Genomic DNA, 54,243 nt, shown 5'->3' on the forward strand with positions numbered 1-54,243 from the left:
CCGGCGTCTGGCACCACCCCCTGCTCGCACTCGACGAAATCTGCGACTTCATCGTCATCGACCGCAGCGGACCAGGGCACAACTGCGACGAGATCCAGCTCGAGACCCCGGGCAGGATCGCAGCGCCGGGCTGAAGTCACACCCCGGGGCTGCCATGCGCCAGGACAGTGCGCAAGCCCTGGACCGCACACGAATGCGGTGCATGCACGCCACAGACAGGGCCGTGAGCACACCTGTCAGCAAACCAGAAAACAATCACAACAAACTGTTTTTACTTATTATTTTTTGTATTCTTAAATCGATACAGCGATTTTTACAATCTGTCACGAGAGATGCTTAGAGAAGATCACCTCACCCACAGGAGATCTTCATGAAGCCTCTCGCCGCCCTACGCACCCCGCGCGCACTGCGCCACACGGTCCTTGGCGCAGGCCTGCTGTCTGCGCTCGCCATCGGCGCCACCCTGCCTTCGACTGCACTCGCCCAGGGTACCGTGCGCATCGGCATGACCGCCTCCGACATTCCGCTCACCTCGGGCGCACCCAACTCCGGCTTCGAGGGCGTGCGCTTCACCGGCATGACGCTCTACGACGCACTGGTGAGCTGGGACCTGTCGAGCGCCGACCGCGCCGCGCCACTGGTGCCGCAGCTCGCCACCGAATGGAGCGTGTCGAAGGAGGATCCGCGCAAGTGGACCTTCAAGCTGCGCGAGGGCGTGCGCTTCCACGACGGCTCGACCTTCAACGCCGACGCGGTAGTGTTCAACTTCGCCAAGGTCTTCGACCAGACCGCGCCGCAGTTCGATGCCAAGCAGGCCGCACAGGTCGTCGCTCGCCTGCCGGCCTACGAGAGCATCCGCAAGGTGGATGACTACACGGTGGAGATCACCACCAAGACGCCGAACGCGATGCTGCTCAACCAGCTGCCCTTCATGTTCTTCTCCAGCCCGGCGCAGTGGGAGAAGCTCGGCCGTGACTGGAATGCCTTCGAGACCCAGCCCTCGGGCACCGGCCCGTTCAAGCTCGAGAGCCTGACCCCGCGCGAACGTGCGGTGCTGGTCCCCAATACCGACTACTGGAACCCGGCGCGCCGCGCCAAGGCCGACCGCCTGGTGCTGATCCCCATCCCCGAGGGCAACACCCGTGCCAATGCCCTGCTGTCGCGCCAGGTGGATTGGGTTGAGAACCCGCCGGCCGACATGCTGCCGATGCTCGGCAGCCGCGGCTTCACCGTCACCAGCAACGGCTATCCGCACATCTGGCCGTGGCAGTTCAGCTTCGCCGAGGGCTCGCCCTGGCTCGACAAGCGCGTACGCCAGGCCGCCAACCTGGCGGTCGACCGCGAGGCGATTCGCCAGCTCCTCGGCGGCAACATGGTGCCGGCGCAGGGCCTGCTGCTGCCGGACGACCCGGCCTTCGGCAAGCCCGCCTTCGAGATCCGCCACGACCCCGCGGCTGCCAGGGCCCTGCTCGCCGAAGCCGGCTACGGCCCGGACAAGCCGCTGCGCGCCAAGGTGCTGATCTCGGCCTCGGGCTCGGGGCAGATGCAGCCGCTGCCGATGAACGAGCTGATCCAGCAGCAGTTGAAGGCGGTCGGCATCGAGGTCGAGTTCGAGGTGCTGGTGTGGGAGACCCTGTTCAACAACTGGCGCCAGGGCGCCAAGGACCCGGCCTCGCTCGGCGCCCACGCCACCAACATCACCTTCGCCACCCACGACCCCTTCGCCGCGATCATCCGCTTCATGGACAGCCGCAACGTGGCGCCGGTGTCGCTGAACTGGGGCTACTACGCCAACCCGAGGGTCGACGCCCTGATCGGCGAGCTGCAGACCGCCTTCGACCCCGCGGAGAACCGCCGCGTCTATACCGCGCTGCACGAAACCCTGGTCGAGGATGCGCCCTTCCTGTTCGTCGGCCATGACGTCGGTCCGCGCGCGATGAGCAGCCGCGTGCAGGGCTTCGTGCAGGCCAAGAGCTGGTTCCAGGACCTCACCCCGGTCCACATGAAGCCGTGATCCGGCACCGGCGGCGGTGTGCGCTAGGCACGCCCCGCCGGCCATCCACCGGCCGCGCCTGAGCGCCCCTGCTCGAATGGGGGGGCGTACGCCGGCCGCTTCCCGGACTGGAGGGCAAGCATGTTCGCATTCATCTTCAAGCGCATCCTGTATGCGATTCCGATTGCACTCGCGGTGGCCGCAGTGTGTTTCTCGCTGGTCCACCTCGCCCCTGGCGACCCGCTGACGGCGGTGATCCCCGCCGACGCCCCGGCCGAGGTGGTCGCCGCGATCAAGCAGGCCTACGGCATGGACCGCCCGCTGGTGGTGCAGTTCGGGGCCTGGGTGCAGCGCGCGCTGCAGGGCGACCTCGGCCTGTCGGTGGCCACCGGACGCCCGGTGATGGGTGACATCGCGCTCGCCCTCGGCAATACCCTGCTGCTGGCAGTCGCCGCGGCAGTGATCGGCTTTGGCGGCGGCATCGTGCTCGGCACGCTGGCCGCCTTCTTCAACGGGCGCTGGATCGACAAGCTCGCCACCGCAATCGCGATCACCGGCGTATCGGTGCCGCACTACTGGCTCGGCCTGGTGCTGGTGATCGTGTTCTCGGTGCAGCTCGACTGGCTGCCCTCGATGGGCGCGGGCGCGGATGGCTCGGGCGAATGGCGCTGGGACTGGGCCCACCTGCAGTACCTGGTGCTGCCGGCGGTGACGATGTGCTTCATCCCCATGGGCATCGTCACCCGCACCGTGCGCGCCACGGTGGCCGAGATCCTCAACGCCGAGTTCGTCAGCGCACTGCGCGCGCGCGGCCTGGGCGCGCTGGCCATCACCCGCCACGTGGCCAAGAACGCCGCCCCCACCGTGCTGTCGGTGATGGGCCTGCAGTTCGGCTACCTGCTGGGCGGCTCGATCCTGGTGGAGACGGTGTTCTCCTGGCCGGGCACCGGCTTTCTGCTCAACACCGCGATCTTCCAGCGCGACATCCCGCTGCTGCAGGGCATCATCCTGGTGCTGGCGATGTTCTTCGTCGCGCTCAACCTGCTGGTGGATGTCGTGCAGACCCTGCTCGACCCGCGCATCAAGAGGAGCTGAACGATGACGAACGCGTCTTCCACCACGGCCGCCGCCATAGCGCCGGCCACGGTCGTGGCGCCGCTGCGCTCGCGCGGCTACTGGGCCACGGTGTGGTTGCGCCTGCGCCGCGACAAGGTGTCGATGGGCTGCGCCGGGCTGCTGCTGGGCCTGATGCTGATGGCGCTGCTGGCACCCTGGCTGGCCCCGCACGACCCCGCGCAAGGGGTGATGAGCCAGCGCCTGGCGCCGATCGGCACCCCGGGCCACTGGCTGGGCACCGACGAGCTGGGCCGCGACATGCTGTCGCGCCTGATGCACGGCGGCCGCATGAGCCTGGTGATGGGCCTGCTGCCGGTGTTCATCGCCTTCGTCGTCGGCACCGGCCTGGGCGTGGTGGCCGGCTTCTTCGGCGGCTGGCTCAACAGCGTGATCATGCGCACGACCGACGTCTTCTTCGCCTTCCCGGCGGTGCTGCTGGCGATCGCGATCTCGGGCGCGCTCGGCGCCGGCTTCGCCAACGCGATCATCTCGCTGACCCTGGTGTTCATCCCACCGATCGCGCGCGTGGCCGAGAGCATCACCACCTCGGTGCGCAACCTCGACTTCGTCGACGCGGCACGCGCGACCGGCGCCGGCGCATTCACGCTGATCCGCGTGCATGTGCTGGGCAACGTGCTCGGCCCGGTGTTCATCTACGCCACCAGCCTGGTATCGGTATGCATGATCCTCGCCGCCGGCCTGAGCTTCCTCGGTCTGGGCGTGAAGCCGCCGGTACCGGAGTGGGGCCTGATGCTCAACACCCTGCGCCAGTCCATCTACCTGCAGCCCTGGGTCTCGGTGCTGCCTGGCCTGATGATCTTCATCACCTCGCTGTGCTTCAACCTGCTCTCGGACGGGCTGCGCAGCGCCATGGACATCAAGCGGTGAACGCCATGAACACTCCAACCCCCTCCGCCCCCCTGCTCCAGGTCCAGGACCTGAAGAAGCACTTCGCCGCCGGGCGCGACTTCTTCGGCCGCCCGCGCCAGTGGGTACGCGCCGTCGAGGGCGTCAGCTTCGACGTCCATCGCGGGCGCACGCTGGGCATCGTCGGCGAATCGGGCTGCGGCAAATCCACCACCGCCCGCCTGCTGATGCACCTCATCGAACCCGACGAGGGGCGCATCCGCATCCGCGGCCAGGCGTTCGGCAACGGCGTTGGCCGCCACCCGCTGACGGCGCTGCGCAAGCACATGCAGATGGTGTTCCAGGATTCCTACGCCTCGCTCAACCCGCGCCTGACCATCGAGGACAGTATCGCCTTCGGGCCGCAGATCCACGGCATCGCCCCCAATGCCGCACGGGCGCTGGCGCGCGACCTGCTCGACCGCGTCGGCCTCAAGCCGGACGTGTTCATCCGCCGCTATCCGCACGAGCTCTCGGGCGGCCAGCGCCAGCGGGTGAACATCGCGCGCGCGCTGGCGATCCGGCCGGAGATCGTCATCCTCGACGAGGCCGTGTCTGCACTCGACAAATCGGTACAGGCCCAGGTGCTGAACTTGCTCGCCGAGCTCAAGCGCGAGTTCGACCTCACCTACCTGTTCATCTCGCACGACCTCAACGTGGTGCAGTACGTCAGCGACGAGGTGATGGTGATGTACCTCGGCCAGGTGGTCGAATCCGGCCCGGTGGCCGAGCTCTACGCGCGCCCGCTGCACCCCTACACGCGCGCCCTGCTCGACTCGGTGCCGGCGCAGACGCCGGGCGAGCGCCGCCAGCACGCGGTGCTCGAAGGCGACCCACCCAACCCGATCGCGCCGCCCGCCGGCTGTCGCTTCCACCCGCGCTGCCCGCATGCCGAGCCGGTGTGCGCACAGCAGGTGCCCGCGCTGCGCCGGGTCACCGGCCAGCAGGTCGCCGCCTGCCACCGCCTGCAGCCGGACTCCGGCTACAGCCGCGTGATCACCCTCGAGGAGTTGCCCGCATGAGCCACCCAATGGTCGAAGTCCGTGACCTGCGTGTCACCTTCCGCAGCGAGGAAGGGCCGATCTATGCCGTCGACGGCGTGGATCTGGACCTGGCGCCCGGCGAGACGCTCGCCCTGCTCGGCGAGTCGGGCTGCGGCAAGAGCGTGACGATGAAGTCGCTGATGCGGCTGCACCCGGCGCACAAGACCCGCATCGAGGGCAGCATCCGCATAGCCGGCGAGGACGTGCTGGCGATGAACGCCGGCGCGCTGTCGCGCCTGCGCGGCAAGACGGTGGCGATGGTGTTCCAGGAGCCGATGCTCGCCTTCGACCCGGTGTTCACGATCGGCGAACAGATCTGCGAGGCAGTACGCCGTCACGAGGGCTGCAGCCGGGCCGATGCCCGCGCCCGCGCGCTGGAGATGCTCGAGCGCGTGCAGATCCCTTCGGCGCGCAAGCGCCTGGACGCCTATCCGCACGAGATGAGCGGGGGCATGCGCCAGCGCGCGATGATCGCGCTCGCGCTGTCGTGCCGGCCGAAGGTGCTGCTCGCCGACGAGCCGACCACCGCGCTCGACGCCACGGTGCAGATCCAGGTTCTCCTGCTGCTCAAGGAACTGCAGCGCGAGATGGGCATGAGCATGATCTTCGTCACCCACGACGTTGGCGTCGCCATCGAGGTCGCCGACCGCACGGCCGTGATGTACGCCGGACGCGTCATCGAGCAGGGGCCGATCGACACCGTCATGCGCGCGCCCTGGCACCCCTACACCCAGGGCCTGCTGGCGGCGACGGTGCATCCGGGCATGGACCGCCGCCAGGCGCTGAACGCGATCCCCGGCTCACCCCCGCAGCTGACGCGGCGCATTCCCGAATGTGCATTCGCACCGCGCTGCACCCTCGCGAGTGCGAGCTGCCACGATCCGCTGCCCCCTGCACGTATGGACGGCGACCGCCTGCTGCGTTGCATACAGCCGGCAAGCGCTCGCTGAGAGGCGTGCACAAACTATTTGTGCGCAATCGGCATGAGATCCTCACCTTATCCGTTTACGTCGCGCGCAGAGCCCACGAAAATGAGGGTTGTGCGATAAACCCAGTGTTGCCACATGCCCACAACCCGCCCGGCCCGCCCCCGCAAGTCGCCCGAGACACCCGTCGTCCTTGCCGACGAGGCATCCGAACGCCGGCGCGCACCACGCGCCCGCGATGCCGGGGGCACTTCGGCTGCGCCAGCCCTCGACAACCAGCGCATCTACGACCTGATGTTCGAGGCCATCGCGCACCGCAAGCTGCCCCCCGCCACCAAGCTGTCGGAGGAGCGCCTTTGCCGGGTGTTCGGTGTCAGCCGCACGCGACTGCGCGAGATCTTCTTCCGTCTTGCGCAGGACCGCATCATCACCCTCAAGCCCAATCACGGCGCCTATGTCGCGAGTCCGAGCGCACGCGAAACCAGTGAGGTCTTCGCCGCACGGCGCGCGATCGAGACTGCGGTGGTCGAGACCCTTGCCCAGGGAATCACGCCCGAGGCGCTCGAGCGCCTTGAGGCGCATCTCGCCCAGGAGGGTGCCGCACGCCTGGCGCATGACCACGCCGCCCTTACCCGGCTGACCGGGGATTTCCACCTACTGCTGGCCGAGCTCACGGGCAACAGCCTGTTCATCGACATCACCCGTCGTCTGGTTGCGCTCAGCAGCCTGATCATCTCGCTGTACGACTCCCCGGACGCCAGCGCCTGCAAGGACCACGAGCACCTCGACATCGTCGAGCACATCCGCCGGGGCGACGGCGAGGGCGCACGCGAACAGCTGCTGGTGCACCTCAAGCATGTGGAGCAGACGCTGAGACTGGACGACGATGATGAGCACTTCGATCTCGAGTCGGTATTCGAGGCCTTGCTGAAGGCCTGAACAAGGGCAGATACGCAGTCGCTGATGTGCCTTATAGGCACGCGCGCACCCTGCCCCGGGAGCTCGGGCCTAAACTTCGCGTCCAGCGTCGCCGCGCACCGGCGACAACGGCCTTCGAAACCAACGCCCAAGCCTCATGCTCCTCGGCCTCTCACTGTTCTATGTCGGCGCCGTACTGATCCTGAACGGCCTGTGGATGCTCGAACGGATCGGTGATCGCGAGATCTCGATCATCAACCTGTTTACCGGCGGGCTGACGCTGCTGGTGTCCCTCAGGCTTGCCTTCGGCGCCGATGCCGACAGCGCTTCGATTCGGGCAGCTGCACTATCCCTGCTGTTTTCATTCACCTACCTGTGGGTCGCCTACAACCGCTTCACCGGTGCAGACGGGCGCGGCCTTGGATGGTTCAGCCTGTTCGTTGCGATCACCGCCGTACCGGTGGCGATCGATAGCCTGGGCCAGGCGGCGAGCGCCCGGGACTGGTGGCTCGGCCTGTCCTGGGCCGCGTGGGCGGTGTTGTGGCTGCTGTTCTTCCTGCTGCTCGCATTGCAGAAGCGGATCGTGCGCCTGACCGCCGCCGTCGCCATCGGCCAGGGGATATTCACGGGCTGGCTGCCGGGCTACCTGCTGCTGACCGGCACCCTGCACTAGGCGGCGCCCTTTCCGCTGCGCACGCCCCCTTCTGCTGCGCGCGGCGCCTCCCAGTAGCCCGGTGCGTTATAGATCGCCTTCAGGTGGTCGATGAATCGACGCACCTTCGCCGGCAAGTGGCGTTGCTGCGGATACACCGCCTGGATGTCGTAGCTGGGCACGGCAAACTCGTCGAGCACCGTGACCAGCTCACCGCGCTTGAGCTCGGCCTGGATCTCCCAGGTCGACCGCCAACCCACCCCGAGTCCCTGGCGAACCCAGTCGAACAGGAGCTCGCCGTCGTTGCAGGCCAGGTCGCCCTCGACCCGCACCGCAAACAGCTTGTCGTCGCGCTGGAAGGTCCACCCGCGCTGCTGGCCACCGGCAAGGTTGAAGGCCAGGCAGTTGTGACGGGCGAGATCCTCGGGTTGGCGCGGAATACCATGGCGTTCGAAGTAGTCCGGGGTGGCACATACCACCCGTCGGTTGGGGAACAGGCGTACCGCAACATAGTTGGGATCCGTGACCTCACCAATGCGGATCGCCATGTCGTAACCCTCCCGCACCAGGTCGACCAGGCTGTCGGTGAAGTTGAACGACATGCGCAGCTCCGGGTGCAAGGCCTTGAACGCCGTTGCATGCGGCGCCACGTGGCGACGGCCAAAGGCGGCAGGGGCGGAGACGACAAGGTGGCCCCGTACCACGTCGCGCCCCGCGCTGAGCGCACGCTCGATCTCGTCGAACTCGCGCAGCAGGCTGCGGCCCTGGTCGACGAGCTGCTCGCCGAGCTCGGTGAGCGTGAGACCCCGCGTCGATCGGTGCATGAGCTTGACGCCAAGACGGCGCTCGAGCGCATCCAGGCGGCGTCCCATGACGACCGGCGTGACGCCCTCGACCAGTGCAGCCGCTGCAAAGCTGCCCTTCTCCGCCACCAGCACGAAGCTGCGGATTTCGGTATAGCGATCCATGTCTCCTCCAGATACTCGGACGCGGGGTGCTCAAGCCCCTGGCGGAACATACATTCGAGTCATGTCCACTTCGAATACGGCCCATAAAGACCCGTAGATAGTGCGCGCGAGAACCCGTCAAAGCCCTCGGTCGATACTTTACATATCGACAGAACCGACCGCCAGCCCAATTCAGGCAGCTCGCGAAGGCTCGTATGCTTCAGCCATCGATTTCAACGACATCCACCCCAGGAGACGAAAATGGCCCGCATGAGAGCAGTCGATGCCGCAGCCGCGGTGATGCGCAAGGAAGGCGTGAGCACGGTGTTCGGCGTGCCCGGCGCCGCGATCAACCCGCTTTACTCGGCGATGAAGAAGAATGGCGGCTTCCAGCACATCCTCGGTCGCCACGTCGAGGGCGCCTCGCACATGGCCGAAGGCTACACCCGCGCCAATCCGGGCAACATCGGCGTGTGCATCGGCACCTCGGGCCCGGCCGGCACCGACATGATCACCGGGCTGTACTCGGCCTCGGCAGACTCCATCCCCATCCTGTGCATCACCGGCCAGGCGCCGCGCGCCCGCCTGTACAAGGAAGACTTCCAGGCGGTCGATATCGAGTCGATCGCCAAGCCGGTGACCAAGTGGGCCGTGACGGTGCGCGAGCCGGCGCTGGTTCCGCGCGTGTTCCAGCAGGCCTTCCACATCATGCGCTCGGGCCGTCCCGGCCCGGTGCTGATCGATCTGCCCTTCGACGTGCAGATGGCCGAGATCGAGTTCGACATCGACACCTACGAGCCACTGCCCGCCTACAAGCCCGCCGCCACTCGCGCCCAGGCCGAGAAGGCGATGGCCATGCTCAACGCCGCCGCGCGCCCGCTGATCGTCGCCGGTGGCGGCGTGATCAACGCCAACGCCGCCGCCAAGCTGCAGGCGTTCGCCGAGCTCACCGGCGTGCCGGTCATCCCGACCCTGATGGGCTGGGGCACGATCCCCGACGACCATCCGCTCATGGCCGGCATGGTGGGCCTGCAGACCGCACATCGCTACGGCAACGCCACCATGCTGGCGTCCGACTTCGTGTTCGGCATCGGCAACCGTTGGGCCAACCGCCACACCGGCTCGGTCGAGGTCTATACCGAGGGCCGCAAGTTCGTGCATGTGGACATCGAGCCGACCCAGATCGGTCGTGTCTTCGGGCCGGACTACGGCATCGTCTCGGACGCCGGCGCGGCACTCGACCGCCTGATCGAAGTGGCGCGCGAGATGAAGGCTGCTGGCCAGCTCCCCGACCGCAGCGCCTGGACCGCCGAATGTCAGCAGCGCAAGCGCACGATGCAGCGCAAGACGCATTTCGACAACACGCCGATGAAGCCGCAGCGCGTGTACGAGGAGATGAACCGCGTCTTCGGCCAGGACACCTGCTACGTCAGCACGATCGGCCTGTCGCAGATCGCCGCCGCGCAGTTCCTTCATGTCTACAAGCCGCGTAATTGGATCAACTGCGGCCAGGCTGGCCCACTCGGCTGGACCATCCCGGCCGCGCTCGGGGTGTGCGCAGCCGACCCGCAGCGCAAGGTTGTGGCGATCTCAGGCGACTACGACTTTCAGTTCATGATCGAGGAGCTGGCGGTCGGCGCACAGTTCAAGCTGCCCTACATCCACGTGCTGGTGAACAATGCCTACCTCGGCCTGATCCGCCAGTCGCAGCGCGGCTTCGACATGGATTACTGTGTGCAGCTCGCGTTCGAGAACATCAACGCACCGGAGACCGAAGGCTACGGCGTCGATCACGTGGGCGTGGTCGAGGGTCTGGGCTGCAAGGCGATCCGCGTGCGCACGCCGGAGGAGATCCAGCCCGCCTTCGCCAAGGCGCAGCAGTGGATGGAGACATACCGCGTGCCGGTGGTGGTCGAGATCATCCTCGAGCGCGTCACCAACATTTCGATGGGTACCGAGATCAACGCCATCAACGAGTTCGAGGAACTCGCCGAGAGGGGCGCGGATGCGCCGACCGCGATCTCGATGCTCGACTGACCCCTGCCTCACCCCGCCCCGCCGCCGCGGGGCGCAAGCGAACCACGGAGAACACGACATGCCCAAGTTCAACGCCAACCTGACCATGCTCTTCAACGAGGTGCCCTTTCTCGACCGCTTCGAGGCGGCCGCGGAAGCGGGCTTCAAGGGCGTGGAGTACCTTTTCCCGTATGCGTTCGACAAGGACGCGCTTGCCGAGCGCCTGGACAAGCACCGCCTGGTGCAGGTCCTGCACAACCTGCCGGCCGGCAACTGGGAAGGCGGCGAGCGCGGCATCGCCTGCCATCCGGACCGGGTCGGAGAGTTCCAGGACGGCGTCGGCCGTGCGCTCGACTACGCCACCACGCTCGGCTGCAGGCAACTGAACTGTCTCGCTGGCATTGCGCCGGCCGGCGTGGATAGGGGCAAGGTGCACGAGACCTTCGTCGCCAACCTGCGTTTTGCCGCTGGCAAGCTCGCAGAGGCCGGCATCCGCCTCCTGGTCGAGCCGATCAACACCTTCGACATCCCCGGCTTCTACCTTAACCGCACGGCGCAGGCGATCGCACTGATCGATGAAGTCGGATCAAGCAACCTGTACCTGCAGCACGACATCTATCACATGCAGCGCATGGAGGGCGAACTCGCCAACACGATCGCCAAGCACCTGCCGCGGATCGCCCACATGCAGATCGCCGACAACCCCGGCCGCAACGAGCCCGGCAGCGGCGAGATCAACTATGCCTGGCTGTTCGGCTTCATCGACCGGCTCGGCTACGACGGCTGGATCGGCTGCGAATACAAGCCCGCCGCAGGCACCCGCGAGGGGCTGGGCTGGATCCAGGCACTCGCGGGTTGAGACAGGCTCGCGCCTTGCGGCGCTCCTGCAAAGAATGACCCGGCTTCAATCACATCCAGGAAACAAGATCATGGCAAACATTGGCTTCATCGGCCTCGGCATCATGGGCACCCCCATGGCAGGCAAGCTCATCAAGGGCGGCCATACCGTCTTCACCCACACCCGTGGCGACACCCCCGCCGTGCTCCTCGAAGCCGGCGCCCAGCCCTGCACCAACGGCGCTGAGGTCGCACGCAAGGCCGACATCATCATCACCATGGTGCCCGACACCCCGCACGTCGAGGACGCGCTGTTCAACCCGGAAGGCGTCGCGGCCGGCTTGTCGGCGGGCAAGATCGTGGTCGACATGAGCTCGATCTCACCGGTTGCCACCAAGGACTTCGCCAAGCGCATCAACGCGCTCGGCTGCGAATACCTCGACGCCCCGGTCTCCGGCGGCGAGGTCGGCGCCAAGGCAGCCAGCCTGACCATCATGGTCGGCGGCAGCGAGGCGGCATTCGACAAGGTCAGGCCGCTGTTCGAACTGATGGGCAAGAACATCACCCTGGTCGGCGGCAACGGCGACGGCCAGATCACCAAGGTCGCCAACCAGATCATCGTCGCACTCAACATCGAGGCGGTGGGCGAGGCCCTGCTGCTGGCCGCGAAGGCCGGTGCCGACCCGGCCAAGGTGCGCCAGGCGCTGATGGGCGGCTTCGCCAATTCGCGCATCCTCGAAGTGCATGGCGAACGCATGGTCAAGCGCAGCTTCGACCCGGGCTTCCGCATCGAGCTGCACCAGAAAGACCTCAACCTGGCGCTCACCACCGCCCGCCAGCTCGGCGTGTCGCTGCCCAACACCGCCACCGCGCAGGAGCTGTTCAACGCCTGCAGCGCGCACGGCGGCGCGAAGTGGGACCACTCGGCGATGGTGCGCGCGCTCGAGAAGATGGCCAACTTCGAAATCGGGCAGTAAGCGCTCGCCGGTCCGCCCCCAACCCCTTACAGCCCATAATCACAAAGCGCCGGCACGGATCGGCGTAACCCGGGTGGCACGTTATCCCCGACGTGCCACCCACCCACCGAAGGAGATTCCGATGCGCCACCTCGCCATCGACGTCGGCTCGTTCCGCTTCGTCGCCCGCCTGGAAGAAGCTGCCGCGCCCAAGACCTGCGCCGCCTTCCTGGACCTGCTGCCGTTCTCGAACCAGGTGATCCACTCGCGCTGGAGCGGCGAGGCCGTATGGGTGCCGCTGGGCGAGTTCGATACCGGCCTGGGTTTCGAGAACCACACCAGCCATCCTTCGCGCGGTGACATCCTGCTCTATCCCGGCGGCTTCTCCGAGACCGAAATCCTGTTCGCGTACGGCAGCAGCTGCTTCGCCAGCAAGATGGGCCAGCTCGCGGGCAACCACTTCCTGACCGTGGTCGAGGGCATGGACCAGCTCTACGAGATGGGGCGGACGGTGCTGTGGAAGGGCGCGCAGTGGATCCGCTTCACCGACCTGGGAGAGCGCTGACGGAGAGCCTCGCCGGCATCCAGGCGCCACCAAGCGCGCGGGCATGATCGCGCTCGACTGCAACGACCAAGAGACAACGACTATGAGATCAACCCACGCCCTCACCCTCGAGGATGCACGCTCCATCGCCACCGCGGCCGAGGCAGAGGCACGCGCCCACGGCTGGGCGGTGAGCATTGCCATCTGCGACGCCGGCGGGCATGCCCTGTGGCTTCAGCGCATGGATGGCGCGCCGCTGATGAGTGCAATGGTGGCACCCGAGAAGGCGCGCACCAGCGTGCTCAGCGGCAAGCCCAGCAAGGCCTTCGAAGAGATGGTCAATAACGGCCGCTACGCGGCGCTGGCAATGCCGGTGGTGCCACTCGAAGGCGGCGAACCCATCCTGGTGGACGGCAGCGTGATCGGCGCAGTCGGTGTTTCCGGGGTCAAGGCCGGCGAGGACGCACAGGTCGCCCGTGCCGGCGTCGCTGCACTTGCAATCCGCGCCGAGCCCGCCACCCTGGAGAAAACCGCATGAAACGCGAACGTAGTGCCCGCATCCTCGCCACGCTGGGCCCGGCCAGCGCCAGTCGCGAGCGCATCCGTGAACTGGCGCTGGCCGGCGCGGACGTGTTCCGCCTGAACTTCAGCCATGGCAGCCACGAGGACCATGCCGAGCGGATGAAGCAGATCCGCGAGGTCGAGCACGAGCTCGGCCGCCCGATCGGCGTGCTGATGGATCTGCAGGGGCCAAAGCTGCGTGTCGGTCGCTTCGCCGAAGGCCGGGTGACACTCGGCCCGGGCGCGCGCTTCCGGCTTGACCTCGACCCGACGGCGGGCGACGCCGTACGCGTCAACCTGCCCCACCCCGAGATCTTCGCCGCGCTCGAGACGGGCACCGAACTGCTGCTGGACGACGGCAAGCTGCGCTTGCGGGTGGACGCCTTCGGTGCCGACTTCGCCGATACCACCGTGCTGGTGGGCGGCGTGTTGTCCGATCGCAAGGGCGTCAACGTGCCCGGCGTGGTGCTTCCGATCTCGCCACTCACTGCAAAGGATCGGGCCGACCTCGACTTCGGCCTGGCGCTCGGGGTGGACTGGGTGGCACTGTCCTTCGTGCAACGCCCGGAGGACATCCGCGAGGCGCGAGAGATCATCGGCGACCAGGCCTGGATCATGGCCAAGCTGGAGAAGCCGGCCGCCATCGAGCAGCTCGAGCCCATCGTCGCCCTGGCCGACGGCATCATGGTCGCGCGCGGCGACCTTGGCGTCGAGATGCCACCGCAGCAGGTGCCGGTGCTGCAAAGGCGCATCGTACGCGCTGCTCGTGCCGCTGGCCGCCCGGTTGTGGTCGCGACGCAGATGCTGGAGTCGATGATCGGTGCGCCGGTACCGACCCGCGCAGAAGCCTCGGACGTGGCAACGGCGATCTATGACGGCGCCGATGCGGTGATGCTGTCGGCCGAATCCGCCTCCGGCCAGTATCCGGTCGAGGCGGTATCGATCATGCACCGCATCATCTGCGAGGTGGAGCACGACCCGGCCTGGCGCAGCGGGCTGGAGGCGAGCCACACGCCCGCCGCGGCCAACACCCCGGACGCGATCTGCTGCGCGCTGCGACGCGTGGCCGGACTGCTCGAGCCCGCTGCCACGGTGGCCTACACGACGACCGGCTTCAGCAGCCTGCGCGCCAGCCGCGAGCGCCCTGCCACCCCGATCCTGGCACTGACGCCGCATGTCGGTACGGCACGACGCCTGGCTCTGGTGTGGGGCGTGCACGCGGTGCCCTTCGAGGAAGTACACGACGTCGCCGAGATGGTGGACCATGCCGCCAGCGCAGCGGTGGCGCACGACTTCGCGGCCCCCGGCGACGTGGTGGTGGTGATTGCGGGTCTGCCGTTCGGGCGTAGCGGTAGCACCAACCTGCTGCATATCGCCCGCATTCCCGACTGAGCACCGCACGCAGCATGAAAAAAGCCGCGGGTGACCGCGGCCTTTTTCATCAGTACTGCGAGGCAGCTTACTTCTTGCCTGCGGCCAAGCCGTTGACGATCTCCTGCTTGGCTTCCTCGACCGTGCCCCAGCCCAGGATCTTGACCCACTTGCCGGGCTCGAGGTCCTTGTAGTGCTCGAAGAAGTGCACGGTCTGCTTCATCAGCAGCTCGGGCAGATCGTCGGTGCTCTGCACCTTGTCGTACAGCGGGGTCAGCTTAGACACCGGCACGGCGACGACCTTGGCATCGACGCCGCCATCGTCTTCCATCTTCAGCACGCCGACCGGGCGGCAGCGGATCACGACGCCGGGCGCGAGCGGGAACGGGGTGACGACCAGCACGTCCACCGGGTCACCGTCGCCAGCGATGGTGTGCGGCACATAGCCGTAGTTGAGCGGGTAACGCATCGAGGTACCCATGAAGCGATCGACGAAGACGGCGCCGCTGTCCTTGTCCACCTCGAACTTGATCGGATCACCCTGAGCGGAGATCTCGATGATGACGTTGATGTCGTTCGGCACGTCCTTGCCGGCGCTGACCAGATCGAAACCCATACATCCCTCCCGTGGAAAAATTGTGCGCGGATTATAGGGGGAAACCACAATGTCTTGCACTGCACCACACCCACCGGCCACGCTCAGGCCGGCGCATCGAACCCGGCATCCTCCACCGCTGCACGCATGGCGTCGACCGAAACCTGCGCTGGATCGAAGCGCACGGTCGCACTGCCCTGTTCGAGGGACACCTGCACGTCCTCGACACCGGCAATGCCCTTGAGCACACCGGTCACGTTCCTGACGCAGCCGCCGCAGCTCATGCCTTCGACCTTGATCGTCACTTCGCTCATGCAGCACTTCTCCTCATCATTGATTGACGGCCCGCCGCGCCAGGGCCTCAGGTAATGCACACCACGCCGCTCCACAGGTCGCCGCCGAGCGTGGGCGCGTGGTAGAGGCCGAACAGCCCGAAGCCAAGCACGAGCAGCCCCGAAGCGATGCGCACCTTGCGATTGCGGGTGAAGTCGCGGAAACGCTTGAACAGCATGCCGGCCAGCAGCAGGTTGGGGAGCGTCCCAAGACCGAAGGCGAGCATGAGCCCGGCGCCGCGCACACCCGAACCGGTGACGAGCGCAGTGGCCAGAATGGAGTATGTGAGTCCGCAGGGGATGAAGCCCCACAGCATGCCAAGCGGCAAGGCCTGCCTGGGCGACCGCGCTGGCAGGAAACGACGTGTCGCCGGCTGGATGCGCCGCCACAGCACATGGCCGGCGCGCTCGAACGGCGCAAGCGGGCGGGTAAAACCGGTGAGGTAAAGGCCGAGTGCAACCAGCATCAGGTTGGCCAGCACATAGAGCGTCATCTGCACCGGCAGCATGCCGTCGTACAGCATGCCGACCGAACCGATAAAGCCCACCGCGGCGCCGAGCGCGGTATAGGTGCCGATCCGCCCCAGGTTATAGGCGAGGTGCAGCGGCCACTGCGGCTTCCCGCCGGGCACCTGAACCTGCATGGTGAGGGCGCCGACGATGCCGCCACACATCGACACGCAGTGAGTGCCGCCGAGCAGGCCGATCAGGAAGACGGCCAGGTAACCTGTTTCGGGCATGGGGGAAGAGCGATCCGGTGCGGCGCGAGGCAAAAACGCATTTTACGCCTGCACGCCCGCAACCGCATGCGACAAATCGCCCCGCCCTCGCGATCGCGTGACTCAGATCACCCTGGAGTAGCGCGCGCGCTCACGGTCTGCGCGCAGATAGCGGTCGAACACCATGGCGACACCGCGCACCAGCAGGCGACCAGCAGGCTCGACGCTGATCCAGTCGCCCTCGATCTTCACCAGCCCGGCCTTCTGCATCTCCTGCAGGTCGGCAAGTTCCTCGGCGAAATAGGAGCGGAAGTCGATCAGGTGGGCGATCTCGATCGACTGCATGGACAGCTCGAAGTGGCACATCAGCGCCTGGATGATCGAACGCCGCAACAGGTCGTCGGCGGTAAGTTCGATGCCACGCAGGACCGGCAGCTCGTCACGGTCGAGCGCATCGTAGTACTCGTCGAGCGTCTTGACGTTCTGCGCGTACACCGGACCGATCTTGCCGATTGCCGATACGCCGAAGGCAAGCAGATCGCACTCGGCCTGGGTGGAGTAGCCCTGGAAGTTGCGGTGCAGACGGCCCTGGCGCTGAGCAACGGTGAGTTCGTCATCCGGCTTGGCGAAGTGGTCCATGCCGATATAGACGTAGCCGGCCTCGGTAAGGCGACGGATGCCGAGCTGCAGCAACTGCAGCTTGGTGTCTGCAGTGGGCATGTCGCCGCTGTTGATGCGGCGCTGCGGCTTGAACAGGCCCGGCAGGTGGGCATAGCTGTAGAGAGAGATGCGATCGGGCGAGATCTCCAGCACCTGCTCGAGGGTACGGTTGAAGCTGATCACGTTCTGCTTGGGCAGACCGTAGATCAGGTCCATGCTCACGGACTTGAAGCCCGTGGCACGTGCCGCGTCGATGACGAGCTTGGTCTCGTCATAGCTCTGGATGCGGTTTACCGCCGCCTGCACATCTTCGGCGAAGTCCTGCACGCCAACGCTCATGCGGTTGAACCCAAGCTCGGCGAGCAGTTTCACGGTGTCGAAGTCGACCTTGCGCGGGTCGACCTCGATCGAGTATTCGCCATTGGGAACGAGCGTGAAGTGTTCGCGCACCGCGGCCATGAGCTCGCGCATCTCGTCATGCGACAGGAAGGTCGGCGTTCCCCCACCGAGGTGGAGCTGCGTGACCTGGCGGCTGCCCTCCAGGCATTCCGCCTGCATCGCGATCTCCTTGGCCAGGTATTTCAGATACTTGGCCGAGCGCCCATGATCCTTGGTGATGATCTTGTTGCAGGCACAGTAATAGCAGATCGTGTTACAGAAGGGGATGTGGAAGTATAATGAGAGCGGTTTGCTGACGCCGCCGACCGCCCTTTTTGCGAGCCAGGCCTTGAGCGCATCGGCGTTGAAGGCCTCGACGAAGCGGTCCGCTGTCGGATAGGACGTGTAGCGCGGTCCGTTGATGTCGAATCGGCGGATGAGTTGCGGATCGAAGATGAGTTGGTTCTGGCTTGTCATGATCTTGCTGCGGCAGTGTGTGCCAAACAATGGCAGATCGCCGCGTTTTTTTGGTTGACGTGGGTCAACGGGCGTGATGTGTTGCCCGATCGAACCACTCCTGAGCCAGGTCTGGCGTCTTTTGTCGGGGAAGCAGGATTATCGTGCAGATGAGGGCGAGCGTGCCAATTACCGTGAACGGGCTCAAGTCTGCCTGTTCGCAGTGCAACCTGGTCGAGTTGTGCCTGCCCTTCGGGATGTCCGACAGCGAGTTGAACCGCCTGGACGAACTCGTTGGCGCGCGGCGCAAGGTCAAGCGCCAGCAAAGCCTGTATCGTGCGGGCGATCCGTTCGAGGCGATCTACGCCATCCGCGCCGGTTCGTTCAAGACCGACGTGCTGCTCGAAGACGGCCGCGATCAGGTGACCGGCTTCCAGATGACCGGAGAGATTCTCGGCCTCGACGGCATCAGTGCAGAGTCGCATACCTGCAATGCGATCGCCCTCGAGGACAGCGAGGTCTGCGTGATCGCCTATGACAAGCTCGAGCAGATGTCACACGAAGTGGAAGGCCTGCAACTGCAGTTCCACAAGGTGATGAGCCGCGAGATCGTGCGCGACCACGGCGTGATGATGCTCCTCGGTTCGATGCGCGCCGAGGAACGGCTGGCGGCGTTCCTTCTCAACATGTCGCAGCGCTTCAATGCGCGTGGCTTCTCGGCGCAGGAATTCCACCTGCGCATGACGCGCGAGGAGATCGGTTCCTACCTGGGGCTCAAGCTCGAGACGGTGTCTCGCGCTTTCTCCCGCTTCCAGGACGAAGGGCTGATCTCGGTGCAACAGAAGCACGTGCAGTTGCTCGATCCCACCGGGCTCAAGCGCCTGATCCAGCACCAGCACGGCGCGCGCTGACGCTGGCCGCCCCGCCTCGACGGCCGCCATTGTTCAGGCAAGGAAGCCTGCGGGATTCTTGGTGAAGGCGACCGACACGATCCATACGTACACGGACAGGGCGGCCGCAAAGGCGCCCGCACGCACCGGCTTGGTCGGGCCGCGCTTGAGTGCAAGCGTGCCAAGCAGCACGTATGCAACCAGGCCACCGACCTTGGCGGTCACCCAGTCGGCGGCAAACGGGTACTGCGCGATCATGACCGCCAGCGTGATCGCTGACAGCAGCAGCAGGCTGTCGATGATGTGCGGCAACACACGGGTGAGCCGGTGCGAGAGCATCGAATTGCCCGTCAGCATCCACATGCCGCGCAGCAGGAAACCCGCTGCGCTAAGCACGACGCAGACGACGTGAACGTGTTTGATCGCGTAGTACATCCTTTCTCCTTGCAAGGGCTGGCAAGCTGCCGGTCTCGGGGCGACAGGTATTGTCGCCCGTCTCGGGTAAGATTACGAATCGTTCCGGAGCCAAAGCAATGTCCCAGCACCCCCATGTCGACATCCCTGCCCTGCTGCATCGCATCCCGCTGTTCAGTGAGTTGTCGGAGTCGGATATCCAGCGTGTGTCGCGCTACACCCGCGATCGGCATGTCGGCAGGGGCGAAGTGCTGTTCCAGCGCGGCGACCAGCCCCACGGCTTCTATTTCGTCGTATCGGGCCAGATCAAGCTGGCCTTCTCGTCGCCACAGGGCACCGAGAAGGTGGTCGAGATCGTGGGTGCGATGCAGAGCTTCGGCGAGGCGGTGATGTTCATGAACCACCCCTACCCGGTCTTTGCGGAGGCCTTGTGCGACACGGTGCTGATCCATGTCGGCCAGGCGGTCGTGACCGAACTCATCGACCAGGATTCAACCTTCGCTCACAAACTGCTGGCCGGCATGGCGATTCGTCTGCACAGCCTGATCCAGGACGTCGAAACCTACTCGCTGCGCTCGAGCATGCAGCGCGTCATCGGCTACCTGCTGCAGGTGGCGGACAGCGACACGCCATGCGAGATTGCGCTTCCCACCAGCAAGCAGGTGATCGCCTCGCGCCTCAACCTGACCCCCGAGACGCTGTCGCGAATCTTCCATGACCTCAGCGAAGCAGGCCTGATCAGCGTGCAGGGCAAGCGCATCACCTTGCACGACCCTGCACGCCTGGCACGGCACAACGCCTGAGGCCGTTGCAGCACGGTAGCCGTTCAGGGCTCGAGCACGTACTGCCCTGGCGCATCGGCAAGCGCGGGAAAAGCCTCGGTCGACACCGGGCGCGCCGCCACGAGCGCGCCGCAGCGTGGCTTGAGCCAGCGCATCCAATCTTCCCACCAACTCCCCTCGCAACGCTTGGCGCGCTGACGCCAGGCTTCCGGCGTATCGTCGCGTGTGCTGGCCTCGACCCAGTAGTGGCGCTTGGGCGGATCGACGACGGGATTGACGATGCCCAGGATATGCCCGGAGCTCGACAATACCTGCCGCACCGGTCCGCCAACGTGATGCACCACTTTGAAGGTTTGCAGCCACGGCGCGATGTGATCGTCCTCGGCCGCAACCGCATAGAGCGGCTGCGAAACGGCCGCGAGGTCGAGCGCCTCACCGGCGACCTGCAAGGCCCCTGGCTGGATCAACTTGTTGTGCAGGTAGAGTTCGCGCAAATACCAGGCATGCATGCGGTACGGCATGCGGGTGGTATCCATGTTCCAGAACAGCACGTCGAATGGCGGCGGTGACTCTCCGTACAGCCAGCCATGCACGACGTAATGCCAGATCAGGCTGTTGGAGCGCAGCAGCCTGAATGAGGCGGCCATCTCCTTGCCGTCCAGGTAGCCCTTGCGAGCCATCTGCTCGGTCAGGTAGCGGATGCTGCTCTCATCGATGAAGACCTCGATGTCGCCTGGTTTGTGGAAGTCGACCAGCGTCGTAAACAAGGTCCAGTCGGCGACCGGCATCTCGGCTTCACCATAGCGCCGGTTCGCCCACGCCATGTACATCGCCAGTGCGGTGCCGCCAATGCAGTAGCCGGCGGCATGCACTTTTGCGGCGCCCGTGAAGGCGCGCGCCTGACGGACGATCTCGTCGATGCCCTCGATCAGGTAGTCATCGAAGCCCACCTCGCTCATGCTGGCATCAGGGTTCTTCCAACTGGTGATGAACACGTCGAGCCCCTGATCGAGCAGGAAGCGGATCATGCTCTTTCGCGGCACCAGATCGAGCACGTAGAACTTGTTGATCCAGGGCGTGATGATCACCACGGGCTCGGCACGCACGCGCTTCTGGGTCGGGGCATAGTGGATCACCTCGAGCAACCTGTTGCGGTAGATCACGGCACCAGGCGTGGTGGCGAGATTCTCGCCCACACGGAAGTCATCCGGGCTCGTCATGCGAACGTTGCCGGCCTGCAGGTCGGCGAGCCAGTTCTCGAAGCCACGCCTCAGGCTGTCGCCATTGGTCTCGATCGCGCGCCTGAGCGCAACAGGGTTGGTCCAGAAGAAGTTGGTCGGCGCAACCGCATTGAGCCATTTCCGCCACCAGAAGGCTGCGCGCCTGCGCTCCTTGTTCGACAGCCCCGGCGTCTCGTAGAGCATGTCCTGCGTATGGCGGGTGAAGGCGAGGTACCACTCCTTGATCAGGTCCCAGGTCGGGCGCTCGGTCCAGGCAGGATCTGAGAAGCGCGCATCATCGGCATTCGGGCTGATCGGATCCTCGCTCGGAATACCGCGCATGCGATCCCACGTGTGCATCTGCAGCCGGAAAAGGTCGCGCGAGAGACTCAGCAGGTGCTCGCTCAGCTCCTGTGGATGCGCCATCCAGGCAAGCTGCGCGTGGACTATGGGCGCGGTCATGCCGAGTGGATCGACCGACCCCTCCACCTTGTCGTGCAGTCGACGCAGCAATTCATTGGCACGCCCGCGCGTCGCCCTCGGGTGCGACGATGGACGACTCCTGCGGTCCGGTGTAGTCATGTGCTTCGCTCTCCTCGCAACGATTCATCGGAGCTGGTACGGGTGTCGGGCGACAGCCACCTCGACACCGCTCCAGCCTAGCTCACCCTCCACTGCCGAAGCCAGGCCGGCAGCGGCAAGCACCTCGCCATGGACGACGAAAGTCCTCGTTGGCGGCGGCGTGAAGCCGCGCAGCCAGTCGAGCAAGGCCGGGCGGTCGGCATGCGCAGACAGGCCACCGATGGTGTGCACGCGCGCGCGAACGGGTACTCGCTCGCCGAACAGCGTGACCTGCCTGGCACCATCGACCAACCGGCGACCGAGCGTGCCGGCAGCCTGGAAACCGACGATCACGATCGCACATTCCGTACGCGCCAGGTTATGACGTAGATGGTGCTTGATTCGCCCGGCGTCGCACATGCCGCTCGCCGAGATGATCACGCGCCCGCCACGCACGGCGTTCAACGCGATCGATTCCTCGACATCCTGGACGAAGCGCAAGCGAAAACGTTCGCCATTGGCCTGCACCCAGTCGTACAGCTCCCGCGTCTCGTCATCCCAGAGCTCGCGGTGGCGAACGGTGAGCTCGGTCGCCGCTGTGGCCATCGGCGAATCAACCGCAACGTCGAGCCGGCTCACCCGCCCGGAACGGACAAGATCGGCGAGCACGAACAGCATCTCCTGGGTTCGCCCCACTGCGAAGGCCGGAATGATCACGTTGCCTGTATCACGTGCGAGCGTGGTGTTGAGCACATCGGCAAGCTCCGTGTAGGTGTCACCCACCGAGCGATGAGCGCGATCACCGTAGGTCGACTCCACGCAAACGATGTCGGCGCGCGTAACCCGCACGGGATCCTGCAGGACAGGCCGCAAGGGCTGTCCCAGATCGCCCGAGACGACCATGCGGCGCCCGCTCCCGACGAACTCGATCTCGATGATCGCCGAGCCCAGGATATGACCGGCATTGCGAAACCGGCAGCGTACACCAGGCGCGGGCGAAAACCAGACATCATATTCTATCGCACGCAAGCGCCCCAGGCTCGCCCGCGCCTGCTCGACCGTATACAACGGCGCAAGCTCCCTGTACCGCTGCGTCTTCCTCGAGCGCGCATTGCGCAAGGCCCACTCGGACTCCTTCTCCTGTATGAAGGCCGAGTCCATCAACATGACGCCCAGGAGGTCTACAGTGGCAGCGGTAGCGTAGATCGGCCCCCGGTAACCCAAGGCAACGAGCCGTGGGACGAGGCCGCTATGATCTAGATGCGCATGGGTAAGGAGCGCAAACTGGATGTCGCGCAGATCGAATTCGAGCGCCTCCCGGTTCTTGCGATCGGCCTGCCTGCCACCCTGAAACAAGCCACAATCGACGATGAATGCACCGTCAGGATGATCCACCTTGAGGCAGGACCCCGTCACCTCGCCAGCGGCGCCGTAGAAAGTCAGCTGCATCGTCAACAAGCCTCCCTATGCGTACTGCTTGCAACGCCCCGCATGCACCTTACACGCACGCCACAAGAATCACGGAGCAATCCGCAGGCTGTTTGATCGCGATCAAGCGCCCTCAGCACGTGGCGCTGGCTATAATCGGATCGTGACACACAACAGGGAGTCTCCGTCATGTTCAAGCACATCCTGGTCCCGACCGATGGGTCGGCCTTGTCCGAAAGCACGGTGGCCCGCGCCGTCTCCTTCGCCAAGGACGCCGGAGCGCGCATCACCTTCTTCTACGCCCAGCCCGACTTTCCCATGCCCATTTATGGCGAAGGCGCACTGATCGACCCCACAACGCCGGAACAGTTCGCAAAATCGGCCGCGTCCGAGGCAAGCGCCATCCTGGCCAAGGCCAAGGCCAGCGCAGATGAGGCTGGCGTGGCATCGGACACGGACACTGCCGTCAACGAAGTCCCCTACGAGGCAATCATCGATGCAGCCGATCGCCATGGCTGCGACCTGATCTTCATGGCCTCCCATGGGCGGCGTGGCATCGCAGGTCTGCTTCTGGGCAGCGAAACACAGAAGGTGCTCACCCACAGCAAGACGCCCGTCCTGGTCTATCGCTGAAAGGGACAGGAACCCGTGCTTATGCAAAAACGGCCCTCACGGGCCGTTTTTTTGTTTACCGGTGTGCTGATCAGCGCCCGGCGCTCGCCCTGCGTTCGTCTTCGGCCATGTGCCGACGCGCGAAGCGATACAGATAGATCGCCATCACGACCACGAACAGGATGGTGAACAGACTCAGCAAGCCGATATCACTGGTGAACAACAACTCCCAGGCCATGACATACCTCCTTAGCAGAAAAATCAGGCATTCGGATCAATGGTGATCTCCATCTCTGCAGGGAGGAACGCGGCCCCGTTCATGCGCCAGCTGCGGGACTCATCTTCTATCAGGAACAACCAGCGCCCGGTACCAAGGGGCGCAATCGCACTTTCATACAACCCTTCGCCCTTGCGGGTGAGAACCAACTCCTGGTCCAGACCACCCCGTGTGGGGTGCGAGATCGTGAGCCGGATCCGCTCTGGCACATCGACCGCGTTGGTCGCGCCCAGCTCGATCCTGATCTCCTGACTACGAATCCGGAGGTCGGCCTTCAGACCAAGGTCGCGGGCGTGCTCGGCCCTGCCCATGGTCTGCACGATCGCACGGCCTTCCTTGTAGTAGTCGTCAACAACCATGCCATCGAAAGTCTTCACGGCAATGACGAAGGTTGCGATGCCGGCAATCACTGCAATTGCCGGAAACGTGATCAGAAACCAGGGCCAGCCCTGCCGATACCACGGCGGAGGGGGGGACTTGTCGGACGCAGCAGTACTCATGTCACCTCGGGATCAGGAAAGTGGTTTCTTCATTCACGCTCAGCGCCGGGTTGTCCTCGGCCGTGATGCGGAAAGCAATCGTGTTGGCACCGGGAACACCCTCGTCGTAGGGCACCAGGACCTGAAGCGTCACCGCCTGGGTAGACGCCGCCGGCACCTCGACGCGCTCGACACCACCGATACGCACCCCGGGCATGCCGGACACCGCGAGCTGGAACGCGCGCGGCGCCTCGGTCATGTTCATGACCTGAAGCTGGTAGACGTTCTCGATGAAGCCGCCTTCGATTTCACGACCAAGCGACGAGCGGTCACGAATGATGTCGACACGCAGAGGATCGCGCGCCGCGAGCCCCCAGACGAAGGCAAGAGAGACCAGTACCAGCACGGCGCCATAGATCAATGTCCGCGGCCGCAGTACATGCAGCAGGATCTCCTTGCGCCCCCAATGCTTCTTGAGCGCGTTCTCCGTGGAGTAGCGGATCAGGCCACGGGGATAGTTCATCTTGTCCATGACCTGGTCGCAGGCATCGATACAGGCTGCGCAGCCGATGCATTCGTACTGGAGGCCATCGCGGATGTCGATACCGGTCGGACAAACCTGCACGCATATGCCGCAATCGATACAGTCTCCTTTGCCGACGCTGCGCGGGTCGATGTTCTTCTTGCGCGTCCCGCGCGGCTCGCCACGCTCCTCGTCATAGGTAATGACGAGCGTATCCGGGTCGAACATGACGGCCTGGAAACGCGCGTAAGGGCACATGTACTTGCAGACCTGCTCACGCAACACCCCGGCGAAGAGGTAGGTGAAGCCTGAGTAGAAGAGGATCCAGAACAGCTCCCAAGGGCCGAAGCCAAACGTAAGCAGGGAGGCGAGGAGCTCGTCGAGCGGCGAGAAGTAGGCGACGAAGGTAAAGCCGGTCCACAGCGCGACGAGCCCCCAGGCCGCAAACTTGCTGCCACGACGCACGGCCTTGCCGACGCTCATGGGCGCCTGGTCGAGCTTCTGCCGCCTGACATGATCACCCTCGATCTTCTGCTCGATCCACATGAAGATCTCGGTGTAGACCGTCTGCGGACAGGCGTAGCCGCACCAGAGCCGTCCGGCCACCGCAGTGAAGAAGAACAGCGCGTATGCGGAGATGATCAGCAGGATGGCGAGGAAGAAGACATCCTGCGGCCAGAACACCCAGCCGAAGATGTAGAACTTGCGCTCGGTGAGGTGAAACAGCACTGCCTGCCGATCGTTCCAGCTGAGCCAGGGCAGTCCGTAGAAAAGGAGTTGGGTGAACCACACCAGGGCCCAGCGCCAATTGGCGAACAGGCCGGTGACTGCGCGCACGTAGAGCTTCTTGCGTGCGGCGTAAAGCGTATCGAAACTGGCGTCGGAGTTGGCTTGCGCCGGCTTGCGGGGTTCTGGGGTCGTGCTGCTCATGGCCTAGTGTACCGATGAAGTGTTGTTATTGTTGTTATGGTAACCCCGGGGGAACCCCCATTCCCCCGGAGATGGAACTGCAGACTGCGGTGCGACTGTTACTTCTTGCTCAGGCTCAGTACGTAAGCGGTCAGGATGTGGACCTTGTCCTCGCCGAGGAACTCACCGAAGCCCGGCATACGGTTGTTACGGCCGTGCGTGATGGTCTCGATGATGACGGCTTCGGACGAACCGTAGAGCCAGGTGTTGTCGGTCAGATTGGGCGCGCCAAGCATCGGGTTGCCCTTTGCATCGGCACCGTGGCAGGCCACGCAGTTGGTCTCGAAACCTTCCTTGCCGCGCTGCGCCCGCAGGGAGTCATGCGCGAGGCCGTTCAGCGAACGAACATAGTTGGCGACATCCTTCGCACCCTCTGCACCAAGCGCCGGCCCGAACGGGGGCATGATGCCGTTGCGGCCGTTGGTGATCGTCTCGCGGATGTTGTCCGGCTCGCCACCCCACAGCCAGGCGCTGTCGGTAAGGTTCGGGAAGCTCTTCGCACCCTGGGCAGCCGAACCGTGACACTGCGCGCAGTAGGTCAGGAACATGCGTTGCCCCATGGCGCGGGCGTCGGGATCCGCCGCCACGGCCATGACGTCCATGTCGCGATACTTGGCAAAGACGGGGCCGAAGCGCTCTTCCGCGGCCTGCATCTCGGCGTCGTACTGCGCCCACTGACCACGGTGCTGGTTAACGTTGCCGAAGCCCGGGTAGATCGCCAGATAAACCACACCGAACACGATCGTGATCCAGAACAGGTACATCCACCAGCGCGGCAGCGGGTTGTTGTACTCGGCGAGCGTCTCGTCCCACACGTGGCCGTGAAGCTCGACCGGCCCCTTCTCGCGCTTGGTCATGTTCGACACCAGCACGAACACACAGAACAGGATGGAGAGGGCCACGAGGACCATCACATACATGTTCCAGAAACCGCTGATAAAGTCAGCCATTTGCTTTTCCCTCTTGGTCTTGCCGCCCCCCCTGGGCCGGCAGGTCGTCGTCGCTCAGGGGCAGGCGCGCCGCCTCGTCGAAGCCGGCCTTGGCGTGCTTGCTGTACGCCCAGGCGCAGATGCCGAGGAAGCACAGGAACCCAAGCACCGTGATCAGGCTTCTGAAGTCATTTATATCCATGGCGCGCCCAGCTCCTTACCTGAAGTTCGAAATCGCGGTGCCGAGCCCTTGCAGGTAGGCCACGATCGCATCGAGTTCGGTCTTGCCCTCGAGCGCTGCAGGCGCCGCGGCGATTTCCTCCTCGCTGTACTTGTGCAGGCCGACCTTGTTGAGCGCACGCATCTTCGCCTGGATGTCGTCCGCCTTGACAGGACGATCCAGCCACGGGAAGGCCGGCATGTTCGACTCAGGCACGACATCACGCGGGTTGATCAGGTGGACACGCTGCCACTCATCGGAGTAACGACCACCAACTCGGGCCAGGTCCGGACCGGTGCGCTTGGAACCCCACTGGAACGGGTGGTCGTAGATGAACTCACCCGCCACCGAGTAGTGGCCATAACGCTCGGTTTCGGCGCGGAACGGACGGATCATCTGCGAATGGCAGTTGTAGCAGCCCTCGCGCACGTAGATGTCACGGCCGACCAGGCGCACCGGATCATAGGGTTTGACGTCGAGCGCATTGCCCTTGTGGTCGATTGCAGTGGTGGTCGAGTGCTGGAAGAACAGCGGCACGATCTCCACCAGACCACCCACGCTGACGGTGAGCAGCGTGAGGACGATCATCAGGAATACGTTGCGTTCGACTTTTTCGTGTTTCGATTGAGCCATGTTGTTGTTCTCCGATCAGGCGTGGGCAGCCGCAGGCGCAAGCACCGGGGCGTCATAGGCCTTCTGGCCGGCGATGGTCTTCACCATGTTGTAGAACATGATGAACATGCCGCCGAGGAAGAGCGCGCCGCCGATGAAACGGATGGTCCAGAACGGGTAGCTGGCCTTGACGCTCTCGACGAAGGAGTAGGTCAGGGTGCCATCCGGGTTGGTCGCACGCCACATGAGGCCCTGCATCACACCGGAAATCCACATCGAGGCGATGTAGAGCACGATGCCGATGGTCGCGATCCAGAAGTGAGCGTTGATCAGCTTGACGCTGTACATCTCGCTCCTGCCATACAGGCGGGGCAGCAGGAAGTACACCGCGCCGATCGAGATCATCGCCACCCAGCCGAGCGCACCGGAGTGCACGTGACCAACCGTCCAGTCGGTGTAGTGCGACAGCGCATTGACCGTCTTGATCGACATCATCGGGCCTTCGAAGGTCGACATGCCGTAGAACGAGAGCGAGGTGATCAGGAACTTGAGGATCGGGTCGGTGCGCAGCTTGTGCCAGGCGCCGGACAGGGTCAGAACCCCGTTGATCATGCCACCCCAGGACGGCGCAAGCAGGATCAGCGAGAAGACCATGCCCACCGACTGGGTCCAGTCAGGCAGCGCGGTGTAGTGCAGGTGGTGCGGGCCAGCCCACATGTAGGTGAAGATGAGCGCCCAGAAGTGCACCACCGACAGACGATAGGAATACACCGGACGATCGGCCTGCTTCGGCACGAAGTAGTACATCATGCCCAGGAAGCCCGCGGTCAGGAAGAAACCCACCGCGTTGTGGCCATACCACCACTGGATCATTGCGTCCTGCACGCCGGCGTAGGCGGAGTAGGACTTCATGCTGAACAGCGACACCGGGATGGCGGCACTATTGACGATGTGCAGCAGCGCCACGGTGAGGATGAAAGCACCAAAGAACCAGTTGGCGACGTAGATGTGCGAAATCTTGCGCTTGACGATGGTACCGAAGAACACCACCGCGTAAGAGACCCACACGACAGCGATCAGGATGTCGATCGGCCACTCCAGCTCGGCGTATTCCTTGGAGGTCGTGTAGCCCAGCGGCAGCGTGATCGCCGCGAGCACGATGACCAGTTGCCAGCCCCAGAAGGTGAAGGCCGCCAGCTTCGGCGCGAACAACGTAGCGTGGCAGGTACGCTGGACCACGTAGTAGGAGGTGGCGAAAAGTGCACAGCCGCCAAACGCGAAAATCACGGCGTTGGTGTGCAGCGGGCGCAACCTGCCGAAGTGCAGGAATTCGTGAACGTTCAGTTCGGGCCACACGAGCTGTGCTGCGGCGATGACACCGACCAGCATGCCCACGATGCCCCACACCACCGTCATGATGGCGAACTGACGCACGACTTTATAGTTATAAGTCGCTTGCGATTGCATGTGAGTCACCTCTTTGTTTTGAAAGCTTTGCGAGCACGACGCGCGACGACTGCGGCGCACTTCCTGAAGACCGGCCGAGAATACGCGTTGGCGTAAATCCCAATTTGACACAGATCAACATTGTATTGCAGCCGAGGGGGGCGAGGAAGCAAAAATTGGACGAAATCCAGATCCATGCGCCCTATCAGGCAAGGCCCTCGTCACAAGGCTGAAGGCGCAGTCAGACGGGCGTTTGCGGGCAAGCGCCGCACGCAACAGGAGCGCCGTCGCCGGCATATCGGACCGACCGCAGCAACCACGGGCCGCATACCCAAAACGCCGAAATCGAGAATGACAGACGAAAAAAAAGGGTGCGTATCAACGCACCCCCAACCCCAACAGAGAGACATAAAAACACTCGTTGCCCACCGTCTTCCAAGCCCGATCGACAACCACGGCACAATTATCGCCACGCCGCCAAAGCGCGTGTTGACCTAGGTCAACCTGTCCGCATCTGCACCACCCCTGGAGCAAGCGCCGAGGCGACATGTCAGCGCTCCCCCTCGTCACGCCCTGCGGTCCGCTTCGCGTCACCCCCCTCCCGCTCCCGGGCGTCCGGAGCCGGCTCGTCACGGTCGTCCATCAGCAGCCGATAGGCTGGCCCCTCCATGTCGTCGTATTGACCACTGCGCAGCGACCACCAGAAGATCACACCGATCACGAACACCAGCAGCACCGATAGCGGGATCAACAGGTACAGGCTCTCCATGCCAGCTCTCCTATGCAAGCCTCAGGCTCGGCCCCGCGGCACGCGCTGCAGGCGCAGCGCATTGAGAACGACGAGCAGCGAACTCGCCGCCATGCCGACCCCTGCCATCCAGGGCGTCACCAGCCCGGCCATTGCGAGCGGGACGGAGGTGAAGTTGTATGTAAACGACCACCAGAGGTTCTGGCGAATGATCTTCAAGGTCTTGCGCGACAGGTCGATACCCCGTCCGAGGCTGGCAAGATTCTCGTTGAGAAGCACGATGTCAGCCTGATTGCGGGCCAGATCCGTCCCCCCACCCATGGCGACCGACACGTGGGCCTGCGCAAGCACGGGGGCGTCATTCACGCCGTCGCCCACCATCGCGACGACGGCCCGAGCATCCTCCTGCAAGACGGCGATTACCTGCTGCTTGCCCTGCGGGCTCATGCCACCGCGGGCATCCTGCACACCCAGCGCCCCAGCCACGGATTCCACCACTGGCTGGGCATCACCCGACAGCACACTCGTCGGGATCTGCTCGCCGGCGAGACGGCGCATCAGCATCCCCGCCTCCTCACGGACGCTATCTGCCAGCCTGAACAAGCCCAGCCAGCCCGACCGCGATGCCAGCGCAATCACGGTTCCACCCTCGGACGCAAAACCCTCGAGTGCCGATGGCATCGCAAGCCCCGTCGCGCCCGAAACATACTCGGGACGACCGATAAACACGGTCTGGCCGTCGATGAGCCCGTGCATGCCTTGCCCGGTCTCGGCTTCGACTTCGCTTGCCAGCGGCAACTCGAGCCCGGCGGCAGCCTCACGCAGACCGGTCGCCACCGGATGCTCGGAACCCTGCTCGATCGCCGCAGCCATCGCCAGCACGGCAGCCTCGTCCGCGGCACCGAGGGGCAACACGCGCTCCAGGCTCATGCGCCCATGGGTCAGCGTTCCGGTCTTGTCAAACACGAACCGATTGGCATTGGCCAGGGTCTCGATCGCATGCCCGCGCGTGACCAGCACCCCCATTCGAGCGAGGGCATCGGTGGCTACGGTGAGCGCGGTCGGTGTCGCCAGCGACAAGGCGCACGGACATGCCACCACCAGAACGGAAACGAACACCCACAACGCGCGCTCGGAATCGATGAAGTACCAGCCAACACCGGTGATGCCCGCCAGCACGAGCAAGGTGACGATGAAATAGCCGGCCACCTTGTCGGACTGCGTGGCAAGCTTGGGCTTCTCGCTCGCGGCCCGCTCCATCAACTGACGGATGGCCGCCAGGCGCGTCGCGTCACCCACCTGCTCCACCCGCAGCACCAAGGGGGAGGACACATTGATGCTGCCACCCGTGAGCCGCGCGCCAACGCGCTTGGCAACGGGCAAGCTCTCGCCGGTGAGCAAGGCCTCGTTGACCTCGCCAACCCCCTCCACCACGACACCGTCGGCGGGCACGACTTCGCCCGGCCGCACGCGCACGATGTCACCCGGCGCGAGCTGCGCTGTCGGCACGCGCTCGCTGGCTGCGGACTGCGGCCAACCGGCCAGCCGCTCGGCAAAGGATGGCAGCACCTTACCGAGCTCCTCCACACCGCGCACCGCCTTCTGCCTTGCCAACATCTCCAGGTAACGCCCACCCAGAAGGAAGAAGACGAACATGGTGACCGAGTCGTAATACACCTCGGGACCATCAGTGAGCGTGGCCCACAGGCTGGCAAGAAATGCACTGCCCACACCCAGCGCGACCGGCACGTCCATGCCCAGGCGGCGCAGACGTATGTCACGCCAGGCGCGCTGGAAGAATGGCGCGGCCGAATAGAGCACGACCGGCAGGGTGAGCAGGAGGCTGGCCCAGCGCAACAGCAGCTCGATGTCCCAGGTCATCTCGCCCTCGCCCGCCACATAGACGGGGAAGGCGTACATCATGACCTGCATCATGCCGAAGCCGGCCACGAAGACCCGCCACAGCATCGAGCGCCGCTCCTTGTTGGCGATCTGCTCCGAACGTTCGGCGTCGTAAGGGTAGGCGCGATAACCGATGGCCTGGATTGCGGCAAGGATGTCGGACAGCCTGATGCGCTGCTCGTCCCAGCGCACGCGCGCGCGCCGCGTGGCGTAGTTGATCTCGATGGCTGACACCCCGGGCAGGCGGGCGACATGATTTTCGTTCAGCCATACACAGGCCGCACATGTGATGCCCTCGAGGATCAGGGCTGCCTCACGCTCGTGCTCACCCACCGGGCGTACGAAACTCTTCTGGAAATCGGGGTGATCGAACAGGCCGAGCTCCTGCAGCTCGACCGGCATCGCCTCGCGTCGCGACTCGGGCATCGCATCGCGGTGGCGGTAGTAATCTACAAGACCGTTATCGACGATCGACTGCGCCACCGCCTCGCAGCCGACGCAACACATGCGCCGCGATCGCCCCTCGATCCTGACGTAATGCTGCGTCTCGGCCGGAATCGGCAGGCCACAGTGATAGCAATCGACATCGGGTGCGGCGGCGTCCGCGGCGGGCAGTTCTGCAGAGGTCATCGGCGGCGATACAAAGCCGCCCCGGCGGGAAGCGCCAGCCGGGGCGGTCGGGGAAGGAGAGGCTTTTTTATCACAATCCCGCTGCTCGGGCCATTGCGCTGCACCATCGAGGCCCGCCTGCACGCCCTGAGCGCGCGCCCATCGCCGCCTGTCCGAAGCCGACAGCGCTTACTTTGCCGCCATGCGGATGGCCCCATCGAGACGGATCACTTCGCCGTTGAGATAGGCGTTCTCGATGATATGGCGGACCAGGCCCGCGAACTCGGCAGGCCGGCCAAGCCGCGACGGGAACGGCACCATCTTGCCGAGCGCGTCCTGGACTTCCTGCGGCATGCCCATCAGCATCGGCGTCTCCATGATGCCGGGTGCAATCGCCATTACACGGATGCCAAACCGAGACAACTCACGCGCCACGGGCAGCGTCAAGCCGACGACACCAGCCTTGGACGAGGCATAGCCGGCTTGTCCGATCTGGCCATCGAAAGCCGCAACCGAGGCGGTATTGATGATCACGCCACGCTCGCCACCCGCATCGGGCTCGGACTTGCTCATCACCTCTGCGGCCAGGCGCAGCATGTTGAAGGTCCCCACCAGATTGATGCTCACCGTGCGTGCAAAGCTGTCGAGCGCGTGAGCACCTTCACGGCCAACCACCTTTTCTGCAGGCGCAACGCCTGCGCAGTTGACCAGGCCCGTGAGCCGGCCAAAACGCGCACCGGCGGCATCGATCGCGGCGCGAGCACTATCGGCGTCGGTGACGTCGGTGGCCACAAACACTGCCCCAGCGCCCAACTCGGTCGCCAGAGCTTCGCCCGCCTCGCGGTTGACATCGGCCAGCACCACCCTCGCGCCCGCCTCCACCAACATGCGAGCGGTCGCAGCCCCCAGCCCCGACCCACCTCCGGTCACCACGAAAACGCCATTCTCGATCTGCATCGCACTTCTCCTGTTCAGTGGGTTCTTGGAACTCGGCCCGGCCTGCGCAAGGCTCGGCCGCCGACATCAGCGCGAACCATAGTTATCGTTAACGTAAACGTCAACATCAGAGCGTGGAGCGGGAAGCCACTCGCCCGCCCGCGCGCGCTATGCGTCGGCGAAGTCGAGATCGACCATCAACTCGTTGGCGAGCGCCTCAAGATCCAAGCGCACCGGTCCAAGCTCCAGCGTCGCCGGCACAGCCAGCTCCGCACGCGCGCGAAACAGCGGCTCACCACTCATCGACGCACTTTCGCAGGCCGTCTCGAGCGACTCGATACTGACCCCATGCCGGGCCAGCACCGCCGAGATGTCGCGCACGATACCCGGCCGGTCATGGCCGACTAGATCCAGGCCGACCTTGCGGACACTCGCAGCTGGGCCGGCAGCACCACGGGCAACCGCGATGCGCAGCCCCTGCCCTTCGAGCGCTTGCAATGCGGTCTCGAGCTTATCCACCTGCCCTGCGTCAACCTCGAGTCGCACCACGCCGGCGAACTGCCCGGCTAGGTGGGCCATTCGACTCTCCAGCCAGTTCGCACCACACTCGCTGGCACACCGCGAAACCGCATTAACCAGACCGGGACGGTCTGGGCCGATAAGGGTCAGAACCAGGGACGTCTTCATTCCATTTCTCCGTCGGCGCATTGCTGCAAAAGCCCCCGACCCACAAGCAGTTGATGGTGATCTGCGCTATATCAATACTCGGGCCAGGGGAACTGCAATAATTATGAACGCAAGCGGCGCACCAGATATAGATGCCGCTGCGCAAGGAGGCGTCGCCGCACAGGCGACGGATGCATAGGAGACCCCCGAATGAAGGTGCCGCAGTTCCATGCCCGCAAGGGTGATGGACTTTATCAACCAATCGCATTCCTGTTCGTGACCGAACGGATGTGCGCAGAGATTCTTGCCGAGCGCGAGCATATCCTCGACACCCTGCCGCCGGACATGCGCAAGCGCCAGCAGGCGCTTTTCGCACGCTACGACCCGAGCGTGAGCGCTCAGGCCTTCAACAGCCTGCTTCGCCTGTTCCACGGCCAGACTGCCTGAAAACAAGGGACCACAGACGCATCAAGGCAAAAGGCCAGCCCCATGGGGCTGGCCTTTTGCCTGAATCACTGGTGCCGGTGAGAGGAGTCGAACCCCCGACCTTCGCATTACGAATGCGCTGCTCTACCAACTGAGCTACACCGGCTAAGGGCGCGCATCATACAACAGGCCCCACACAACGGCAACCATGCGCTAGCGATCGCGTCGCACCGAACGGTCCGGCATGGGATGCCCCGCCGGAAGACGCGCGTTAATACAAAAAACTTTTGGCCGCATCTTCTGTTTATATCGGGAGTCGACTAAACTTCGCGGCAATTCGGGGCGGAGGAGACAGCCCGAACCAGAACGCGGCGCCGCGGGGCATCTGACTCCGCGGCAGCTCGCGCAACACCACGGGCCCACCCCACGCTGTCGCAGCGCCACCGCCGCACTGCACCTCGCAGCCTGCCCTCCAAGACGCCCCTCATGCTCGGCCTCGACTTCCTTGACATCGTCCTCATCGGCGTTGCCGCGTTTGCAGCCGGCGCAGTCAACTCCGTAGCAGGCGGCGGTACATTCTTCTCCTTTCCTGCACTGCTTGCCGTCGGCGTGCCCCCCGTAATGGCCAACGCCAGCAACTCGGTCTCGCTATGGCCGGGCAGCCTGGCCGGCGCCTGGGCCTTCCGTCGCGAACTCAAGCGCTTCTCCAGGAGCCTGCCGGCACTGTCCGTGGTTGCCTTCTTAGGTGGCATCGGCGGCGGGCTGCTGCTGTTGCAGACCTCGAATGCGGCCTTCTCCGCGCTCATCCCCTGGCTGTTGCTGCTGGCGACGGTGCTGTTCGCCTTCAGCAGCCAGATCTCAACGCTGGTGCAGAGATGGAAACCTGCGCCGGCGGGACGAGATGAACGCCACATCGGCCCAGGCGGCTATGTGTTCCAGCTCCTGGTGTCGATCTACGGCGGCTTCTTCGGTGCCGGCATGGGCATCCTCATGATCGCCGCGCTCGCCATCCAGGGCTTCAAGGACGTGCACGAGATCAACGCGCTGAAGAACTGGCTGTCGGCAATCATCTACAGCGTCGCGGTCGCAACCTTCGTGCTCGCCAATGCCGTCTCCTGGCCGCACACGGTGATCATGCTGCTCACCGCCACGCTGGGTGGATACTGGGGCGCCACCATGGCACGCCGGTTGCCGGCAATCTGGCTGCGGCGCTTCATCATCGCCGTCGGTAGCCTGCTCACGCTCTACTACTTCGGCAAGTCGGCCTGAGCGCGATGCATTCCCTCCTCGCACCCCTGACCGACAGCGGCCGCAGCATATGGACCTGCTGACCCAGATCATCCTCCAGGCCGGTCGTTCGGCCGTGGAGCTCGCACTCTTCGTGCTGCTGCCGATCATGGTGGTGATGCTGTCGCTGATGCGCATGCTGGAGGCGCGCGGCGCAATCGACTGGGTGGTCGCGCGCCTGGCTCCCCTGCTGCGCCCGGCGGGCTTGACCGGGCTGGGCGTGTTCGCCGCCCTGCAGATCAACTTCGTCAGCTTCGCCGCGCCGGTCGCCACGCTGGCCATGATGGAGGGCCGTGGGGCCTCCGACCGCCACCTTGCAGCCACACTGGCGATGGTGATGGCCATGGCGCAAGCCAATGTCACCTTCCCGATGGCGGCGATGGGGCTCTCCTTCGGACCAGCACTGCTGCTGTCCTGCGTCGGCGGCCTGGCGGCCGCGGCGGCGACCTACCATGTGTTCGGGCGCGGTCTTTCGAGCATCGAAGGCCCCCTCGACGAGACACTGCGCCACCCAGTCGCCGACGACACCAAGGGCGTGCTAGACGTCATCAACCGCGCTGGCGCCGAGGCCTTCAAGATTTCGATCGGCGCCATTCCGATGCTGGTCCTCGCCCTCGTGGCCGTGATGGCGCTGCGCGCCAGCGGTGGCATCGATCTGCTGACCAGCCTGCTCACACCGCTGCTGCGCCTGTTCGATCTCGACCCGGCGCTCATACTGCTCACGCTCACGAAATACATCGCTGGGGGCACGGCGATGATGGGCGTCATGGATGAGATGCTCAAGAGCGGCAACACCTCCGTCGCGACCCTGAACGCGAGTGCTGGCTTCCTGATCCACCCCTTCGATGTGGCCGGCGTGGCCGTCCTGATCTCGGCAGGACGCCGGGTGGCGGCGGTATGGAAGCCTGCCGCGCTCGGCGCAGTCATCGGCATTGCAGTGCGTACGATCGGCCACGGGCTACTGTAGTAGGCTTGGGCGTTACACCGACGCCCGCCCCCTCGCAGCCCACTCGACAGTCACCACGATGATCGCCGCCCTGACCCTGCTTCTCGTCTTCCAGCTCGCCGGCGAAGTCATCGCCCGCGGCTTTGCGCTGCCGATTCCCGGACCGGTGATCGGCATGGCGCTGCTCTTTCTCGTGCTCATGCTGCGCGGCGGCCCGGGCGACGACCTGCGCCAGACCGCCGGCACCCTGCTGCAGCACCTGTCGCTGCTGTTCGTGCCTGCGGGCACAGGCATCGTGCTCTACGGCGATCGCATCGCCGCCGAATGGCTGCCCCTGCTGGTCGCACTCTTCCTCAGCACCTTCCTCGCCATCGCGGTGACCGCGCTCGTGCTCAAGGCGCTCACTCGCAACCGCGCACGCACGGCCGCGGAGCGCGAACAATGAGTCCGGACCTCGAGGAAATCTGGGTCTACCTGTCGGCGACACCGCTGCTTGGTCTCACGCTGACCCTGCTCGCCTACCAGGCCGCCTTCTGGATCTACAAACGCGCGGGCTTTCATCCGGTCGCCAACCCTGTGCTGATCAGCGTGGCCATCCTTGCCACCCTGCTGCTCGCCACCGGCACGCCCTACCAAACCTATTTCGATGGCGCCCAGTTCGTGCACTTCCTGCTCGGGCCGGCGACGGTCGCGCTTGCGATTCCGCTCTATGCACAATGGCCGCGACTCAAGGCCATGGCGGGCCCACTCATGATCGCGCTGGTCGCGGGCTCGCTCACCGCAGCACTGTCGGCTTGGGGCATCGGCGCCCTGCTCGGTGCCAGCCGCGAGTCACTGATGTCGCTCGCGCCCAAGAGCGTCACCACGCCGATCGCGATGGGCGTGGCCGAGCGTATTGGCGGCCTGCCCTCGCTCACGGCAGTGCTGGTCATCAGCGCCGGCATCATCGGCGCAGTGTTCGGGCGCGCCATCCTGCGCCGACTGCATGTCGGCGACCATGCCGTGCATGGCTTCGCGATCGGCATTGCCTCGCATGGCATCGGCACCGCGCGCGCCTTCCAGGTCAGTGAGCAGGCGGGCGCCTTCGCTGCGCTCGCGATGGGACTGAACGGTCTCATCACCGCGCTGTCCCTGCCATGGATCATGCCCTGGGTGGAGCGCCTGTTCTCAGGTTGACAGCCCCCTCGGCAAAGCTTCGCTGCCACCTCCATGAACCGACCCGACGACAAGGCCGACAGAGTGCTGCACGCCATCTACCGCTGGATCGACCGTAACCTGCTCGAACTCGGCCGCGAGATGCGGCTGTCCTACCTGCCACCGCTGATGGTGTATTGCGCGGCCGGCATCTCGGGACTCACCGGCATCGTCGGCACCTTCTTCGTCAAGGACTACCTCGGCCTGTCGGCCGCCTTCCTTGCCGCGCTGGGGTTCTGGGCCGGCATTCCGTGGGCGCTCAAGATGCCGATCGGCCATCTGGTCGACCTGCTGTGGCGCTACAAGGCCGGCCTCGTCTATCTCGGCGCCAGCCTGATCGCCGCCAGCCTTTTCATCATGATCGGACTGATCGGCAACCCCGACGCGATGCGCGCGATCATGCCCGCCGAAGCCTGGTTCGTGCTGTCGGTGCTGCTCGCTCCGGTCGGGTACGTGATGCAGGACGCCGTTGCCGACGCGATGACGGTGGAGGCCGTTCCCCAGGTGGACGCCCACGGCCAGCCGCTCGACGAGGCGACCGTACGCCTGATGCACACCACCATGCAAACCCTGGGCCGGGTGGCCATCATCGGCGGCAGCGTGATGGTGTCGCTCGCCAACGTGGTGCTGTTCAAGGGCGCAGAGGCACTGCCCGAGGCCGAGAAGGTCGCGATCTACCTGCACATCTACGAACTGGCGCTGCTTATCCCGCTGCTGTCGGTCAGCGGCGTGCTGCTCGCCGGCTGGCTCAAGCGCCGCGAGGCGCGCCGCCTGGCTGCGCTCGGCCGTGACCGCGCCGAGATCGACCGCCTGCTGCACGGCCCCCAGGCGCGCACTGCGCCCAACTGGTGGATCCTGGGCGGCAGCGCGGTGTTCGTCGCGCTCACCCTGGGCGTCGGCCTGTCGGGCATGCCCTACGGCCAGGAGATCATCTTCGCAGGCTCGTTCACCGTCATCGCAGTGATGATGGGCCGGCTGCTGCGCGAACTCACGCCCACTGCGCGCAACACCCTGCTCGGCACCGCCATCATCATCTTCGTGTTCCGCGCCATCCCCACTCCCGGCGCGGGGTCGACGTGGTGGATGATCGACGAACTCGGCTTCGACCAGTCCTTCCTCGCCAAACTGGCGCTGATCGCCAGCAGCCTGACCCTGCTCGGCCTGTTCCTGTTCCGGCGTTTCATGGCCGAGCGCTCGATCGTCTACATCGTCGTCTTCCTGACGCTCGCCACCACAGTGCTGTCACTGCCGATCATCGGCATGTACCACGGCCTGCACGAATGGACTGCGGCACGCACGGGCGGTATCGTCGATGCGCGCTTCATCGCCGTCATCGACACGGCGCTCGAATCGCCGCTCGGCCAGATCTCGATGGTGCCGATGCTGGCGTGGATCGCCAACTCCGCCCCGGCGCACCTGAAGGCCACCTTCTTCGCGGTGATGAGCTCCTTCGCCAACCTTGCGCTGTCGGCCTCGCAACTTGGCACCAAATACCTCAATCAGCTCTACACGGTAACCCGCGAGGTGCGCGACGCCTCGACTGGTGCAATCACGATACCCGCCGACTACAGCGAACTCGGCATGCTGCTGGTCACGGTCACGGCGCTCGGCCTGCTGCTGCCGCTGGTCGCGATCGGCCTCACGCGGAGCGCCGGCCTGCGCAGCGCGTGAGGCCGCAGCGGCAGGCCGGGCGCCTGCATGCATGTTGACCTTGCGCATTGCCTTCCAGCGCCCGCGGGCGGACACTTGAGGCCATTCAACCCCAAGGGAGGCGAAACATGACACCCAGCTCGGTACACGACATTCGCAACCTCGCCCTGCTCGGCCACGCGGGCAGCGGCAAGACCACGCTGGTCGAGGCGCTGCTTCTGGCCTCGGGCGCGCTCGGCGCCGCTGGCAGCGTCGAGCGCGGCGACACGGTGTCCGATTTCGACCCCCAGGAAAAAGCCATGGGCCACTCGCTGCACGCCGCACTGGTGCATCTGGAGTGGGCCGGCCACTGGATCAACCTGCTCGACACCCCGGGCCTGCCCGATCTAGCCGGCCGTGCTCTGCTGACCCTGCCAGCAGTGGACACCGCTGCAGTGGTTATCAATGCCGCCGCCGGCGTCGAGAGCGGCACCCGCCGCATGATGGCAGCCGGCCGTGACAAGTGCCGCATGATCATCGTAAACCGGATCGATGCACCCGGCATCGACTTCGGCGCCCTCATGGACGACATCGTCGCAAGTTTCGGCCGCGAATGCCTGCCGCTCAACCTTCCCGCATCGGACGGCAGCCAGGTGATCGACTGCTTCTTCGCGCCCGACGAATCCGCCGCGACCGCGTTCTCCGGCGTGAGAACCGCACACGACGCCATCGTCGACCAGGTCGTCGAACTCGATGAAGCGCTGATGGCGCAGTATCTCGAACAAGGCGAGTCGCTCGCGCCCGAGCAGCTGCATGCCCCCTTCGAGCAGGCCCTGCGCGAAGGCCACCTCATCCCCGTCTGCTTCGTCTCCGCGCGCAGCGGCGCGGGCGTGCGCGAACTGCTCGACATCCTTGGCAAGCTCGCGCCCGACCCCACCGAAGCCAACCCGCCCCAGTTCCTCAAGGGCGAAGGCAGCGCCGCCGAAGCGGTCGAGGTCATGCTCGACGCCGAGCGCCACGCCGTCGCGCACGTATTCCAGATCGCCAACGACCCCTACCGCGGCAAGCTCGGCCTGTTCCGCATCCATCAGGGGCAGGTGACGCCCAACTCGCAACTCTTCATCGGCGACGGCCGCAAGCCCTTCAAGGTTGCCCACCTGCTGCGCATGCATGGGCGCAACGCGATCGAAACCACACTCGCCGTGCCCGGCGACCTGTGCGCCGTTGCCCGCGTGGATGAACTGCAGCGCGACGCCGTGTTGCATGACTCGCACGATGAAGACTACTACCACCTCGCCCCCGCCACCTACCCGCAGCCGGTGTTCGGCCTCGCACTGATGACGCGCAAGCCCGCCGACGAACAGAAGCTCTCCGAGGCGCTCACGCGCCTGCTCGAGGAGGACCCCTGCCTCGAGGTGAGCTTCGACCCGCGCAACCGGCGCACCGTGGTGCGGGGCCTCGGCGAGCAGCACCTCAAGATCGTGCTCGACGAGTTGTCGGCGCGCTGGAACCTGCAGCTCGACACGGCCACGCCGAGCATCCCCTATCGCGAGACCATCGCCATCACGGCCGAGGCGCGCTACCGACACAAGAAACAAAGCGGCGGCGCAGGCCAGTTCGGCGAGGTGGCGCTCCGCGTCGAACCGCTCGCGCGCGGCAGCGGCATCGAGCTCGCCGACGAGGTGAAAGGCGGCACCATCCCGACCAACTTCATGCCCGCGGTCGAGAAAGGCGTCCGCCAGGCGCTGGAGGAAGGCGCCCTGGCCGGGTTTCCGATCCAGGATATCCGCGTCGTTATCACCGATGGCAAGCATCACGCGGTCGATTCGAACGAAGTCTCCTTCGTCACCGCCGGCCGCCACGCGCTCATCGAAGCCGTGCTTGCCGCGCGTCCGCTGGTGCTCGAACCCCTGCTCGACATCCAGGTGAAGGTGGCCGATGCCCTGTTCGGCGAGGTCAGTGCCGAACTCGCCAGCCGCCGCGGCCGCCTGACCGCCACCGACAGCCCCGCCGCAGGCTGGACGCTGATCTCAGCGCGCGTTCCGATGGCAGGCCTGGACGGCTTCGAGGGCAGGCTCAAGGCAATCTGCGCAGGAGAAAGCGAATTCGTTCTCGAAGCCGGCGGCCACGAGCCTGCGCCGCAGGACGTACAATCCGAACTGGCCCGCCAGCACACCGGCGGCGGCAACGGCAACGGCGCGCACTGAGCGCGCCCAGGCCCGGCGTGCAGGCGCCGGGCCGCAACACTGACATGAAGCTGAGCGAACGCCAACGCGCCTACTGGCGCAGCAACCTGTTGCTGACGTTTTGCCTGCTGTTGATCTGGTTCGGCGTGACCTTTGTCGCGGGTTACTACGCCAACGAGCTCAACAGCTTACAGTTCATGGGCTTTCCGCTGGGCTTCTACATCTTCGCCCAGGGCTCGATGATCACCTATCTGGTGATCATCGCCATCTACGTCACGGTGATGAACCGTCTCGACCGCCGCTACCGAGTGAAATAACGCCCGACGTAGCACTGCCAGCATCCACTGCCCGCAGCCCTGCTCCTTACTTGCCGGAACCCGAGGCAGACTCGTCCGCTGCCTTCTTCTTGCGCCCCCAGGCGATCGGGTGCGCGTGGCGGCTGAGCATGAAGTCGAGCAGGAACTTGCTCCAGATGGTCACGCCGGCGGTCGAACTCCAGGTTTCGTACTCGAGCTGCAGCACCAGCACACCGTAGATCACCATCACGATGATGATGCCGCACACGAAGTTGATCACCGCGGTGAAGGGCGCAAACTTCGCCGGGTTCGCCGGCGGCATGCCACGCTTGAGCGCGACCTCCGAGAAATCGCGCTTGAAGACGATGCGCCAGGCCCGCCGCAGCCAGAAAAACGCGATCGGGAACAGGGCCACGAAGAGAATCCAGGTCAATACGGTGCTTACATCCAGAACCATTCACTGCTCCAGTCACGGCTGACGGCAAAAAGGCCGCAGCCCGCAAGGTGCCATAAAAGAAAGAACCCCGCCATGGAATCCGCTGGCGGGGTTCTCGGGAAGCCCCCTCTGGGAAGGGGCTTCAATACCAGGCTCGAGGCTTAGTGCGCGCCGTCGACCGCCTTGGCGCCACGCGGGATACGCACGTCTTCAACCAGCTGCTGGATGTGCTCCGGCGGCTCCTTGGTCACCTTATCGACCGCGAAAGCGACGATGAAGTTCACCAGCGCACCGATCGCACCGAAGGCTTCCGGCGTGATGCCGAAGAAGCTGTTCGGGCCGCCGATCAGATCGACGAACTCGGTGCCCTTCACGAAGAAGATACCCTTGTGAGCGAACACGTAGAACAGGGTGACGAACAGGCCGGCCAGCATGCCAGAGATGGCGCCTTCCTTGTTCATCTTCTTGGAGAAGATGCCCATCATGATCGCCGGGAACAGCGAGGACGCCGCGATACCGAAGGCCAGGGCCACGGTACCGGCCGCGAAGCCCGGCGGGTTCAGACCGAGCCAGCCGGCGAGCACGATGGCGCCTGCCATCGCGAACTTACCGACGAGCAGCTCGTTCTTGTCCGACATGTTGGGGGCGAACACGTTCTTCACCAGGTCATGCGACACCGCGGACGAGATCGCCAGCAGCAGACCGGCTGCGGTCGACAGCGCCGCAGCAACACCACCCGCGGCAACCAGCGCGATCACCCAGTTCGGGAGCAGTGCGATTTCCGGGTTGGCCATCACCATGATGTCGGCGTTGACCGTCAGCTCGCTGCCCTTCCAGCCAGCCTGCTCGGCCTTGGCCAGAACGTCGGCGCTCTTGGTCTTGTCGTTGTAGTACTGGATGCGACCGTCGCCGTTCTTGTCTTCCCACTTCAGCAGGCCGGTCTTCTCCCAGCGCGACATCCAGTCCGGACGCTCGTCGTACTTGAGGCTCGACTCTTCCGCGTACAGGTCGCCATTGCTGGTGATCGCGGTGTTGACCGTGGCGTGCAGGTTGTACTTGGCCATCGCGGCAACAGCAGGCGCGGTGGTGTACAGGATGGCGATGAAGACCAGCGCCCAGCCCGCGGAGTAGCGCGCGTCAGCCACCTTCGGCACCGTGAAGAAGCGGATGATGACGTGCGGCAGGCCTGCAGTACCGATCATCAGCGACACGGTGTAGACGAACATGTTGAGCTTGCTGCCCGGCACCGAGGTGGTGTACTCGGCGAAGCCAAGGTCGGTGACGACCTGGTTCAGGCGATCCAGCAGGGACACGTCGGTACCCACCAGGTTGGCGCCCAGGCCGAGCTGCGGCAGGAAGTTGCCGGTGAGGTTCAGCGAGATGAACACGGCCGGGATGGTGTAGGCCGAGATCAGCACGATGTACTGCGCCACCTGGGTGTAGGTGATGCCCTTCATGCCGCCGAACACCGCGTAGGCGAACACGATGCCCATGCCGAGGTAGATGCCGGTCTCGTTGCTGACGCCGAGGAAGCGCGAGAAAGCCACGCCGACACCGGTCATCTGGCCGATCACGTAGGTGATCGAGGCGGTCAGCAGGCAGATCACCGCCACCGTGCTGGCCGACTTCGAGTAGAAGCGGTCGCCGATGAACTGCGGCACGGTGAACTTGCCGAACTTGCGCAGGTAGGGCGCCAGCCACATGGCGAGGATCACGTAGCCGCCGGTCCAGCCCATCAGGAACAGGCCGCCGCCGTAACCCATGTTGGCGATCAGGCCGGCCATGGAGATGAAGGACGCCGCCGACATCCAGTCAGCCGCAGTTGCCATGCCGTTGGTGACCGGATGCACACCGCCGCCGGCGACGTAGAAGTCGCTGGTGCTGCCGGCGCGCGCCCAGATGGCGATACCGATGTAGAGGGCAAAGGACGCCCCCACCACCAGGTAAGTCAGAGTCTGAAGTTCCATGTCTCCCCCTGTTTATTCTTCGTGGACGTCGAACTTGCGGTCGATCTCACCCATCTTCTTCGCGTAGAAGAAGATCAGCGCGATGAACACGTAGATCGAGCCTTGCTGCGCGAACCAGAAGCCCAGCGGGTAGCCGCCGAGGTGGATCGTGTTGAGCACATCGGCGAAAAGGATGCCGGCGCCATACGAGACCAGGAACCATACGATCATGATCTTGGTCAGGAGGCTCAGCGTGGCTTTCCAGTAGCCTGCTGCATTGTTTTCCATAACGTCTCCTCGTCTGAAGTGAAACTCCCGCGCCGTCCTTCTCCGGCCGCAATACGGCCTGATCCACACGACTGCGGGCGCATTATAGAAACATCAGTCTTACTTATCCCTTACAGCGCCTTACAACAGGCTCCCGCCGCTCAAGCGATCTGCACCGTGTCGGAGCGCCCCTCTCCCCTGTTGTCGACCCAGCTCACGCTCAGCTCATCGCCCTTGGCGCCGCCCTCGAACCTGAACGCCAGACTGGGATTGGCCGACACCGAAGTGCTGAACTCGGCGGCAAGCACCACCCTGTCCTTGTGCCTGACCGTGACCGAGGTAATGAAGTGCGCGGGAATCAGCTCGCCGGACGCCGACCTGCGCTGACCGGTTTCCATGTCGTGCGACATCCGCATGCGAACTTCGGTAATGCCGTCCTTGGCGATGGCGCGGATACGCGTCGGATTTGTCATAGCCTTGCTCTCCTTTTCCAATGCACACTCAGCCGCCGCAGCCGCCGAGGGTCACCCTGACTTCCCGCTTGGCGACGAAGTACTTGCCGTCAGCCCGCACCATGGCCAGCACATTGGATGTCTGCCCCATCTTGATGCTTGTCTGCACGTCGGCCATCGTGCCCGACGCAATCACGAAGGAGGCGGCGACCATGTTCAGGTTCTTCTCGACCATGATCACGATCTGATCGGTGCCGGGCAATGTACTGAGCACACCGACCGGCACCGCCGCACCATCCTCGGCAATGTCAGGGGCGGAAATCAGGATGCCGCCACTCTCGGTCGGCGTGGTGGCGCCAAGCGCGGCGACGACCGCATCCAGGCTCTTTGCGCTGAAGGCCGCCTCATTTCGGGCCGCGTGCGCAAGCTCCGGCCTGATGAAGCCGATGGCCGCAAGCAAGCCGAAAACACCCAAGCCCCCCGCAGCTTTCAGGGCGTCCCTGCGTTGATGATTCATCCTTTCACTCCTTGTCGACCAAGCCTTTCATTGTACCCAGGCCCTTCGGCATTGGCTGCGCCACCCTTGAGCCGAGGATTTCCTCCTCGGCCGATTGGATATACTCTGGCCTGTTACGGCCCAGACCCCAGGACCCGAAAGCGGCTCGCGCCCCATCAGAAGACTTGAACGGCAACCCAACGGAGGAACAACGCAGTGCAACTCAGGATCGCAATCGCCGCACTCGGCCTGGCCGGCCTCGTCGGCACGGCACAGGCGCAGGACGCCGACCCCCATCTCGCCCGCAACCTTGCCGCGACGTGTGCGAACTGCCACGGCACGAACGGCAACGCACAGAAGGGCATGGCGTCACTCGCTGGCGAATCGGCCGAAAAAATCATGAAAAAGCTCGCTGAGTTCCGCTCGGGCGACGCGCCGGCAACGATCATGCACCAGATCGTCAAGGGCTACACCGAGGAACAGCTGGCGCTGATCAGCGAATGGTTCGCCGCGCAGAAATAAGGCTCACAGGGGAACAACGATGATCAACAGACGCGACTTCATCAAGGCCATCGGCATCGCTGCGGGTGGCACCACGCTGACCGGTCTCTCCGGGCTGGCCAATGCGGCAGGCTCGACTGCAAAAGGGCACATCGTCGTCGTTGGCGGCGGCTTCGGCGGCGCCACCGTCGCCAAGTACCTGCGCATGTGGAGCCAGGGCAGCGTGGATGTGACACTGATCGAGCGCAACACGCGCTTCGTCTCCTGCCCGATCTCCAATCTGGTGATCGGCGGCCTGCAGCAGATGGACGACATCACGGTCAGCTACGACAACCTGCGTGAAAACTGGGGCGTCAAGGTGATCACGGACGAGGTGACCGCACTCGACCCCGACAAGCGCATGGTTACCACTGCCAGGCATGGCACGCTGGGCTATGACCGCGTCGTGCTGTCGCCGGGCATCGACTTCATCCCAGGCGCAGTCGCAGGCCTCGACGGCAACGAGGAACTCGTGCCGCACGCCTGGAAGGCCGGCCCGCAGACCGCACTGCTGCGCAAGCAACTCGAGGACATGCCCGATGGCGGCGTGTTCGCGCTCACCATTCCGCGCGCACCCTATCGCTGCCCGCCGGGGCCTTACGAGCGCGCCTGCCTGGTCGCCAACTACCTGCGCGACACCAAACCGAAGTCCAAGGTGCTCGTGCTCGACGCCAACGACGAGATCCAGTCCAAGAAGGGCCTGTTTACCAAGGCGTTCGAGAGCTACGGCGCGCTTCTCGAATACGTGCCCGGCAGCAAGCTCGAGGGCGTGGATGCGGCCAGCCGCAAGGCACGGCTGGAGTTCGACGAGATCAAGGCCGACGTGCTCAATGTCATCCCGCCGATGCGTGCAGGCAATATCGCCGCTCAGGCCGGCCTGCCGCTGATCAACGAGCGCTGGGTCGACGTCGAATGGCTGTCGATGGAAGCCAAGGGCGTGCCGGGCGTACATGTGATCGGCGACGCGATCTTCCCCGCGCCCACGATGCCGAAGTCCGGTCACATGGCCAACCAGCATGGCAAGCTGGTCGCCGCAGCCATTCTGAACCTGCTCGAAGGCAAGGCTCCGAACGCAGCCCCCGTACTGATGAACACCTGCTACAGCTTCGTCGATGACAAGAACGTCATCCATGTTGCTTCGGTTCACCAGTACAACGCCGAAAAGCAGCAGCCGTTGCCAGTAGAAGGCGCGGGCGGCGTTTCGGCTGCAGCCAATGAGCTCGAAGGCAAGTTTGCGATGGGCTGGGCGCGCAACATCTGGGCCGACATGCTCGCCTGACGAGTCACCGCCGCTGCAGGCGCCTCCGCGGCGCCGCGCTGTCATGACGAAGGGGGCGCACGGATCCTGGATCCGTGCGCCCCCTTCGTTTCCGCCCCGAGGCCGTCGCCTTTATCAGTCCAGCGTACTGATGTAGAGCGACACCGCCTTGACCTCTAGTTCGGTGAGCTTCGAGGCGATCGAGTGCATGATCTCGTTGTCGTTGGTGCGCTGACGCTTGTTGAACGAATTGAGCTGGGCCTCGGTGTAGCGTGGCACCTGCCCTGCGAGGCGCGGCAACTGTTCGGTACCCAAGCCACGATCGCCGTGGCAGCCGGCACAGGCCGCCACCCCGGAGAACTCATTGCCGCGATGGAAGACGAAGCGCCCTACCGATGCGAGATCCTTGTCTCGTGCCTCGCGCGGCTTGGTCGGCTTGGTCTCGAAGAACACACCGAGCGCGAGCATTTCGTCCTCGGCAAGATCCTGAACCATGCCACCCATGGTGTCGCTGGCACGCCGGCCGGACTTGAAGTCCGCCAGTTGCTTGGCGATATATTGGTGATGCTGGCCCGCCAGGCGCGGATAGAGCGGCGAAGAACTATCGCCTTCAGGCCCGTGGCACAACATGCAACGCCCCGCATTGATCGCGGCGGCGCGCTCGAGATCGACCTGTGGCAGCTCCCCAGCCGCCGTGGCGAGCGAGGCGAACATGAACATTGACGCCGCGACCGTGATGCTTCTGCCTGCCCTCATTCCTGCACTCTCCTGTTCGCGACAGGACGGCCATCCGCAGCCTGTCAATGGTTCAAGGTTAGCAGAAGCGTCAAACGCGCAGAACGCCTCAGACCGGCGTAAGAAACCGATAGCCGCTCCAGGCGCGGACGGTCAGTCCCAACCCAGCTCGAGAAACCACGGACTCCCGCCCTGAGCCAGTGCCGAGCGCACATAAGGCACCATCTGCGTCGGCAGGCAACGCGGATCATGCCAGTCCAGCGCATCGCACTTGTCCGGTTCGCGGATCTCGGGTCGGCCAGCGAAGGCGTCGGCCCGGACGAAGAAGTCGATCCGGTTGGTGTCCGAACGTCGGTGGACAGTACCGACGTGACGCAGATCGCCCAACTCGACCCTGAGCCCTGTTTCTTCAAGCAGCTCTCGCCTCGCCGCCTCGCCGATGGACTCACCCGGCTCGACATGCCCTCCCGGCAGACTGAACAAGCCGTCGAAAAAGCCGGTGCCCGCGCGCCGCATGAGCAGGATCCCTCCTGCATCCTCGCAGATCACATGAACACCCACGGGAATGCCAGCATGCCTCATCAGTGCTTCCCGGTACTGCCGAATCCGTCGGCGCCGCGTTCGCTCTGGGCGAACTGCTCGACCAGGTTGAAGCCAACCTGCAGCACCGGCACCACGACCAGCTGAGCGATACGCTCCATGGGCTGAATAGTGAAACTCGCCCGCCCCCTGTTCCACACCGACACGAAGATCTGCCCCTGGTAGTCGGAATCGATCAGCCCGACCAGGTTGCCAAGCACGATGCCATGCTTATGCCCCAGTCCGGAGCGCGGCAGCACCATCGCAGCCAGCCCCGGGTCGGCGAGATGGATCGCCAGGCCGCTCGGCACAAGCGTCGTTTCTCCCGGATGGAGGGTGATCGGTGCCGGCAGGCAGGCACGCAGATCGAGGCCCGCAGCACCCTCGGTCGCATAAGCAGGCGGATGGGTCCTGAGGCGCTCGTCGAGCAGCTTCACGTCGATTCGATGCATATCCATTCTCCCTACCCACCGCCAGCCCACGGCCGGGTGAGCGTCAATTCACCACAAAATCCGTCCGCCCAGCCCCCGCGCCGGTCACGCCTGCGGTCTGCAGCCATCGAGCAGGCGCGCAAGATGCGAAACAATCCCATGCGCAAGCTCTGCCTTCGGCGCACGTGGCAGCGGATGGCGGCCGGCGTCGTCATACAGGACCACGGTATTCTCATCACCGCCCATGCCGTCACTCACCAGGTTGCCGACCAGCATCGGCAAACCCTTCCTGCGCCGCTTGCCCTCCGCATACGCATCGAGGTCCCGGCTTTCGGCCGCGAAGCCTACACAGAAGGGGGCGTCCTGCCTGGCAGCCACCTCGGCAAGAATGTCGGGGTTCGGCGTCAGCGCAATCTCGAGCGTCTCGCCGCTCTTCTTGATCTTGTGCTCGGCAACCTCCAGCGGGCGGTAATCGGCCACGGCCGCAACGCCAATGAACACGTCGGCTCCAGGCAGGGCGGCGAACACCTGCTCGCGCATGCCCAGGGCACTCCCTGCGGTGACCCGGCGAACCCCCGCGGGCACCGGCAGGCTGACAGGCCCGCTCACCAGCACAACCTCCGCACCTGCCTGGGCACAGGCGCGCGCAAGCGCGTAGCCCATCTTGCCCGAGCTGATGTTGGTGATGCCACGCACCGGATCGATCGCCTCGAAAGTCGGGCCTGCAGTCAGCACCACCTTGCGCCCGGCAAGCACACGGGGCACGAAAAAGCCCTCCAGACGCTCCACGATCTCCTCGGGCTCCAGCATGCGCCCCATGCCGACCTCGCCACAGGCCTGATCGCCGGCGGCAGGGCCGAACACTTCGACGCCATCCTCGCGCACCTGAGCAAGGTTGCGGCGAGTAGGAGGAGACTCCCACATCTGGCGGTTCATCGCTGGGGCAACGATGAGCGGCACATCGCGTGCAAGGCACAAGGTGCTGATCAGATCGTCTGCCCTGCCCTGCGCGAGCCGGGCAATGAAGTCAGCCGTAGCTGGCGCAACCAGGATCGCATCGGCATCACGGCCAAGGTCGATGTGCGCCATGTTGTTGGGCATGCGCGCATCCCACAAGTCCGTCCACACCGTATTGCCCGAGAGCGCCTGGAAGGTGACGGCAGTCACGAAGCGGGCCCCGCCCTCGCTCAGCACCACGTGGACGTCCGCCCCGGCCTTGCCGAGCAGGCGCACCAATTCGGCCGCCTTGTACGCCGCCACCCCCCCGGTGACACCGACGACGATCCTTCGACCCTTCAACATGATCATGCCATTCGCCTATAATAAAACCCGATACACATATACTGCAGCACCCAACCTGAGGAACGGCCCACGATGGCGATCACCGACTGGCCAGCCGACGAGCGCCCACGCGAAAAACTCATCGCCCGCGGCGCGGCGGCACTGTCCGACGCCGAGCTGCTCGCCATCTTCCTGCGCGTCGGCATTCCAGGCCAAAGCGCTGTCGATCTCGCACGCGGACTGCTGAACCACTTCGGCAGCCTCACCCGGCTATGCTCGGCAAGCGCAACGGAATTCTCGGCCCTGCCCGGCATGGGGCTGGCGAAGTATGCCCAACTGCAGGCAGTGATGGAACTCTCGAGCCGGGCCCTTGCCGAGACCATGAGCGAGCGCGCCCTGTTCGACTCGCCACAGGCCGTACGCGACTGGCTGCGACTCAGACTGGGGCATCTGCCGCACGAGACCTTCTGCGTCATGCTGCTCGACGCCCGCCACCGCCTGATCGTCGCGGTCGATCTGTTTCGCGGCACACTCACCCAGACCTCGGTCTATCCCCGCGAGGTCGTCAAGCTGGCCCTCGCCCATAACGCCGCCGCGGTCGTTCTTGCACACAACCACCCATCTGGCGCCGCCGAGCCGAGCACGGCAGACGAATTGCTCACCCGCAGCCTGAAAGACGCCCTCGACCTGGTCGACGTCCGCGTACTCGATCATTTCGTCGTACCTGCCCACGGCCAGGCCGTCTCCTTCGCTGAACGCGGCCTGCTGTAGGTATTCGCCCCCGCGCAACGGTAAGCGCGCATCGAACCGGCGTTTTTTGTCTCACAGGGCTTGCCATTGGATGGCTGCGTGCATTATCCTCGCACGTTTTCCGCAATCAGAATTCCCTGGAGCATCGTATGGCTCGCGTCTGCCAAGTGACCGGTAAAGCACCGATGGTGGGAAATAACGTTTCCCACGCAAACAACAAGACCAAGCGTCGTTTTCTGCCCAACCTGCAGAGCCGCCGCTTCTGGAGCGAAGGCGAGAACCGCTGGATCCGCCTGCGCGTTTCCAACGCCGGTCTGCGCACGATCGACAAGAAAGGCATCGACGTCGTCGTTGCCGAGCTTCGCGCCCGCGGCGAGAAGCTGTAAGCAACCGAACTGAACGGAGAACGCCATGGCCAAGGGCATCCGCGAGAAGATCAAGCTGGAATCGACCGCCGGTACGGGTCACTTCTACACGACTTCCAAGAACAAGCGCACCACCCCGAACAAGCTCGAGTTCAACAAGTACGACCCGGTCGCGCGCAAGCACGTCCCGTACAAGGAAGTGAAGCTGAAGTAAGACCAAGCCTCGCGGGCAAGCCAGCGAGGCGCGATCCGCCGCCGGGCATACCGTCCGCGGCAGGATCGAAAAGTCACGGCAGATCGACTCCAGCTGCAACGAAAACGGCCATTGCATCAGCAATGGCCGTTTTCGTTACTACACTTTCGCTGTCACTCCCCACCTCGATCGAGGATCTCTCCTCGCCATTGGCGGACCTCCGCTCATGAGGAACTCAAGCGCGCTGGATGTTGGACGCCTGCTTGCCCTTCGGACCCTGCGTGACCTCGAAGGAGACCTTCTCGCCTTCCTTCAGGCTCTTGAAGCCACTCATGTTGATGGCGGAAAAATGTGCGAACAGGTCCTCGCTCCCGTCATCGGGTGTAATGAACCCAAAGCCCTTGGAATCGTTGAACCACTTCACGGTACCAGTTGCCATATTGCTTGAATCCCTCAAAGTTGCTTGATTAGACCGCGACGCCGAAGCAGCCTCGGTCTGTTGCGACGCCGACAAAGACCTGCACAAGCCCCTGATGCCGCTCGGGAACAAGCTTCAGCCCAGTGCGCAAGCAAACTTTTACGCATTCGAACTGGGAGCGTCAACGGCCTTGCAGGCCCATTCGATTGCGCAACGCAGCAACCTCACCCCCATTCAAAACCGGACAACAGCAGAGATTCAAGGCGCTGCATGCACTTGCACCGGTGTCGCGGCGCACTATCGAGTGCTCGCGCGTGACTCCGAAACCACACACTTGGTTCCCCGGGAAGCGCAGGATTCCGCCCTGGATACGGCTGTTGCACTCTGCCCCGACTTCATTAGAATGAGTTTCATGGGTACCCAGAAACGTGACGATTTAGTCCTGGAGGCGCAGCGGACGCGCACCCGTCCGCCGCCGTTATACAAGGTGCTTCTGCTCAACGACGACTACACACCAATGGATTTCGTAGTGCTCGTACTGCAGAAATATTTCGGCATGGATCGCGAACGTGCCACGCGAGTCATGCTCCAAGTCCACAGAGAGGGCATGGGGGTATGTGGCGTCTTCCCAAGAGACGTCGCGACGACCAAGGTTGAGCAGGTCGCCTCGTTTGCTCGTCAGCATCAACATCCGCTGGCATGCGTGATGGAGGAAAACTGAATGATCGCGCAAGAGCTTGAAGTGAGCCTGCACATGGCCTTCGTCGAGGCCAGACAGAAGCGGCACGAGTTCATCACGGTCGAGCACCTGTTGCTCGCACTGCTGGACAATCCCTCGGCCGCGCAGGTGTTGCGTGCATGCGCCGCCAACCTGGACGAACTGCGGCGCGAACTGACCGAGTTCATCAACGAGCACACACCACGTATCGAGGGCAGCGACGAGATCGACACCCAGCCCACCCTGGGCTTCCAGCGTGTGATCCAGCGCGCCATCCTGCACGTCCAGTCCTCCGGCAAGAAGGAAGTGACAGGCGCCAACGTACTGGTGGCAATCTTCGGGGAAAAGGACTCCCACGCCGTCTATTTCCTGCAGAAGCAGAACGTTTCGCGCCTGGATGTCGTCAACTTCATCTCGCATGGCATCGCCAAGGCGCCCCCCCAGGGTGCAGCACCTCAGAGCCGCAGCGAGGGCGAGGCGCCCGAGCAGGACCAGGAGGACAAGCAATCAGGCGGCGCCCTCGACAGCTACACTCAGAACCTCAACCAGCAGGCCCTGGTCGGCAAGATTGACCCGCTGATCGGCCGCGAGAAGGAAGTGGAGCGTGTCATCCAGACGCTGTGCCGCCGACGCAAGAACAACCCGCTGCTGGTCGGCGAGGCTGGCGTGGGCAAGACCGCGATCGCCGAGGGGCTCGCGCGTCGCATTGTGGAAGGGCGCGTGCCGGAGATCCTCGAGAACGCCCAGGTGTTCGCACTCGACATGGGAGCCTTGCTCGCAGGCACCAAGTATCGCGGCGACTTCGAGCAGCGCCTGAAGGCGGTGCTCAAGCAACTCGTCGAGAACCCGAATGCAATCCTGTTCATCGACGAGATCCATACCCTGATCGGCGCCGGCGCAGCTTCGGGCGGCACGCTGGACGCGTCCAACCTGCTCAAGCCCGCACTGTCATCGGGTCAGCTGAAGTGCATAGGAGCGACGACCTACAACGAGTTCCGCCAGATCTTCGAGAAGGATCACGCGCTGTCGCGGCGCTTCCAGAAGATCGACGTGGTCGAGCCCTCGGTCGCGGAGACGGTCGAGATCCTGAAGGGACTCAAGAGCCGCTTCGAGGAGCATCACGGCATCAAGTACTCGAGCTCGGCGCTGTCGAGCGCAGCAGAGTTGTCTGCACGCTACATCAACGACCGCCACCTGCCCGACAAGGCGATCGACGTCATCGACGAAGCAGGTGCTGCGCAACGCATCCTGCCCAAGTCGCGGCA

The 54,243-nt window shown here is 64.6% G+C and carries 61 protein-coding genes and 1 tRNA gene (1 of these 62 only partly in view); 32 read left to right on the plus strand and 30 right to left on the minus strand.

The window, feature by feature from the left end:
* The 8 genes from P7F68_RS00005 to P7F68_RS00040 form a co-directional block, all read left to right on the plus strand.
* On the plus strand, positions 1–134 hold a 134-nt coding region (locus P7F68_RS00005), incomplete at its 5' end, for an ureidoglycolate lyase (RefSeq protein ID WP_277830539.1).
* Between the two features lie 236 nt (positions 135–370).
* Positions 371–2,014 (plus strand): ABC transporter substrate-binding protein, encoded by a 1,644-nt coding sequence (locus P7F68_RS00010; protein ID WP_277829633.1) that lies wholly within the window; start codon positions 371–373, stop codon positions 2,012–2,014.
* A 120-nt stretch (positions 2,015–2,134) separates the two neighbouring features.
* Complete coding sequence (locus P7F68_RS00015) at positions 2,135–3,088, plus strand: ABC transporter permease (RefSeq protein ID WP_002924350.1); 954 nt, start codon at positions 2,135–2,137, stop codon at positions 3,086–3,088.
* A gap of 3 nt (positions 3,089–3,091) precedes the next feature.
* Complete coding sequence (locus P7F68_RS00020; protein WP_277829638.1) at positions 3,092–3,997, plus strand: ABC transporter permease; 906 nt, start codon at positions 3,092–3,094, stop codon at positions 3,995–3,997.
* Positions 3,998–4,002: 5 nt separating this feature from the next.
* Positions 4,003–5,037: an ABC transporter ATP-binding protein gene (locus P7F68_RS00025; protein ID WP_277829640.1), complete on the plus strand. Its 1,035-nt coding sequence runs from the start codon at positions 4,003–4,005 to the stop codon at positions 5,035–5,037.
* Positions 5,034–6,008, plus strand: a complete 975-nt coding sequence (locus tag P7F68_RS00030) for an ABC transporter ATP-binding protein (RefSeq protein ID WP_277829643.1) — start codon at positions 5,034–5,036, stop codon at positions 6,006–6,008. The genes P7F68_RS00025 and P7F68_RS00030 overlap by 4 nt, the downstream gene beginning before the upstream one ends.
* A 114-nt stretch (positions 6,009–6,122) precedes the next feature.
* Complete coding sequence (locus tag P7F68_RS00035; RefSeq protein ID WP_002924358.1) at positions 6,123–6,923, plus strand: GntR family transcriptional regulator; 801 nt, start codon at positions 6,123–6,125, stop codon at positions 6,921–6,923.
* A gap of 136 nt (positions 6,924–7,059) precedes the next feature.
* Entirely contained in the window at positions 7,060–7,575 is a 516-nt protein-coding gene (locus P7F68_RS00040) for an AmiS/UreI family transporter (RefSeq protein ID WP_002924361.1), read from the plus strand.
* Here the strand turns inward: P7F68_RS00040 and P7F68_RS00045 are convergent.
* Entirely contained in the window at positions 7,572–8,522 is a 951-nt protein-coding gene (locus tag P7F68_RS00045; RefSeq protein WP_002924362.1) for a LysR family transcriptional regulator, read from the minus strand. The genes P7F68_RS00040 and P7F68_RS00045 overlap by 4 nt on opposite strands.
* A 240-nt stretch (positions 8,523–8,762) precedes the next feature.
* Here P7F68_RS00045 and gcl point away from each other — a divergent pair, with 240 nt between their 5' ends.
* The 6 genes from gcl to pyk all read left to right on the plus strand — a co-directional run bounded on the left by gcl (position 8,763) and on the right by pyk (position 14,807).
* Positions 8,763–10,538 (plus strand): glyoxylate carboligase, encoded by a 1,776-nt coding sequence (gcl, locus tag P7F68_RS00050; RefSeq protein ID WP_277829650.1) that lies wholly within the window; start codon positions 8,763–8,765, stop codon positions 10,536–10,538.
* A 58-nt stretch (positions 10,539–10,596) separates the two neighbouring features.
* Positions 10,597–11,376, plus strand: a complete 780-nt coding sequence (hyi, locus tag P7F68_RS00055) for a hydroxypyruvate isomerase (protein ID WP_277829652.1) — start codon at positions 10,597–10,599, stop codon at positions 11,374–11,376.
* Positions 11,377–11,446: 70 nt separating this feature from the next.
* Complete coding sequence (locus P7F68_RS00060) at positions 11,447–12,331, plus strand: 2-hydroxy-3-oxopropionate reductase (protein ID WP_277829654.1); 885 nt, start codon at positions 11,447–11,449, stop codon at positions 12,329–12,331.
* Positions 12,332–12,452: 121 nt separating this feature from the next.
* The gene (locus tag P7F68_RS00065) at positions 12,453–12,875 is read left to right on the plus strand and encodes a DUF3830 family protein (protein ID WP_002924371.1); all 423 of its coding nucleotides are present in this window, start codon (positions 12,453–12,455) and stop codon (positions 12,873–12,875) included.
* Positions 12,876–12,957: 82 nt separating this feature from the next.
* Complete coding sequence (locus P7F68_RS00070; RefSeq protein ID WP_270068266.1) at positions 12,958–13,392, plus strand: GlcG/HbpS family heme-binding protein; 435 nt, start codon at positions 12,958–12,960, stop codon at positions 13,390–13,392.
* Positions 13,389–14,807 (plus strand): pyruvate kinase, encoded by a 1,419-nt coding sequence (pyk, locus tag P7F68_RS00075; RefSeq protein ID WP_270068267.1) that lies wholly within the window; start codon positions 13,389–13,391, stop codon positions 14,805–14,807. The genes P7F68_RS00070 and pyk overlap by 4 nt, the downstream gene beginning before the upstream one ends.
* 67 nt (positions 14,808–14,874) lie before the next feature.
* Here the strand turns inward: pyk and ppa are convergent, their stop codons facing one another.
* The 4 genes from ppa to hemN all read right to left on the minus strand — a co-directional run bounded on the left by ppa (position 14,875) and on the right by hemN (position 17,947).
* Positions 14,875–15,402 (minus strand): inorganic diphosphatase, encoded by a 528-nt coding sequence (gene ppa / locus P7F68_RS00080; RefSeq protein WP_002924376.1) that lies wholly within the window; start codon positions 15,400–15,402, stop codon positions 14,875–14,877.
* An 83-nt stretch (positions 15,403–15,485) separates the two neighbouring features.
* Positions 15,486–15,695, minus strand: a complete 210-nt coding sequence (locus P7F68_RS00085; RefSeq protein WP_002924377.1) for a heavy-metal-associated domain-containing protein — start codon at positions 15,693–15,695, stop codon at positions 15,486–15,488.
* 47 nt (positions 15,696–15,742) lie between these two features.
* Complete coding sequence (locus P7F68_RS00090; protein ID WP_002924378.1) at positions 15,743–16,453, minus strand: sulfite exporter TauE/SafE family protein; 711 nt, start codon at positions 16,451–16,453, stop codon at positions 15,743–15,745.
* Positions 16,454–16,555: 102 nt separating this feature from the next.
* Positions 16,556–17,947: an oxygen-independent coproporphyrinogen III oxidase gene (hemN, locus tag P7F68_RS00095; RefSeq protein ID WP_002938169.1), complete on the minus strand. Its 1,392-nt coding sequence runs from the start codon at positions 17,945–17,947 to the stop codon at positions 16,556–16,558.
* A 149-nt stretch (positions 17,948–18,096) separates the two neighbouring features.
* Here hemN and fnr point away from each other — a divergent pair, with 149 nt between their 5' ends.
* Positions 18,097–18,837, plus strand: a complete 741-nt coding sequence (gene fnr / locus P7F68_RS00100; RefSeq protein WP_002924380.1) for a fumarate/nitrate reduction transcriptional regulator Fnr — start codon at positions 18,097–18,099, stop codon at positions 18,835–18,837.
* A gap of 33 nt (positions 18,838–18,870) precedes the next feature.
* On the opposite strand, the gene P7F68_RS00105 is transcribed toward fnr, so the two are convergent.
* The gene (locus P7F68_RS00105; RefSeq protein ID WP_277829664.1) at positions 18,871–19,251 is read right to left on the minus strand and encodes a SirB2 family protein; all 381 of its coding nucleotides are present in this window, start codon (positions 19,249–19,251) and stop codon (positions 18,871–18,873) included.
* 98 nt (positions 19,252–19,349) lie between these two features.
* Here P7F68_RS00105 and P7F68_RS00110 point away from each other — a divergent pair, with 98 nt between their 5' ends.
* On the plus strand, positions 19,350–20,033 hold the full coding sequence (locus P7F68_RS00110) for a Crp/Fnr family transcriptional regulator (protein WP_002924384.1): 684 nt from the start codon (positions 19,350–19,352) through the stop codon (positions 20,031–20,033).
* 23 nt (positions 20,034–20,056) lie between these two features.
* Here P7F68_RS00110 and P7F68_RS00115 read toward each other — a convergent pair whose 3' ends face one another.
* Together P7F68_RS00115 and P7F68_RS00120 are read right to left on the minus strand one after the other, a co-directional pair.
* Positions 20,057–21,694 carry a PHA/PHB synthase family protein gene (locus tag P7F68_RS00115; protein ID WP_277830541.1) on the minus strand — a complete coding sequence of 546 codons (1,638 nt, stop codon included), beginning with the start codon at positions 21,692–21,694 and terminating at the stop codon, positions 20,057–20,059.
* A gap of 144 nt (positions 21,695–21,838) precedes the next feature.
* A complete protein-coding gene (locus P7F68_RS00120) occupies positions 21,839–23,242 on the minus strand; it encodes an MBL fold metallo-hydrolase RNA specificity domain-containing protein (protein WP_277829668.1) in 1,404 nt (467 codons plus the stop codon).
* 168 nt (positions 23,243–23,410) lie between these two features.
* Here P7F68_RS00120 and P7F68_RS00125 point away from each other — a divergent pair, with 168 nt between their 5' ends.
* Positions 23,411–23,854 carry a universal stress protein gene (locus P7F68_RS00125; RefSeq protein ID WP_002924389.1) on the plus strand — a complete coding sequence of 148 codons (444 nt, stop codon included), beginning with the start codon at positions 23,411–23,413 and terminating at the stop codon, positions 23,852–23,854.
* Positions 23,855–23,924: 70 nt separating this feature from the next.
* On the opposite strand, the gene P7F68_RS00130 is transcribed toward P7F68_RS00125, so the two are convergent.
* The 11 genes from P7F68_RS00130 to P7F68_RS00180 form a co-directional block, all read right to left on the minus strand.
* Positions 23,925–24,071: a DUF3149 domain-containing protein gene (locus P7F68_RS00130; RefSeq protein ID WP_002924391.1), complete on the minus strand. Its 147-nt coding sequence runs from the start codon at positions 24,069–24,071 to the stop codon at positions 23,925–23,927.
* 23 nt (positions 24,072–24,094) lie between these two features.
* Entirely contained in the window at positions 24,095–24,610 is a 516-nt protein-coding gene (locus P7F68_RS00135; protein ID WP_002924395.1) for a FixH family protein, read from the minus strand.
* Position 24,611: 1 nt separating this feature from the next.
* Positions 24,612–26,042, minus strand: a complete 1,431-nt coding sequence (gene ccoG / locus P7F68_RS00140; protein WP_277829672.1) for a cytochrome c oxidase accessory protein CcoG — start codon at positions 26,040–26,042, stop codon at positions 24,612–24,614.
* 98 nt (positions 26,043–26,140) lie between these two features.
* Positions 26,141–27,031 carry a cytochrome-c oxidase, cbb3-type subunit III gene (ccoP, locus tag P7F68_RS00145; RefSeq protein WP_270068273.1) on the minus strand — a complete coding sequence of 297 codons (891 nt, stop codon included), beginning with the start codon at positions 27,029–27,031 and terminating at the stop codon, positions 26,141–26,143.
* Positions 27,024–27,212, minus strand: coding sequence for a CcoQ/FixQ family Cbb3-type cytochrome c oxidase assembly chaperone (locus P7F68_RS00150; protein ID WP_002924399.1), 189 nt, complete (start codon positions 27,210–27,212; stop codon positions 27,024–27,026). The genes ccoP and P7F68_RS00150 overlap by 8 nt, the downstream gene beginning before the upstream one ends.
* Before the next feature lie 15 nt (positions 27,213–27,227).
* The gene (gene ccoO, locus P7F68_RS00155; protein ID WP_002924405.1) at positions 27,228–27,863 is read right to left on the minus strand and encodes a cytochrome-c oxidase, cbb3-type subunit II; all 636 of its coding nucleotides are present in this window, start codon (positions 27,861–27,863) and stop codon (positions 27,228–27,230) included.
* Positions 27,864–27,878: 15 nt separating this feature from the next.
* Entirely contained in the window at positions 27,879–29,309 is a 1,431-nt protein-coding gene (gene ccoN / locus P7F68_RS00160) for a cytochrome-c oxidase, cbb3-type subunit I (RefSeq protein ID WP_002924407.1), read from the minus strand.
* Positions 29,310–29,838: 529 nt separating this feature from the next.
* Positions 29,839–30,057 (minus strand): cbb3-type cytochrome oxidase assembly protein CcoS, encoded by a 219-nt coding sequence (ccoS, locus tag P7F68_RS00165; RefSeq protein WP_002924408.1) that lies wholly within the window; start codon positions 30,055–30,057, stop codon positions 29,839–29,841.
* Between the two features lie 21 nt (positions 30,058–30,078).
* Positions 30,079–32,568, minus strand: a complete 2,490-nt coding sequence (locus P7F68_RS00170; RefSeq protein ID WP_002938189.1) for a heavy metal translocating P-type ATPase — start codon at positions 32,566–32,568, stop codon at positions 30,079–30,081.
* 168 nt (positions 32,569–32,736) lie between these two features.
* Positions 32,737–33,504 (minus strand): 3-hydroxyacyl-CoA dehydrogenase, encoded by a 768-nt coding sequence (locus P7F68_RS00175; protein ID WP_002938190.1) that lies wholly within the window; start codon positions 33,502–33,504, stop codon positions 32,737–32,739.
* 147 nt (positions 33,505–33,651) lie between these two features.
* Positions 33,652–34,191 (minus strand): glycine cleavage system transcriptional repressor, encoded by a 540-nt coding sequence (locus P7F68_RS00180; RefSeq protein WP_332306958.1) that lies wholly within the window; start codon positions 34,189–34,191, stop codon positions 33,652–33,654.
* 168 nt (positions 34,192–34,359) lie between these two features.
* On the opposite strand from P7F68_RS00180, the gene P7F68_RS00185 reads away from it, so the two are divergent.
* The gene (locus P7F68_RS00185; RefSeq protein ID WP_002924413.1) at positions 34,360–34,596 is read left to right on the plus strand and encodes a hypothetical protein; all 237 of its coding nucleotides are present in this window, start codon (positions 34,360–34,362) and stop codon (positions 34,594–34,596) included.
* A 69-nt stretch (positions 34,597–34,665) separates the two neighbouring features.
* On the opposite strand, the gene P7F68_RS00190 is transcribed toward P7F68_RS00185, so the two are convergent.
* A tRNA-Thr gene (locus P7F68_RS00190) sits at positions 34,666–34,741 on the minus strand.
* 320 nt (positions 34,742–35,061) lie between these two features.
* Here P7F68_RS00190 and P7F68_RS00195 point away from each other — a divergent pair.
* The 7 genes from P7F68_RS00195 (at position 35,062) to P7F68_RS00225 (ending at position 42,134) form a co-directional block, all read left to right on the plus strand.
* Complete coding sequence (locus P7F68_RS00195) at positions 35,062–35,844, plus strand: sulfite exporter TauE/SafE family protein (RefSeq protein WP_002938192.1); 783 nt, start codon at positions 35,062–35,064, stop codon at positions 35,842–35,844.
* A gap of 49 nt (positions 35,845–35,893) precedes the next feature.
* Positions 35,894–36,829 carry a nucleoside recognition family protein gene (locus P7F68_RS00200; protein WP_277829685.1) on the plus strand — a complete coding sequence of 312 codons (936 nt, stop codon included), beginning with the start codon at positions 35,894–35,896 and terminating at the stop codon, positions 36,827–36,829.
* Positions 36,830–36,887: 58 nt separating this feature from the next.
* Complete coding sequence (locus P7F68_RS00205; RefSeq protein WP_002924442.1) at positions 36,888–37,253, plus strand: CidA/LrgA family protein; 366 nt, start codon at positions 36,888–36,890, stop codon at positions 37,251–37,253.
* A complete protein-coding gene (locus P7F68_RS00210; protein ID WP_277829688.1) occupies positions 37,250–37,984 on the plus strand; it encodes an LrgB family protein in 735 nt (244 codons plus the stop codon). The genes P7F68_RS00205 and P7F68_RS00210 overlap by 4 nt, the downstream gene beginning before the upstream one ends.
* Before the next feature lie 63 nt (positions 37,985–38,047).
* Positions 38,048–39,673, plus strand: a complete 1,626-nt coding sequence (locus P7F68_RS00215) for an MFS transporter (protein ID WP_037982537.1) — start codon at positions 38,048–38,050, stop codon at positions 39,671–39,673.
* A 107-nt stretch (positions 39,674–39,780) separates the two neighbouring features.
* Positions 39,781–41,838: an elongation factor G gene (gene fusA / locus P7F68_RS00220; protein WP_277829690.1), complete on the plus strand. Its 2,058-nt coding sequence runs from the start codon at positions 39,781–39,783 to the stop codon at positions 41,836–41,838.
* A 44-nt stretch (positions 41,839–41,882) separates the two neighbouring features.
* Positions 41,883–42,134, plus strand: a complete 252-nt coding sequence (locus P7F68_RS00225) for a DUF4212 domain-containing protein (protein WP_002924445.1) — start codon at positions 41,883–41,885, stop codon at positions 42,132–42,134.
* A gap of 46 nt (positions 42,135–42,180) precedes the next feature.
* Here the strand turns inward: P7F68_RS00225 and P7F68_RS00230 are convergent, their stop codons facing one another.
* From P7F68_RS00230 to soxY, 5 genes are all read right to left on the minus strand, one after another.
* On the minus strand, positions 42,181–42,570 hold the full coding sequence (locus P7F68_RS00230; RefSeq protein ID WP_002938204.1) for a hypothetical protein: 390 nt from the start codon (positions 42,568–42,570) through the stop codon (positions 42,181–42,183).
* Between the two features lie 140 nt (positions 42,571–42,710).
* Entirely contained in the window at positions 42,711–44,516 is a 1,806-nt protein-coding gene (locus P7F68_RS00235) for a sodium:solute symporter family protein (protein ID WP_277829693.1), read from the minus strand.
* A 12-nt stretch (positions 44,517–44,528) separates the two neighbouring features.
* A complete protein-coding gene (locus tag P7F68_RS00240) occupies positions 44,529–44,783 on the minus strand; it encodes a DUF4212 domain-containing protein (protein ID WP_002924454.1) in 255 nt (84 codons plus the stop codon).
* Between the two features lie 140 nt (positions 44,784–44,923).
* The gene (gene soxZ / locus P7F68_RS00245; protein WP_002938210.1) at positions 44,924–45,235 is read right to left on the minus strand and encodes a thiosulfate oxidation carrier complex protein SoxZ; all 312 of its coding nucleotides are present in this window, start codon (positions 45,233–45,235) and stop codon (positions 44,924–44,926) included.
* A gap of 28 nt (positions 45,236–45,263) precedes the next feature.
* A complete protein-coding gene (soxY, locus tag P7F68_RS00250; RefSeq protein ID WP_002938213.1) occupies positions 45,264–45,731 on the minus strand; it encodes a thiosulfate oxidation carrier protein SoxY in 468 nt (155 codons plus the stop codon).
* A gap of 195 nt (positions 45,732–45,926) precedes the next feature.
* Between soxY and P7F68_RS00255 the strand changes: the two genes are divergently transcribed.
* Entirely contained in the window at positions 45,927–46,232 is a 306-nt protein-coding gene (locus P7F68_RS00255) for a c-type cytochrome (protein WP_002938219.1), read from the plus strand.
* Between the two features lie 19 nt (positions 46,233–46,251).
* A complete protein-coding gene (locus P7F68_RS00260; RefSeq protein ID WP_002924467.1) occupies positions 46,252–47,529 on the plus strand; it encodes an NAD(P)/FAD-dependent oxidoreductase in 1,278 nt (425 codons plus the stop codon).
* A gap of 114 nt (positions 47,530–47,643) precedes the next feature.
* Here the strand turns inward: P7F68_RS00260 and P7F68_RS00265 are convergent, their stop codons facing one another.
* From P7F68_RS00265 to coaBC, 4 genes are all read right to left on the minus strand, one after another.
* On the minus strand, positions 47,644–48,264 hold the full coding sequence (locus P7F68_RS00265) for a c-type cytochrome (protein ID WP_277829701.1): 621 nt from the start codon (positions 48,262–48,264) through the stop codon (positions 47,644–47,646).
* A gap of 132 nt (positions 48,265–48,396) precedes the next feature.
* Positions 48,397–48,825, minus strand: coding sequence for an NUDIX hydrolase (locus P7F68_RS00270; protein ID WP_002924472.1), 429 nt, complete (start codon positions 48,823–48,825; stop codon positions 48,397–48,399).
* A complete protein-coding gene (gene dut / locus P7F68_RS00275) occupies positions 48,825–49,274 on the minus strand; it encodes a dUTP diphosphatase (RefSeq protein ID WP_002924474.1) in 450 nt (149 codons plus the stop codon). Before dut ends, P7F68_RS00270 begins: the two co-directional genes overlap by 1 nt.
* Positions 49,275–49,358: 84 nt before the next feature.
* On the minus strand, positions 49,359–50,561 hold the full coding sequence (gene coaBC, locus P7F68_RS00280) for a bifunctional phosphopantothenoylcysteine decarboxylase/phosphopantothenate--cysteine ligase CoaBC (RefSeq protein ID WP_277829704.1): 1,203 nt from the start codon (positions 50,559–50,561) through the stop codon (positions 49,359–49,361).
* A gap of 66 nt (positions 50,562–50,627) precedes the next feature.
* Here coaBC and radC point away from each other — a divergent pair, with 66 nt between their 5' ends.
* The 3 genes from radC to rpmG all read left to right on the plus strand — a co-directional run bounded on the left by radC (position 50,628) and on the right by rpmG (position 51,863).
* Complete coding sequence (radC, locus tag P7F68_RS00285) at positions 50,628–51,305, plus strand: RadC family protein (protein ID WP_002924476.1); 678 nt, start codon at positions 50,628–50,630, stop codon at positions 51,303–51,305.
* Between the two features lie 128 nt (positions 51,306–51,433).
* On the plus strand, positions 51,434–51,670 hold the full coding sequence (gene rpmB / locus P7F68_RS00290; protein WP_002924478.1) for a 50S ribosomal protein L28: 237 nt from the start codon (positions 51,434–51,436) through the stop codon (positions 51,668–51,670).
* 25 nt (positions 51,671–51,695) lie between these two features.
* A complete protein-coding gene (gene rpmG / locus P7F68_RS00295; RefSeq protein WP_002924480.1) occupies positions 51,696–51,863 on the plus strand; it encodes a 50S ribosomal protein L33 in 168 nt (55 codons plus the stop codon).
* Between the two features lie 214 nt (positions 51,864–52,077).
* Here rpmG and P7F68_RS00300 read toward each other — a convergent pair whose 3' ends face one another.
* On the minus strand, positions 52,078–52,281 hold the full coding sequence (locus P7F68_RS00300; RefSeq protein WP_002924494.1) for a cold-shock protein: 204 nt from the start codon (positions 52,279–52,281) through the stop codon (positions 52,078–52,080).
* 391 nt (positions 52,282–52,672) lie between these two features.
* Between P7F68_RS00300 and clpS the strand changes: the two genes are divergently transcribed.
* Positions 52,673–52,981, plus strand: coding sequence for an ATP-dependent Clp protease adapter ClpS (gene clpS, locus P7F68_RS19900; protein WP_002924497.1), 309 nt, complete (start codon positions 52,673–52,675; stop codon positions 52,979–52,981).
* A protein-coding gene (gene clpA / locus P7F68_RS00310; protein ID WP_002938229.1) for an ATP-dependent Clp protease ATP-binding subunit ClpA crosses the window boundary here: on the plus strand, positions 52,982–54,243 show its 5' portion. The gene runs 1,012 nt beyond the window's last position; the window shows 1,262 of its 2,274 coding nt (coding positions 1–1,262); the start codon lies at positions 52,982–52,984; the stop codon falls past the right edge of the window.

Source organism: Thauera mechernichensis, from assembly GCF_029588855.1.
GTDB classification, from domain to species: domain Bacteria; phylum Pseudomonadota; class Gammaproteobacteria; order Burkholderiales; family Rhodocyclaceae; genus Thauera; species Thauera mechernichensis.

Excerpts from the sequence above, each read along its gene's own strand:
- P7F68_RS00085 (WP_002924377.1), bottom strand. The coding sequence starts at position 15,695 with ATGAGCGAAGTGACGATCAAGGTCGAAGGCATGAGCTGCGGCGGCTGC.
- fusA (WP_277829690.1), top strand. The coding sequence starts at position 39,781 with ATGACACCCAGCTCGGTACACGACATTCGCAACCTCGCCCTGCTCGGC.
- P7F68_RS00205 (WP_002924442.1), top strand. The coding sequence starts at position 36,888 with ATGATCGCCGCCCTGACCCTGCTTCTCGTCTTCCAGCTCGCCGGCGAA.
- fnr (WP_002924380.1), top strand. The coding sequence starts at position 18,097 with ATGAGGGCGAGCGTGCCAATTACCGTGAACGGGCTCAAGTCTGCCTGT.
- P7F68_RS00150 (WP_002924399.1), bottom strand. The coding sequence starts at position 27,212 with ATGGATATAAATGACTTCAGAAGCCTGATCACGGTGCTTGGGTTCCTG.
- P7F68_RS00130 (WP_002924391.1), bottom strand. The coding sequence starts at position 24,071 with ATGGCCTGGGAGTTGTTGTTCACCAGTGATATCGGCTTGCTGAGTCTG.
- P7F68_RS00040 (WP_002924361.1), top strand. The coding sequence starts at position 7,060 with ATGCTCCTCGGCCTCTCACTGTTCTATGTCGGCGCCGTACTGATCCTG.
- P7F68_RS00260 (WP_002924467.1), top strand. The coding sequence starts at position 46,252 with ATGATCAACAGACGCGACTTCATCAAGGCCATCGGCATCGCTGCGGGT.
- P7F68_RS00185 (WP_002924413.1), top strand. The coding sequence starts at position 34,360 with ATGAAGGTGCCGCAGTTCCATGCCCGCAAGGGTGATGGACTTTATCAA.
- P7F68_RS00110 (WP_002924384.1), top strand. The coding sequence starts at position 19,350 with ATGTCCCAGCACCCCCATGTCGACATCCCTGCCCTGCTGCATCGCATC.
- P7F68_RS00270 (WP_002924472.1), bottom strand. The coding sequence starts at position 48,825 with ATGAGGCATGCTGGCATTCCCGTGGGTGTTCATGTGATCTGCGAGGAT.
- P7F68_RS00015 (WP_002924350.1), top strand. The coding sequence starts at position 2,135 with ATGTTCGCATTCATCTTCAAGCGCATCCTGTATGCGATTCCGATTGCA.
- ccoS (WP_002924408.1), bottom strand. The coding sequence starts at position 30,057 with ATGGAGAGCCTGTACCTGTTGATCCCGCTATCGGTGCTGCTGGTGTTC.
- P7F68_RS00105 (WP_277829664.1), bottom strand. The coding sequence starts at position 19,251 with ATGTACTACGCGATCAAACACGTTCACGTCGTCTGCGTCGTGCTTAGC.
- P7F68_RS00120 (WP_277829668.1), bottom strand. The coding sequence starts at position 23,242 with ATGCAGCTGACTTTCTACGGCGCCGCTGGCGAGGTGACGGGGTCCTGC.
- P7F68_RS00225 (WP_002924445.1), top strand. The coding sequence starts at position 41,883 with ATGAAGCTGAGCGAACGCCAACGCGCCTACTGGCGCAGCAACCTGTTG.
- soxY (WP_002938213.1), bottom strand. The coding sequence starts at position 45,731 with ATGAATCATCAACGCAGGGACGCCCTGAAAGCTGCGGGGGGCTTGGGT.
- P7F68_RS00060 (WP_277829654.1), top strand. The coding sequence starts at position 11,447 with ATGGCAAACATTGGCTTCATCGGCCTCGGCATCATGGGCACCCCCATG.
- ccoP (WP_270068273.1), bottom strand. The coding sequence starts at position 27,031 with ATGGCTGACTTTATCAGCGGTTTCTGGAACATGTATGTGATGGTCCTC.
- ccoG (WP_277829672.1), bottom strand. The coding sequence starts at position 26,042 with ATGAGCAGCACGACCCCAGAACCCCGCAAGCCGGCGCAAGCCAACTCC.
- P7F68_RS00195 (WP_002938192.1), top strand. The coding sequence starts at position 35,062 with ATGCTCGGCCTCGACTTCCTTGACATCGTCCTCATCGGCGTTGCCGCG.
- ppa (WP_002924376.1), bottom strand. The coding sequence starts at position 15,402 with ATGGGTTTCGATCTGGTCAGCGCCGGCAAGGACGTGCCGAACGACATC.
- P7F68_RS00175 (WP_002938190.1), bottom strand. The coding sequence starts at position 33,504 with ATGCAGATCGAGAATGGCGTTTTCGTGGTGACCGGAGGTGGGTCGGGG.
- P7F68_RS00045 (WP_002924362.1), bottom strand. The coding sequence starts at position 8,522 with ATGGATCGCTATACCGAAATCCGCAGCTTCGTGCTGGTGGCGGAGAAG.
- hyi (WP_277829652.1), top strand. The coding sequence starts at position 10,597 with ATGCCCAAGTTCAACGCCAACCTGACCATGCTCTTCAACGAGGTGCCC.
- P7F68_RS00090 (WP_002924378.1), bottom strand. The coding sequence starts at position 16,453 with ATGCCCGAAACAGGTTACCTGGCCGTCTTCCTGATCGGCCTGCTCGGC.
- clpS (WP_002924497.1), top strand. The coding sequence starts at position 52,673 with ATGGGTACCCAGAAACGTGACGATTTAGTCCTGGAGGCGCAGCGGACG.
- coaBC (WP_277829704.1), bottom strand. The coding sequence starts at position 50,561 with ATGATCATGTTGAAGGGTCGAAGGATCGTCGTCGGTGTCACCGGGGGG.
- P7F68_RS00265 (WP_277829701.1), bottom strand. The coding sequence starts at position 48,264 with ATGAGGGCAGGCAGAAGCATCACGGTCGCGGCGTCAATGTTCATGTTC.
- P7F68_RS00230 (WP_002938204.1), bottom strand. The coding sequence starts at position 42,570 with ATGGTTCTGGATGTAAGCACCGTATTGACCTGGATTCTCTTCGTGGCC.
- P7F68_RS00240 (WP_002924454.1), bottom strand. The coding sequence starts at position 44,783 with ATGGAAAACAATGCAGCAGGCTACTGGAAAGCCACGCTGAGCCTCCTG.
- radC (WP_002924476.1), top strand. The coding sequence starts at position 50,628 with ATGGCGATCACCGACTGGCCAGCCGACGAGCGCCCACGCGAAAAACTC.
- rpmB (WP_002924478.1), top strand. The coding sequence starts at position 51,434 with ATGGCTCGCGTCTGCCAAGTGACCGGTAAAGCACCGATGGTGGGAAAT.
- P7F68_RS00020 (WP_277829638.1), top strand. The coding sequence starts at position 3,092 with ATGACGAACGCGTCTTCCACCACGGCCGCCGCCATAGCGCCGGCCACG.
- P7F68_RS00125 (WP_002924389.1), top strand. The coding sequence starts at position 23,411 with ATGTTCAAGCACATCCTGGTCCCGACCGATGGGTCGGCCTTGTCCGAA.
- P7F68_RS00300 (WP_002924494.1), bottom strand. The coding sequence starts at position 52,281 with ATGGCAACTGGTACCGTGAAGTGGTTCAACGATTCCAAGGGCTTTGGG.
- P7F68_RS00035 (WP_002924358.1), top strand. The coding sequence starts at position 6,123 with ATGCCCACAACCCGCCCGGCCCGCCCCCGCAAGTCGCCCGAGACACCC.
- P7F68_RS00210 (WP_277829688.1), top strand. The coding sequence starts at position 37,250 with ATGAGTCCGGACCTCGAGGAAATCTGGGTCTACCTGTCGGCGACACCG.
- ccoO (WP_002924405.1), bottom strand. The coding sequence starts at position 27,863 with ATGGCTCAATCGAAACACGAAAAAGTCGAACGCAACGTATTCCTGATG.
- P7F68_RS00170 (WP_002938189.1), bottom strand. The coding sequence starts at position 32,568 with ATGACCTCTGCAGAACTGCCCGCCGCGGACGCCGCCGCACCCGATGTC.
- P7F68_RS00135 (WP_002924395.1), bottom strand. The coding sequence starts at position 24,610 with ATGAGTACTGCTGCGTCCGACAAGTCCCCCCCTCCGCCGTGGTATCGG.
- ccoN (WP_002924407.1), bottom strand. The coding sequence starts at position 29,309 with ATGCAATCGCAAGCGACTTATAACTATAAAGTCGTGCGTCAGTTCGCC.
- P7F68_RS00180 (WP_332306958.1), bottom strand. The coding sequence starts at position 34,191 with ATGCGCCGACGGAGAAATGGAATGAAGACGTCCCTGGTTCTGACCCTT.
- P7F68_RS00115 (WP_277830541.1), bottom strand. The coding sequence starts at position 21,694 with ATGACCGCGCCCATAGTCCACGCGCAGCTTGCCTGGATGGCGCATCCA.
- gcl (WP_277829650.1), top strand. The coding sequence starts at position 8,763 with ATGGCCCGCATGAGAGCAGTCGATGCCGCAGCCGCGGTGATGCGCAAG.
- P7F68_RS00070 (WP_270068266.1), top strand. The coding sequence starts at position 12,958 with ATGAGATCAACCCACGCCCTCACCCTCGAGGATGCACGCTCCATCGCC.
- soxZ (WP_002938210.1), bottom strand. The coding sequence starts at position 45,235 with ATGACAAATCCGACGCGTATCCGCGCCATCGCCAAGGACGGCATTACC.
- P7F68_RS00065 (WP_002924371.1), top strand. The coding sequence starts at position 12,453 with ATGCGCCACCTCGCCATCGACGTCGGCTCGTTCCGCTTCGTCGCCCGC.
- pyk (WP_270068267.1), top strand. The coding sequence starts at position 13,389 with ATGAAACGCGAACGTAGTGCCCGCATCCTCGCCACGCTGGGCCCGGCC.
- hemN (WP_002938169.1), bottom strand. The coding sequence starts at position 17,947 with ATGACAAGCCAGAACCAACTCATCTTCGATCCGCAACTCATCCGCCGA.
- P7F68_RS00025 (WP_277829640.1), top strand. The coding sequence starts at position 4,003 with ATGAACACTCCAACCCCCTCCGCCCCCCTGCTCCAGGTCCAGGACCTG.
- rpmG (WP_002924480.1), top strand. The coding sequence starts at position 51,696 with ATGGCCAAGGGCATCCGCGAGAAGATCAAGCTGGAATCGACCGCCGGT.
- P7F68_RS00200 (WP_277829685.1), top strand. The coding sequence starts at position 35,894 with ATGGACCTGCTGACCCAGATCATCCTCCAGGCCGGTCGTTCGGCCGTG.
- P7F68_RS00030 (WP_277829643.1), top strand. The coding sequence starts at position 5,034 with ATGAGCCACCCAATGGTCGAAGTCCGTGACCTGCGTGTCACCTTCCGC.
- P7F68_RS00235 (WP_277829693.1), bottom strand. The coding sequence starts at position 44,516 with ATGGAACTTCAGACTCTGACTTACCTGGTGGTGGGGGCGTCCTTTGCC.
- P7F68_RS00010 (WP_277829633.1), top strand. The coding sequence starts at position 371 with ATGAAGCCTCTCGCCGCCCTACGCACCCCGCGCGCACTGCGCCACACG.
- dut (WP_002924474.1), bottom strand. The coding sequence starts at position 49,274 with ATGCATCGAATCGACGTGAAGCTGCTCGACGAGCGCCTCAGGACCCAT.